Source organism: Rhodanobacter sp. DHG33 (assembly GCF_014843005.1).
Taxonomy (GTDB): Bacteria; Pseudomonadota; Gammaproteobacteria; order Xanthomonadales; family Rhodanobacteraceae; genus Rhodanobacter_A.
In genome coordinates this window covers 455,545-512,248 of sequence record NZ_JACYXM010000001.1, presented here as the reverse complement: position 1 = coordinate 512,248, position 56,704 = coordinate 455,545, and the positions used below count along the sequence as shown (strand labels likewise).

50 protein-coding genes (1 of these 50 cut by a window edge) are annotated in these 56,704 nt (G+C 66.9%); 29 read left to right on the top strand and 21 right to left on the bottom strand.

The genetic code is table 11. The annotated features are described in order from the left end of the window. Positions 1–366 precede the first annotated feature (366 nt). The 3 genes from IHE46_RS02200 to IHE46_RS02190 all read left to right on the top strand — a co-directional run bounded on the left by IHE46_RS02200 (position 367) and on the right by IHE46_RS02190 (position 5,495). A complete protein-coding gene (locus IHE46_RS02200; RefSeq protein ID WP_192162958.1) occupies positions 367–2,754 on the top strand; it encodes a protease pro-enzyme activation domain-containing protein in 2,388 nt (795 codons plus the stop codon). A gap of 211 nt (positions 2,755–2,965) precedes the next feature. Beyond that, complete coding sequence (locus IHE46_RS02195) at positions 2,966–4,003, top strand: hypothetical protein (protein WP_225562720.1); 1,038 nt, start codon at positions 2,966–2,968, stop codon at positions 4,001–4,003. Between the two features lie 193 nt (positions 4,004–4,196). Continuing rightward, positions 4,197–5,495 (top strand): TIGR03862 family flavoprotein, encoded by a 1,299-nt coding sequence (locus IHE46_RS02190; RefSeq protein WP_192162956.1) that lies wholly within the window; start codon positions 4,197–4,199, stop codon positions 5,493–5,495. Here the strand turns inward: IHE46_RS02190 and IHE46_RS02185 are convergent. Genes IHE46_RS02185 through IHE46_RS02175 form a run of 3 tightly spaced genes read right to left on the bottom strand, consistent with a single transcriptional unit; the run spans position 5,492 to position 9,176 of the window. Then, positions 5,492–7,291: a tetratricopeptide repeat-containing sulfotransferase family protein gene (locus tag IHE46_RS02185; RefSeq protein ID WP_192162955.1), complete on the bottom strand. Its 1,800-nt coding sequence runs from the start codon at positions 7,289–7,291 to the stop codon at positions 5,492–5,494. The two genes, IHE46_RS02190 and IHE46_RS02185, sit on opposite strands and share 4 nt — an antisense overlap. 28 nt (positions 7,292–7,319) lie before the next feature. After that, complete coding sequence (gene dbpA / locus IHE46_RS02180; protein ID WP_192163131.1) at positions 7,320–8,711, bottom strand: ATP-dependent RNA helicase DbpA; 1,392 nt, start codon at positions 8,709–8,711, stop codon at positions 7,320–7,322. A 54-nt stretch (positions 8,712–8,765) separates the two neighbouring features. Continuing rightward, positions 8,766–9,176, bottom strand: coding sequence for an OsmC family protein (locus IHE46_RS02175; RefSeq protein WP_192162954.1), 411 nt, complete (start codon positions 9,174–9,176; stop codon positions 8,766–8,768). A 145-nt stretch (positions 9,177–9,321) separates the two neighbouring features. Here IHE46_RS02175 and folB point away from each other — a divergent pair, with 145 nt between their 5' ends. Both folB and folK read left to right on the top strand, forming a co-directional pair. Beyond that, on the top strand, positions 9,322–9,681 hold the full coding sequence (gene folB, locus IHE46_RS02170; RefSeq protein ID WP_192162953.1) for a dihydroneopterin aldolase: 360 nt from the start codon (positions 9,322–9,324) through the stop codon (positions 9,679–9,681). Further along, entirely contained in the window at positions 9,681–10,166 is a 486-nt protein-coding gene (folK, locus tag IHE46_RS02165; RefSeq protein ID WP_192162952.1) for a 2-amino-4-hydroxy-6-hydroxymethyldihydropteridine diphosphokinase, read from the top strand. Before folB ends, folK begins: the two co-directional genes overlap by 1 nt. Before the next feature lie 6 nt (positions 10,167–10,172). Here the strand turns inward: folK and IHE46_RS02160 are convergent, their stop codons facing one another. After that, entirely contained in the window at positions 10,173–10,952 is a 780-nt protein-coding gene (locus IHE46_RS02160) for an ABC transporter permease (protein ID WP_192162951.1), read from the bottom strand. Beyond that, positions 10,949–11,893 carry an ABC transporter ATP-binding protein gene (locus IHE46_RS02155; protein ID WP_192162950.1) on the bottom strand — a complete coding sequence of 315 codons (945 nt, stop codon included), beginning with the start codon at positions 11,891–11,893 and terminating at the stop codon, positions 10,949–10,951. Before IHE46_RS02155 ends, IHE46_RS02160 begins: the two co-directional genes overlap by 4 nt. Before the next feature lie 86 nt (positions 11,894–11,979). Between IHE46_RS02155 and IHE46_RS02150 the strand changes: the two genes are divergently transcribed. Both IHE46_RS02150 and IHE46_RS02145 read left to right on the top strand, forming a co-directional pair. After that, positions 11,980–12,741: an FAD-binding oxidoreductase gene (locus IHE46_RS02150; protein ID WP_192162949.1), complete on the top strand. Its 762-nt coding sequence runs from the start codon at positions 11,980–11,982 to the stop codon at positions 12,739–12,741. Between the two features lie 226 nt (positions 12,742–12,967). Continuing rightward, positions 12,968–13,285 (top strand): hypothetical protein, encoded by a 318-nt coding sequence (locus tag IHE46_RS02145; protein WP_192162948.1) that lies wholly within the window; start codon positions 12,968–12,970, stop codon positions 13,283–13,285. Between the two features lie 39 nt (positions 13,286–13,324). Here the strand turns inward: IHE46_RS02145 and IHE46_RS02140 are convergent, their stop codons facing one another. The 5 genes from IHE46_RS02140 to IHE46_RS02120 form a co-directional block, all read right to left on the bottom strand. Next, positions 13,325–13,597, bottom strand: coding sequence for a hypothetical protein (locus IHE46_RS02140; RefSeq protein ID WP_192162947.1), 273 nt, complete (start codon positions 13,595–13,597; stop codon positions 13,325–13,327). 100 nt (positions 13,598–13,697) lie between these two features. Further along, on the bottom strand, positions 13,698–14,807 hold the full coding sequence (locus IHE46_RS02135) for a fimbrial protein (RefSeq protein WP_192162946.1): 1,110 nt from the start codon (positions 14,805–14,807) through the stop codon (positions 13,698–13,700). Positions 14,808–14,866: 59 nt separating this feature from the next. Further along, positions 14,867–17,644: a fimbria/pilus outer membrane usher protein gene (locus IHE46_RS02130; RefSeq protein WP_225562719.1), complete on the bottom strand. Its 2,778-nt coding sequence runs from the start codon at positions 17,642–17,644 to the stop codon at positions 14,867–14,869. A gap of 14 nt (positions 17,645–17,658) precedes the next feature. Beyond that, on the bottom strand, positions 17,659–18,396 hold the full coding sequence (locus IHE46_RS02125) for a fimbria/pilus periplasmic chaperone (RefSeq protein WP_192162945.1): 738 nt from the start codon (positions 18,394–18,396) through the stop codon (positions 17,659–17,661). 80 nt (positions 18,397–18,476) lie between these two features. Beyond that, positions 18,477–19,040, bottom strand: a complete 564-nt coding sequence (locus tag IHE46_RS02120) for a fimbrial protein (RefSeq protein WP_192162944.1) — start codon at positions 19,038–19,040, stop codon at positions 18,477–18,479. Between the two features lie 421 nt (positions 19,041–19,461). On the opposite strand from IHE46_RS02120, the gene IHE46_RS02115 reads away from it, so the two are divergent. The 7 genes from IHE46_RS02115 (at position 19,462) to IHE46_RS02085 (ending at position 24,989) form a co-directional block, all read left to right on the top strand. Beyond that, a complete protein-coding gene (locus tag IHE46_RS02115) occupies positions 19,462–20,409 on the top strand; it encodes an alpha/beta hydrolase (protein ID WP_225562718.1) in 948 nt (315 codons plus the stop codon). Between the two features lie 10 nt (positions 20,410–20,419). Continuing rightward, entirely contained in the window at positions 20,420–21,019 is a 600-nt protein-coding gene (locus IHE46_RS02110; protein ID WP_192162943.1) for a hypothetical protein, read from the top strand. Between the two features lie 82 nt (positions 21,020–21,101). Beyond that, positions 21,102–21,296: a helix-turn-helix transcriptional regulator gene (locus tag IHE46_RS02105; protein WP_192162942.1), complete on the top strand. Its 195-nt coding sequence runs from the start codon at positions 21,102–21,104 to the stop codon at positions 21,294–21,296. 15 nt (positions 21,297–21,311) lie between these two features. Beyond that, on the top strand, positions 21,312–22,886 hold the full coding sequence (locus IHE46_RS02100; protein ID WP_192162941.1) for an alpha/beta hydrolase: 1,575 nt from the start codon (positions 21,312–21,314) through the stop codon (positions 22,884–22,886). Between the two features lie 11 nt (positions 22,887–22,897). Then, positions 22,898–23,056 carry a hypothetical protein gene (locus IHE46_RS02095; protein WP_192162940.1) on the top strand — a complete coding sequence of 53 codons (159 nt, stop codon included), beginning with the start codon at positions 22,898–22,900 and terminating at the stop codon, positions 23,054–23,056. Then, positions 23,053–23,787, top strand: coding sequence for an ATP-binding cassette domain-containing protein (locus tag IHE46_RS02090; RefSeq protein ID WP_192162939.1), 735 nt, complete (start codon positions 23,053–23,055; stop codon positions 23,785–23,787). Before IHE46_RS02095 ends, IHE46_RS02090 begins: the two co-directional genes overlap by 4 nt. Next, the gene (locus tag IHE46_RS02085; protein ID WP_192162938.1) at positions 23,784–24,989 is read left to right on the top strand and encodes an ABC transporter permease; all 1,206 of its coding nucleotides are present in this window, start codon (positions 23,784–23,786) and stop codon (positions 24,987–24,989) included. The genes IHE46_RS02090 and IHE46_RS02085 overlap by 4 nt, the downstream gene beginning before the upstream one ends. A gap of 58 nt (positions 24,990–25,047) precedes the next feature. Here IHE46_RS02085 and IHE46_RS02080 read toward each other — a convergent pair whose 3' ends face one another. From IHE46_RS02080 to hemH, 3 genes are read right to left on the bottom strand one after another with little or no spacing between them, the layout of a single operon-like run. Further along, positions 25,048–25,905, bottom strand: coding sequence for a hypothetical protein (locus IHE46_RS02080; RefSeq protein ID WP_192162937.1), 858 nt, complete (start codon positions 25,903–25,905; stop codon positions 25,048–25,050). Positions 25,906–25,935: 30 nt separating this feature from the next. After that, positions 25,936–26,787: an alpha/beta fold hydrolase gene (locus tag IHE46_RS02075; RefSeq protein ID WP_192162936.1), complete on the bottom strand. Its 852-nt coding sequence runs from the start codon at positions 26,785–26,787 to the stop codon at positions 25,936–25,938. Then, positions 26,784–27,839 carry a ferrochelatase gene (gene hemH, locus IHE46_RS02070; RefSeq protein ID WP_192163128.1) on the bottom strand — a complete coding sequence of 352 codons (1,056 nt, stop codon included), beginning with the start codon at positions 27,837–27,839 and terminating at the stop codon, positions 26,784–26,786. Before hemH ends, IHE46_RS02075 begins: the two co-directional genes overlap by 4 nt. A gap of 72 nt (positions 27,840–27,911) precedes the next feature. On the opposite strand from hemH, the gene IHE46_RS02065 reads away from it, so the two are divergent. The 4 genes from IHE46_RS02065 to tatC all read left to right on the top strand — a co-directional run bounded on the left by IHE46_RS02065 (position 27,912) and on the right by tatC (position 30,090). After that, on the top strand, positions 27,912–28,607 hold the full coding sequence (locus tag IHE46_RS02065; RefSeq protein ID WP_192162935.1) for a lipid-binding SYLF domain-containing protein: 696 nt from the start codon (positions 27,912–27,914) through the stop codon (positions 28,605–28,607). Positions 28,608–28,676: 69 nt separating this feature from the next. Further along, complete coding sequence (gene tatA, locus IHE46_RS02060; protein ID WP_192162934.1) at positions 28,677–28,916, top strand: Sec-independent protein translocase subunit TatA; 240 nt, start codon at positions 28,677–28,679, stop codon at positions 28,914–28,916. 24 nt (positions 28,917–28,940) lie between these two features. Then, positions 28,941–29,348 carry a Sec-independent protein translocase protein TatB gene (gene tatB, locus IHE46_RS02055; RefSeq protein ID WP_192162933.1) on the top strand — a complete coding sequence of 136 codons (408 nt, stop codon included), beginning with the start codon at positions 28,941–28,943 and terminating at the stop codon, positions 29,346–29,348. Next, positions 29,335–30,090, top strand: coding sequence for a twin-arginine translocase subunit TatC (gene tatC, locus IHE46_RS02050; RefSeq protein ID WP_192162932.1), 756 nt, complete (start codon positions 29,335–29,337; stop codon positions 30,088–30,090). The genes tatB and tatC overlap by 14 nt, the downstream gene beginning before the upstream one ends. Before the next feature lie 134 nt (positions 30,091–30,224). On the opposite strand, the gene IHE46_RS02045 is transcribed toward tatC, so the two are convergent. The 3 genes from IHE46_RS02045 to IHE46_RS02035 form a co-directional block, all read right to left on the bottom strand. Next, the gene (locus IHE46_RS02045) at positions 30,225–32,408 is read right to left on the bottom strand and encodes an LTA synthase family protein (RefSeq protein WP_343229973.1); all 2,184 of its coding nucleotides are present in this window, start codon (positions 32,406–32,408) and stop codon (positions 30,225–30,227) included. Between the two features lie 72 nt (positions 32,409–32,480). Next, positions 32,481–33,710 carry a multifunctional CCA addition/repair protein gene (locus IHE46_RS02040; protein ID WP_192162931.1) on the bottom strand — a complete coding sequence of 410 codons (1,230 nt, stop codon included), beginning with the start codon at positions 33,708–33,710 and terminating at the stop codon, positions 32,481–32,483. A gap of 94 nt (positions 33,711–33,804) precedes the next feature. After that, the gene (locus IHE46_RS02035) at positions 33,805–35,871 is read right to left on the bottom strand and encodes a transglycosylase SLT domain-containing protein (protein ID WP_192162930.1); all 2,067 of its coding nucleotides are present in this window, start codon (positions 35,869–35,871) and stop codon (positions 33,805–33,807) included. Between the two features lie 131 nt (positions 35,872–36,002). Between IHE46_RS02035 and IHE46_RS02030 the strand changes: the two genes are divergently transcribed. Further along, a complete protein-coding gene (locus IHE46_RS02030) occupies positions 36,003–37,607 on the top strand; it encodes a DUF2339 domain-containing protein (protein WP_192162929.1) in 1,605 nt (534 codons plus the stop codon). A gap of 14 nt (positions 37,608–37,621) precedes the next feature. Continuing rightward, a complete protein-coding gene (locus IHE46_RS02025) occupies positions 37,622–38,305 on the top strand; it encodes an SDR family NAD(P)-dependent oxidoreductase (RefSeq protein WP_192162928.1) in 684 nt (227 codons plus the stop codon). Positions 38,306–38,482: 177 nt separating this feature from the next. Here IHE46_RS02025 and ltaE read toward each other — a convergent pair whose 3' ends face one another. Genes ltaE through lptF form a run of 3 tightly spaced genes read right to left on the bottom strand, consistent with a single transcriptional unit; the run spans position 38,483 to position 41,750 of the window. Beyond that, on the bottom strand, positions 38,483–39,502 hold the full coding sequence (gene ltaE, locus IHE46_RS02020) for a low-specificity L-threonine aldolase (protein ID WP_192162927.1): 1,020 nt from the start codon (positions 39,500–39,502) through the stop codon (positions 38,483–38,485). Positions 39,503–39,522: 20 nt separating this feature from the next. Continuing rightward, entirely contained in the window at positions 39,523–40,623 is a 1,101-nt protein-coding gene (gene lptG, locus IHE46_RS02015; RefSeq protein WP_192162926.1) for an LPS export ABC transporter permease LptG, read from the bottom strand. Continuing rightward, positions 40,620–41,750, bottom strand: coding sequence for an LPS export ABC transporter permease LptF (lptF, locus tag IHE46_RS02010; protein WP_192162925.1), 1,131 nt, complete (start codon positions 41,748–41,750; stop codon positions 40,620–40,622). Before lptF ends, lptG begins: the two co-directional genes overlap by 4 nt. Positions 41,751–41,847: 97 nt before the next feature. Between lptF and IHE46_RS02005 the strand changes: the two genes are divergently transcribed. The 3 genes from IHE46_RS02005 to IHE46_RS01995 all read left to right on the top strand — a co-directional run bounded on the left by IHE46_RS02005 (position 41,848) and on the right by IHE46_RS01995 (position 44,500). Further along, on the top strand, positions 41,848–43,332 hold the full coding sequence (locus IHE46_RS02005; RefSeq protein WP_192162924.1) for a leucyl aminopeptidase: 1,485 nt from the start codon (positions 41,848–41,850) through the stop codon (positions 43,330–43,332). A gap of 70 nt (positions 43,333–43,402) precedes the next feature. Beyond that, entirely contained in the window at positions 43,403–43,822 is a 420-nt protein-coding gene (locus IHE46_RS02000; protein WP_192162923.1) for a DNA polymerase III subunit chi, read from the top strand. 165 nt (positions 43,823–43,987) lie between these two features. Then, complete coding sequence (locus IHE46_RS01995) at positions 43,988–44,500, top strand: hypothetical protein (RefSeq protein WP_192162922.1); 513 nt, start codon at positions 43,988–43,990, stop codon at positions 44,498–44,500. An 85-nt stretch (positions 44,501–44,585) separates the two neighbouring features. On the opposite strand, the gene IHE46_RS01990 is transcribed toward IHE46_RS01995, so the two are convergent. Next, the gene (locus IHE46_RS01990; RefSeq protein WP_192162921.1) at positions 44,586–48,164 is read right to left on the bottom strand and encodes a hybrid sensor histidine kinase/response regulator; all 3,579 of its coding nucleotides are present in this window, start codon (positions 48,162–48,164) and stop codon (positions 44,586–44,588) included. Between the two features lie 177 nt (positions 48,165–48,341). Here IHE46_RS01990 and IHE46_RS01985 point away from each other — a divergent pair, with 177 nt between their 5' ends. Both IHE46_RS01985 and IHE46_RS01980 read left to right on the top strand, forming a co-directional pair. Continuing rightward, entirely contained in the window at positions 48,342–48,911 is a 570-nt protein-coding gene (locus IHE46_RS01985) for a cytochrome b (RefSeq protein ID WP_192162920.1), read from the top strand. Continuing rightward, entirely contained in the window at positions 48,911–49,468 is a 558-nt protein-coding gene (locus IHE46_RS01980; RefSeq protein ID WP_192162919.1) for a YceI family protein, read from the top strand. The genes IHE46_RS01985 and IHE46_RS01980 overlap by 1 nt, the downstream gene beginning before the upstream one ends. Positions 49,469–49,472: 4 nt before the next feature. Here the strand turns inward: IHE46_RS01980 and IHE46_RS01975 are convergent, their stop codons facing one another. Next, positions 49,473–49,709, bottom strand: a complete 237-nt coding sequence (locus IHE46_RS01975; RefSeq protein WP_192162918.1) for a glutaredoxin family protein — start codon at positions 49,707–49,709, stop codon at positions 49,473–49,475. Positions 49,710–49,785: 76 nt separating this feature from the next. On the opposite strand from IHE46_RS01975, the gene IHE46_RS01970 reads away from it, so the two are divergent. From IHE46_RS01970 to ybaL, 4 genes are all read left to right on the top strand, one after another. After that, entirely contained in the window at positions 49,786–51,168 is a 1,383-nt protein-coding gene (locus IHE46_RS01970) for an L-serine ammonia-lyase (RefSeq protein ID WP_192162917.1), read from the top strand. Between the two features lie 148 nt (positions 51,169–51,316). Next, positions 51,317–52,930: an APC family permease gene (locus IHE46_RS01965; protein ID WP_192162916.1), complete on the top strand. Its 1,614-nt coding sequence runs from the start codon at positions 51,317–51,319 to the stop codon at positions 52,928–52,930. Positions 52,931–53,155: 225 nt separating this feature from the next. Continuing rightward, positions 53,156–54,970 (top strand): DNA helicase RecQ, encoded by a 1,815-nt coding sequence (recQ, locus tag IHE46_RS01960; protein ID WP_192162915.1) that lies wholly within the window; start codon positions 53,156–53,158, stop codon positions 54,968–54,970. Positions 54,971–55,053: 83 nt separating this feature from the next. Beyond that, on the top strand, positions 55,054–56,704 hold the 5' portion of the coding sequence (gene ybaL / locus IHE46_RS01955; RefSeq protein ID WP_192162914.1) for a YbaL family putative K(+) efflux transporter. 32 nt of this gene lie beyond the right edge of the window; 1,651 of the gene's 1,683 nt are visible here — the first part of the coding sequence; its start codon is at positions 55,054–55,056; its stop codon lies beyond the right edge, outside the window.

Here is a 56,704-nt window from a genome sequence, read left to right as displayed (position 1 = left end):
GAACATGCATTTCATAGGTGAACAACGCAAGATGAAGTGAGCATGAACAATTTATGTGTCGTCGGTTTGCATTTGCAGTTCCTGATATTGACGCGTGCAAATTCGATTGCGTAGGGTCGAGCGATTCGTCATGGGGAATATGGCGAATGGTTCCGAGCGGCATCCATAGGGGTGGATGCCGTCGAGCGAAACCCAGGGTCGTCCGTGAGAGGGAGCCTCTCAGGGGGAGCGGCACGACCGCAGAAGGGTGCTCGGGAGCCGTCTGGCAAGCCGAAATCCGGAGTCGCACGTGTGCGACATATTTATTGCCACGGGGTCACGCGACCGCGTCAGGTCCGTTCGTCCCGAAAACTTGGGGAGTCATCCATGCATCACGTTCGTTTGAAAGCACTGGCCGCTGCCATCGCCATGGCCGCTGCTTCTTCTTCCGTCTGCGCCACGGGCGCCGTCGGCGCAGCGCAGTTTGCATCCATTCGTCATGCCACCACCCTTCGTGCGGGCGACAAAGTCGTCGGCGCGCTGGATGTCGCGCACCCGATGCGCGTCGCGGTGTCGCTGAATCTGCGCAACAAGGCGCAGTTGGATGCGTTCGTCGCCAATCCGCACCACCCCAACCTCACGCCCGCGCAGTTCAACGCGATGTATGCGCCGACCCAGGAGCAGGCGCAGCAGGTTGCCGATTTCCTGCGCCAGTCCGGTTTCCACAACGTCACCGTCGAATCGAACCGCCAGCTGGTGACCGCGGAAGGTCGCGCTGACACCGCCGCTTCCGCGTTCCGCACCTCGCTGGTGAGCGTGCACACGCATGACGGGCGCAATGCCTACGGCACTTCCAGCGACGTGCAGATCCCGGCTTCGCTGCAGGGCATCGTGAACGAAGTGCTGGGTCTGCAGACCGTGCACACCTTCCACGTGCTGACCCCCGTGCATCCCAACGCGACCAGCGGCACGGCCAGCGCGCATGCACCGACCGACTTCTCGACGATCTACAACGCGGGCAGCACGGCGACCGGCGCGACGATCAACGTCGGCGTGATCACCTCCGGCAGCATGACCAACGTCAAGAGCGACTTCACCAAGTTCCTCAGCCAGCACACCAGCCTCGGCAGCATCCCGCTGAACGTGGTGACGGTGGACGGCGGCGGCACAAGCACCAGCGGCGACGGCGAGTGGGATCTGGACACCCAGGACATCGCCGGCATGGCTGGCGGCGTGAAGGCCTTCTACCTCTACGACACCTCCAGCCTGGACACCCAGCCGCTGGTGGATGACTTCAACGCGGCGGTCACCGCCAATGTGGCGCGTGTCATCAACGTCTCGATCGGCGGTTGCGAAACCGGCATGGAGACCAGCGGCGCGGCTACCGGCGACAACATCTTCGAGCAGGCCGACGCCCAGGGCCAGACCTTCTCGATCTCCTCCGGCGACAGCGGCGCGGACGAGTGCGGCACCGGCGGCATCGTGCCGAGCTGGCCGGCCGATTCCGAATACGTGGTGGCCGTGGGCGGTACCGAGCTCTATACCTCGGGCACCACCTGGACCAACGAAACGGTGTGGAACAACCTCAACGAAAACGAAGGCGCGACCGGCGGCAGCCCCAGCACCTTCGAACCGCAGCCGAGCTGGCAGAGCGGCGTGGGCCAGAACGCGGGTAGCAAGTACCGCGGCCTGCCCGATGTGGCCTTCGACGCCAGCCCGGACAGCGGCGCCAATGTGATCGTGGACGGCTCCACCCAACAGATCGGTGGCACCAGCTTGGCCTCGCCGCTGTTTGTGGGCACCTGGGCCCGCGTGCTGGCGACCAAGTCCTCGCTGGGTTTCGCCGCGCCGCTGATCTACGCGGATGCCGCTTCGCACTACTCGACCGACTTCCATGACGTGACCTCCGGCAACAACAGCGGCGAAACCGCTGCGGTGGGCTGGGACTACACCACCGGCTTCGGTTCGATCAACATCGCGAACTTCGTGGCCAATGTGGCCGGCAGCGGCGGCGGTGGCACCACCGGTACGCCGGTGGCCAACTTCACCGACAGCGTGAGCGGCCTGACCGCGACCTTCACCAACACCTCTACCGATACCGGCGGCACGATCAGCGGCTATTCGTGGAGCTTTGGCGATGGCAGCACCTCGACCTCGGCCAGCCCGAGCCACACCTATACCGCGGCCGGCACCTACACGGTCAGCCTGACGGTGACGGACAGCACCGGTGCCACCAACACCAAGTCGGGCTCGGTGACGGTTACGTCGGGCGGCGGCGGCACGCCGACCCAGGTGCTCGGCAACACCGGTTTCGAAACCGGCACGGCTTCGCCGTGGTCGATGAGCTCGGGCACGCTGTGCAACACCAGCTCGTCTTCGGCCAGCTACTGCGGTAGCGGCGAGAGCTCGCATGCCGGTTCGTGGTTCGCCTGGCTGGACGGCTACGGCACCTCGCACACCGACACGGTGTCGCAGAAGGTGACCATCCCCAGCGGCCACACCACGGCTACGCTGCAGTACTACCTGCACATCGACACCACCAAGAGCTCGGCGGTCGATACCTTCACGGTGCAGGTGCTGAACAGCTCGGGCACGGTGCTGGCCACGGTGGGTTCGTTCACCAATGCCAACAAGAACACCGGCTATGCCGCGGAAACCGCCAACCTGTCCGCCTACATCGGCCAGACGGTGACCATCAAGTTCACCGGCAAGGAGACCTCGTCTTCCGGCAACACCGACTTCACGCTCGACGACGTCACGTTGAACGTGCAGTAAGCAAGTAAGCAAGTAAGGAAGCCGTGCGGCCGCCTTTCGGGCGGCCGCACGGATGATTCCGCGGGGAACGGGATCGGGGGAAGGAACTGGCAACAAGCGTTTCGTTGTTCGCAAGTGCATTTGCTGTCGGCAGTGCCTCGACTCCTGGATCGTCCAGGGGCGAGATCCATCGTTCATTGCAGCTATGGGGAGACATTCGATGCAAACAACGTTGAAACTTGCAGTTCTGGCCGGCCTTGTCAGCGCGTCATGCGTTCCCGCCGCCTTCGCGGCATCGTTCGACAATTTTTCCGCGCCGGGTTCGAGCGCACAGGTGGGGCCGATCGAGGCGGTAGCGCGCGAAGCATGGCGCGAAAGCATGGCGCAGATCGCCACGCCGTCGGAAGGCTGCTTCCACGCCCAGTATCCAAGCATCGTGTGGAAGGCGATGGTTTGCGGAGCGGTCCGCTCCGATGTGCACCCCATGCCGCATTACTACCTTTTCGGCGCGCCGGAGACTGCCGGCAACGGCAACGACTACACCCTGCAGACCTCCAGCCTGATCAAGAGCGCCGTGGGCACCTTTCCGACAGTGACTGGCGTGACTTCCGAAAAGAGCGTGGGCGTGGCGGCCTACGGCGGTGGCGGCATCCTGGGCGCCAACGAATATTCGGTGCAGCTCAACACGCAATTCACCTCGACCACGTCGGCCTGCAAGAGCCATTCGGGTTGCACCGTGTGGCAGCAGTGGGTGTACGCAACCGACTACTCGCAAAATGGCAAGGGTGCGATCTTCATGCAGAACTGGCTGATCGGCTACGGCAGCAGCCGTTGCCCGAGCGGCTTCTCCAGCGACGGCGAAGGCGACTGCTACGGCAACAGCGCGGCGTCCCTGCCGCCGGATATCCCGGCCACGGCCCTGGCCAGCCTGAAGCTGACCGCCACGGCAACCTCGGGCGGCAACGACACGGCCGTCGTCACCTACGACGGCGATGCCTATAGCACCACCCAGAGCGACAGCAAACTGTATATCTCGAAGGTGTGGAACACCGGCGAGTTCAATGTGGTGGGCAACGCCGGCGGCTCCGAAGCGGAGTTCAACAGCGGCAGCTCCATCACGGTGAACCTCGCGGTGAGCGATGGCTCCACCAGTGCACCGTCCTGCGTGGCCGACTCGGGCACGACCGGCGAGAGCAACAACCTGAACCTGGGCAGCTGCACCGCCACGGGCGGCTCGACGCCGTCCATCAAGTTCACCGAATCGAACTGATACCGCTTCGATCGGTGCGTGACGCAGACGCCGGAGGGAGCGATCCCCCCGGCGTTTTTTTTGCACACGTGAAAGCCGGCTCGGTGAGCAGCGCGTAGCCGGGTTGCTCCACTGCAGCATGCGGCGGATGGATGCCGGTCGGCGGCTGTTGCGCGCCGGTTGCTCAGGCACCCGAACATGCGACCATGCGCGCATGACGCAAGACTCCTCTCCTCGACTGGCCATCGTCGGCGGCGGCCCCGCAGGCCTGATGGCGGCCGAAGCCGCGAGCGCGGCCGGCATCGCGGTCGATCTGTACGACGCCATGGGCTCGGTGGGGCGAAAATTCCTGCTCGCCGGCAAGGGCGGCCTCAACCTCACCCATGGCGAGCCGTTCGCGCGCTTCGTCGAACGCTATGGCGAGCGACGCGACGAGATCGCGCGCTGGCTGCGCACGTTCGACGCCGATGCGTTGCGCGACTGGGCACGCGGGCTGGACGTGGAAACCTTCGTGGGCAGTTCGGGCCGGGTTTTTCCCGCCGACATGAAGGCCGCGCCGCTGCTGCGCCGCTGGCTGCATCGGCTGCGCGCATCGGGTGTGGTCTTCCACATGCATCACCGCTGGCTGGGTTGGCGCGACGACGGTGCATTGCGCTTCGCCGCGCCGGAGGGTGAGCGCATCGCCGTGGCCGATGCCGTGGTGCTGGCGCTGGGCGGCGCGAGCTGGCCCAAGCTTGGTTCCGACGGTGCGTGGGTGGCGCCTCTGGGCGATGCCGGCATCGACATTGCGCCGCTGCAAAGCGCCAACTGCGGTTTCGAGATTGCATGGAGCGAACACCTGCGCACGCGCTTCGCCGGTTCGCCGCTGAAGTCGGTAGCGGCGCATTGGACCGATCGCCACGGAGTTGCGCAATCGCGACAGGGCGAATGCGTGCTCAGCGAATACGGCATCGAAGGCAGCCTGGTCTACGCCATCGGCGCGGACCTGCGCGAACGCATCGCACGGGATGGCAAAGCCGTGTTGCACCTCGACCTCGCGCCAGGCATCACGCAGGCGGTATTGGCGGAGCGCCTTGCCGCGCCGCGCGGCAAACACAGCCTGGGCGACTTGCTGCGCCGTCGCGCGCATCTCGATGCCGCGAAATGCGGCTTGGTGTTCGAAGTGGCCGGCAAATCCGCGTTGGCCGATCCCGCCGCACTGGCCGCGCTCATCAAGGCCTTGCCACTGACCCTGCAGGCGCCACGCCCGCTGGCGGAAGCCATCAGCACGGCGGGCGGAGTCCGCCTTGAGGCGCTCGACGAATCCTTGATGCTGCGCGTCCGTCCGGGCACGTTCTGCGCGGGCGAGATGCTGGATTGGGAGGCGCCCACCGGCGGCTACCTGCTCACCGCCTGTTTTGCGAGTGGCGTGCAAGCGGGGCGCGGTGCTGCGCGGTGGCTGACGTCCGGTCGCCGCCTCGCGCCGGAAATTGCAGTGCCTGGTGATGCGGCTGATTTTGCCGCCGGCGACTAGCGGTAATCCCGCACGATATCCAGCAGTGGGGCGACATGCGCCTCGAAATGTTTCCAGCGGGCCACCGAGGACCGATAGATCGGCTTGCGCACCTGGGCGATGCTGGCGGTGCGCACGGCGCGCGTGTTCCGGTGGAAATCGAGGCAGCGCTCATCCCAGGGAAGCCCGAGGTAATCGAGCAGGCGCCGCGCCTGGCCCTCGGTATCGGCGACCATGTCTTCGTAGCGCAGATCCAGCACGGTTCCCGGCGGCAGCACGCGGTGCCAGTGCCGCATCAGTTCGATATAGCGCACGTAGTAGCGGCCCACGCTACCCAGGTCGTAGCTGAAATCGAGGTGGCCGTCTTCGAACAGGCGTGCATAGCAGGAGAAGCACGAGTCCATCGGGTCGCGCATGGCGTGGATGATCTTCGCGTGGGGCAGCATCCGGTGGATCATGCCCACGTGCAGGAAATTCGCCGGTAGCTTGTCGGTGACGTGCGTTGCCTGCGGGGCATGCCGCCACGCGCGCTCCATGTAGGCTTCGCCCAGGCGACGCAGAGCCTCGTCGGAGAGCGCGGTGACGGTTTCAGGATAGGTGGCGGCAGACGCGTCGAGGGAATGCACCACGTCGTGCAGGTCGGTCAGCTCGCCGGCTCCGTGAATGCCGGGATGGCTGGCCAGGATCTGCTCGATCAGCGATGTGCCCGAGCGCGGCATGCCGACGATGAAGATCGGGGTCCTGTTGCCGGCATGGTCAGGCAGTGGCCGGTGCGCAAAAAGGCCGGCATCGAAGACAGCGCGCAGGCGCGCGACCAGGGCCGCCTCGCGCGCTTCGTCGTGCGGGAACCGCATGCGCTGCAGCTGGTTGCCTTCCGCATAGGCCGCGAAGGCGTCGTCATGGCGGCCGGCATCCTCGCGCATCTTGCCGAGGGCGAACCAGTAGTTGACGCGTCCTGCCGGCGGCAGACCCGGCAGCTGGTGCTGCTGGTCCTCGAGCATGCGCAGGTGCGGATCATCCGCGGCATACGTCTTGAACGGCGCGAGGTTGCAGAGGGACTGCAGGAAATCCGGCTTGATCGCGACCGCGGCCTCGAAGCTGGCGCAGGCTTCTTCCACACGTCCCTGCTTCTTCAGACACAGGCCAAGATTGTTGAGCGCCATCAGGTAGTCAGGCTTGATCGCGAGTGCGCGCCGATAGCTGTCTTCCGCCTCGGGCAGCCGCTGCTGGTCGCGCAGGATGTTGCCGAGATTGAAGTGCGGTTCGGCGAAGCGGTCATGGATGGCCAGCGCCTGTCGATAGCTGGACTCGGCTTCGCTGCGGCGCCCCTGGTCGCGCAAGGCATTGCCCAAGTTGTTGTGCGCCTCGGCGTAGTCCGGCTTGAGGGCCAGTGCGCGGCGATAGCACGCTTCGGCTTCGGGCAGGCGCGCCAGTTCGCGGTAGGCGATGCCAAGGCTGTTGTGCGTGTTCGCATCGTCCGGGCGCGCAGACAGCACGTGCAGGAAATGCGCTTCGGCCTCGCGCGGTTGGCGGATGGCCATCAGGGTGTGACCGAGCCTGGCGTGGGCTTCGACGAAATCGGGTTTGATCGCCAGCGCGTGCCTGAAGCTGCCCGCTGCCTCGGTCAGTTGCCCCTGGGCTCCCAGTACATTGCCAAGAAGGTAGTGCGCTTCAAGGTGGTCCGGCTTGAGCGCGATGGCCTGTCGATAGCTGCGTGCCGCTTCGCCCAGCGAACCCAACCTCGTCTGCGACTTGCCCGAGGCAACATGGGCGTCGGCATCATGCAATGGCAGCGGCGTCTTTGTGTCGTGCGGCATGGCGGCTGTGCGAGGTCGGCTCGTGGAATCAGTGGAGTGCGCGCACGCGGAAGTTGCGCCCCTTGATGCGCCCGGCGCGCAGCCGTTCCAAAGCCTTGTTCGCCAGCGGTCGGCTGATCGCCACGTAGGCGCGGGTGGCGAACACGTCGATCTTGCCGATGTCCTTGCCGTCGAGTCCGGCGTCGCCGGTGAGCGCGCCGAGGATGTCGCCGGGGCGCAGCTTGTCCTGCCTGCCGGCGTCGATCACCAGGGTCTTCATCGTGGCGAGATTGAGCTGCTTGCCGCGCGGTGGCGACACGCGCAACGGGTGCCACGGCAGCGGGCGGCCGAGCTGTTCTTCGATGTTCGCCGCTTTAGGCCGCTCGCGCGACGTGACCAGGGTGATGGCGAGGCCGTTCTCGCCTGCGCGGCCGGTGCGGCCGACGCGGTGCGTATGCGTGTCGGGATCGTGCGCGATGTCGTAGCTCACCACCAGCGGCAACGCCGCGATGTCCAGGCCGCGCGCGGCCACGTCGGTGGCGACCAGGATGCAGCAGCTGCGGTTGGCGAACTGCACCAGCACTTCGTCGCGATCGCGCTGCTCCATGTCGCCGTGCAGGGCGAGCGCGGAGAAGCCGCGGCGGTCCAGCTCCTGCGCCACGGCATCCACGTCCTTGCGCATGTTGCAGAACACCAGCGCGTGTTGCGCCTGTTCCGCGCTGAGCGTGCCCTTGGCCAGCAGCTGCGCCAGTGCGTCGAGCTTCTGCGCCGGCTCCACTTCGTGGAAGCGTTGTTCGATGGTGGTTTCCTCGTGCGGCGTTTCCACCGTCACTTCCACCGGGTCGCGCTGCACGCGGCCGCTCACCGCGCGGATTTCGTCGGCATACGTGGCCGAGAACAGCAGCGTCTGGTGATGCTTGGCAATGCGCCCCACGATGTCGTCGATCGCTTCGCTGAAGCCCATGTCCAGCATGCGGTCGGCCTCGTCCAGCACCAGCACCTTGATGCCGCCGCCGTGCAGGCTGCCGCGCTTCAGGTGCTCCTGCACGCGGCCCGGCGTGCCGACCACGATGTGCGGGTCGTGGGTGAGCGAGGCCAGCTGCGGCCCCAGTGGCATGCCGCCGCACAGGGTCAGCAGCTTCACGTTGGGGATGTTGGCGGCGAGCTTGCGGATGGCCTTGCTGACCTGGTCGGCTAGTTCGCGCGTGGGGCACAGCACCAGCACCTGCAGGCGGATGGTTTCCACCTGCAGGGCCTGCAGCAAGGCGAGGCCGAACGCGGCGGTCTTGCCGCTGCCGGTCTTGGCCTGCGCGATCACGTCGCGGCCTTCCAGCATCGGCGGCAGGCTTTGCGCCTGCACGGGCGTCATGGCGGTATAGCCCAGCGTCTCGAGGCTGGCGAGCAGGGCGGGTTTGAGCGGCAGCGTGGTGAAGGCGGTCATACGCCATGATCGCATGCCGCCGCCGCCGCGACGGGGTACAAAGCCCCGGAATGCCTATTCCAGTGCGGAATCGATGCGGATTTCGCCGCGCAGCACCTTGTGGATCGGGCAGGCGTTGGCGATCTGCAGCAGGCGTTCGCGCTGCTGCTCGTCCAGCTTGCCGTACAGGGCGATGCGCCGCCGGATCACGTTGGTACCGGCCGGCGGCTCACCATCGGGATTGAAATCCAGCGCCACCTCGACGCCTTCCAGCGGCCAGCCTTTGCGTTCGGCGTACATCTTCAGCGTGATCGAGGTGCAGGCACCCAGGCTGGAGAGCAGCAGCCGGTGCGGGTCCGGTCCGGCGTTGGCGCCGTGCAGGTCGGCCGGCTCGTCGGCCAGCCACTGGTGGCCGTGGTCGTCGCCCAGGCGGACGGTGTAGGGCGTGCTGGCGATCGCGGCCGTCACGTTGGCAGGAGTGCTCATTGCGGTTCCCGTGCTGTGGGGTGGGGTTGCCACATCTAACACGTCGCGCGCGCCATTGCGTGCCGTTGGCGTGAAACCGTGCCGGCTTGCATCTGCGCCTGTAGTCGCCGACCCTTTAGGGCCCCGTTCCTGCCGCGGCACCGCCATGGACATCGTTTTCATCGAAGATCTGCGCATCGACGCCGTGATCGGCATCTACGACTGGGAGCGCCGCGTGCGCCAGACCCTGTCGTTCGATATCGAGATGGCGTTCGACAACAGCGTGCCCGCCGCCAGCGACGACATCGCGCACACGCTGAACTACAAGGACGTGTCCAAGCGGCTGATCGATTATGTGGGTGCATCGAGCTTCGGCCTGGTGGAGACGCTGGCCGAGCGCTGCGCCGCGATCATCCGCGAGGAGTTCGGCGTGGCCTGGGTGCGCCTGAAACTGTCCAAGCCCGGCGCGGTGCGCGGCGCGAAGGCGGTGGGCGTGCGCATCGAGCGCGGCGTGCGACCCGGCTGATGGAACGCGTCTATCTCAGCCTCGGCTCCAACCTCGAGCCGCGGCGCTACCTCAATGCGGCACTCGGCGAACTGCGCGGGCGCTTCGGAGGCATCGCCGTATCGCCGGCGTATCGCAGCAAGTCGGTGGGCTTCGACGGCGCGGATTTCGTGAACCTCGCGGTGGGTCTGGACACCGACCTCGAACCCGGCGCGCTCAACGACTGGCTGCACGCGCTGGAAGACCGCCATGGCCGCCGCCGCGACGTGCCGCGCTACTCCGATCGCACGCTGGACGTGGACATCGTGCTGTACGGCGAGCGCGTGATCGACGGGCCGGGCCACCTGCAAGTGCCGCGCAAGGAGCTGCAGCACGCCTTCGTGCTCAAGCCCTTGGCCGACATCGCGCCGCAGGTGCGCCATCCGGTGAGTGGCCGGACGATGGCTGCGCTGTGGGCGGCATTTCCGCAGGAGCGCGAACCGCTGTCGCCCGAGCCGCTCGCGTAGCGGGGGCTACGAGCGCAGCCCCACGCCGCGCTTCAGCAGGTACAGCGCGAATGCGGTGAGCATCAGCACGAAGCCGATCATCACCACGATCGCCACGCCCACCTGCACGTCGCTGATGCCGAGCACGCCGTAGCGGAACGCGTTGACCATGTACAGGATAGGATTCGCGCGCGAGATCGACTGCCACGGCTCGGGCAGCATCTTCACCGAATAGAACACGCCGCCCAGGTAGGTGAGCGGGGTCAGCACGAAGGTGGGCACCAGCGCCACGTCGTCGAACTTCCGCGCGTAGATGGCGTTGATGAAACCGGTCAGCGAGAAGATCGCCGAGCCCAGCAGCACGGACAGCAGCACCATCAACGGATGGATCAGGTGCAGGTGGGTGAAGAACAGCGCGACCAGCAGCACCAGCGCGCCGACGATGAGGCCGCGCGTCATCGCGCCGAGCACGTAGCCGAGCAGCATGATCCAGTGCGGCATCGGCGACACCAGCATCTCTTCCACCGAGCGCTGGAACTTGGCGCCGAAGAACGAGCTGGAAATGTTGGCGTAGCTGCTCGTGATGATGTTCATCATCACCAGGCCCGGCACGATGTACTCCATGTAGCTGAAGCCGCCGTCGATGCTGCCGATGCGACTGCCGACCAGTTTGCCGAAGATCACGTAGTACAGCGTCACGGTGATCACCGGGGGGATCAGTGTCTGCGTCCAGATGCGCAGGATGCGCACGATCTCGCGGCGCGTGACGGTGTTGAGGGCTACCAGGTTGGCCGATGCGTTGCTCATGCGGTCTGCTCCGTGCCGTTGCGGCCATGTTCTACCAGTCGCACGAACAGCTCCTCCAGCCGGTTGGTCTTGTTTCGCATCGAAGTCACCGTGATGCCGCGCGCGGTCAGTGCCGAGAACAGCGAGTTGAGGTCGTGGGTGCGCGCCATCTCCGCTTCGAGCGTGTGCTCGTCCACCCGGCGCAGCGTGACGCCCGGCAGCGCGGGCAGTTCGCCCGGCACGCCCGCCACGTCGAACACGAACGTCTCCACATCGAGCTTGGACAGCAGCTGCTTCATCGTGGTGTTCTCCACGATGGTGCCGTGGTCGATGATGGCGATGTTGCGGCAGAGCTGCTCGGCCTCTTCCAGGTAATGCGTGGTGAGGATCACTGTGGTGCCGGCCGCGTTGATGCCGCTGACGAACTGCCACATCGAACGGCGGATCTCGATGTCCACGCCGGCGGTGGGTTCGTCGAGGATTAGCAGCTTCGGCTCATTCATCATCGCGCGGGCGATCATCAGCCGTCGTTTCATGCCGCCGGACAGGGTGCGCGCCTGCATCTGCGCCTTGTCCCACAGGCGTAGCTCCTTCAGGTATTTCTCCGCGCGTTCGGCGGCGATCTTGCGCGGGATACCGTAGAAGCCCGCTTCGTTGACGCAGATGTCGAACGGCTTCTCGAACTGGTTGAAGTTGATCTCTTGCGGCACTAGGCCGATCAGCTTCATCGCCTCGTTGCGCTGCCGGTTCACCGACACCCCGAACACCCGCGCATCGCCCTCGCTGGCGTTCACCAGCGAGGAGAGGATGCCGATCAGGGTGGACTTGCCGGCCCCGTTGGGGCCGAGCAGGGCGAAGAAATCGCCGGGTTGCACGGTCAGCGAGATGCCCTTGAGGGCTTCCACGCCATTGCCGTAGGTCTTGCGCAGGTTGTCGACGACGAGGGCGGGGACGGAATTCATGGGATGCACCGGGACGGATCAGCCCTTTATTATAGCGGGCCGTTTTGCGCCGTCCGGCGCACGCATCGTTTCCCGGAACATCATCCATGGCCGATCACTTCCAGCTACGCCTCGTCGACAGCCGCATGCTGGCGCCCACCGTGCGCCACCTCGCCTTCGAGCGCGTGGATGGCCAGCCGCTGGCCTTCGTGCCGGGGCAATTCCTGCAGATCCACTTCCACTACGACGACGGCACGCCCACCAAGCGCAGCTACTCGGTGGCCACGGTGGGCGACGGTAGCTCGCCCGGCGTGCCCGTTGAAATCGGGCGCATCGAGATTGCGGTGAGCTACGTCGAAGGCGGCGCGGCCACCAAGCTGCTCGGCGAGCTGCCGATCGGCGGCACCGTCGATGCCAGCGGCCCCTATGGGCGCTTCTGCCTGCAGGCCGGCGACGTGCATCCGCGCTACCTGCTGCTTGCCACCGGCACCGGCGTGACGCCGTACCGCGCCATGCTGCCGCAGATCGAGAAGCTGCTGGCGCAGGGCGGCCGCGAAGTGGTGCTGCTCTATGGCGCGCGCAACGAAACCGAACTGCTCTACGGCGAGGAATTCGAGGCCTTCGCGCAAAGCCATCCCGGCTTCGTCTTCCATGGCTGCCTCAGCCGCCAGCCGCGCGCCGTGCCGCGTCCCTCGGATCGCAGCGGCCACGTGCAGGGCGTGCTGGCCGAACTCGCGCCCGACGCGACGCGCGACATCGCCTACCTTTGCGGCAACCCCAACATGGTCGATGCGGCGTTCAACGCGCTGAAGGAATTCGGCCTGCCGGTGCCGCAGATCCGGCGCGAGAAATACATCTCGTCGCGCTGACGGAACGACCTGACGGGGCGCCCGAAAGACACTCTGCCGTCGACCAGTTGGGTATTCGACTTTGGTCGAATACCGCGGCACCTGTGATGCACCTCACACCCGAAATGAGTACGGGCGAGCACTTTGCCGGACGTCGACGGCGGATGTGGCAAGCCTCCCCAGGTATGCATCTTCCCTCGGCCAGGACGGGGGGATTATGCAGGGCCGGTATTGCAAGACGGTCGTCTTGTCTATTGCGCTGATGGCATCGAGCGCATGGGCGGGCGAAGGAAGAATCGATTTCAGCGGCGCCATCAGGGCGCCGACCTGCGGGGCATTCGGTGGCTCCGGGGTCATGACGATCGGCAATCGCATGCCGGATCGCCCATTCACTTGCGCAGGCAGCATGCAGGTGACTGCTGCCGATCCATCCGCCTACCGGATTTCAGTGTTGCGCCTGGATGGAGCGACGGCGGCAGGCAATCCCCTGCTGCAGTACTTCGTCGACTACCACGCTTCCGCGGACATAGCCCGTGTGCAGATGGTGACGCGGGTTTACGAATAGGCGTTCACCGCCGACCAGGACCGTGGATGCCTGTCGGCATCAGAGCTGCGCGGTCTTGGTGGGGTGGCATGGAGTGTTGGTCGCGCTTGCCGGTGCATTTGCCGGGACGCATGTGAGTACATTCTTCCGGGGTGCGACGGCATTGCCGTTGGCGGGGATGCCGGTGGTGGTCGATGCTTTGCCCTGTGCATTCTGGGCGGGTATGGATGCCTTGTTGACAACGACCGCGCCCTTCGTCGGGTGCACCGGGGTCTGGGCGTGTGCCATGCCAGCAAATGCCATGGCCAGGGTCAGCGCGAAAATCTTGTTCATGGAATCTGCTCTCCGGATGCCGATGGCGAGTCGGGTGAGCCGTCACTCATCATGCGAGGAGCTTTGATGGTGTTCCGGCTTGGTCAGGATGACGGTGATGCTACTCGTACATGATCAGGAAGGTGGCGGACGCTGTCAGCGTGCCCGGGGTGACCGCAGCCGATTGCGTTTGATAGTACTGGGCCGTGTACGGGATGCTCATGGCTCCCGTGGTGGTCGTGCCGACCTGCGTCGGCGTGCCGAAGGTTACGGCGGTGTTCGAATAGAGCAGCTGCACGCCAACTCCGGCGCTGGTGCCGGCAGTGGGCGTCAGGACTCCCTGGATGCCGGAGGCGGTGCCGTTGTAGTCCATCTCGACATATACGGGTGCGCCGGACGCCGTGCTCGGGCAATTGAGATTGATGGAAAAAGGCGTGGCACCGGCCGTTGCACCAAGGCTGCCCAGCGCCGACGCACCTATGTCCGGCAGCGTGACGCTGATCGAACTGGTGGTGACGGTGCAGGTCGGGAAGGTGATGGTGGTCGAGTTGTTCAATGCAAAGGCAATGATCTGGACCGGGGTAATGGCTCCATTGGAACCCAATCCCTGGAATTGCCAGTAACCGAGCGTGCCAGCGTTGAGCACGCTGCCGCTGGCGATCGGCCCGGTCACCACGAGCTTCAATTGCGTGGTGACACTGAAAGTGACCGTGGTGTATCCGTTGGCGCAATTCCACGCGCCGCGTCGGTACGTGCAGCCATTTCCTCCGCCCGCATATGTATCCATGGACCATGGATCCAAATTGGCTCCGTTGCGGACGAGCTGGTAGGAAAGTCCGGCGACTCCGGTGGGAAAGGTGGTGCCGCTGGCAGGCGTGGCGCCAACATTGTTGAGTACTCCATAAGGCACATTGCCAGAGCAGTCGTATACCGGGGCCGGATTGGCCGCTATCAGGCCCGATGACCACAGCACGGTGCCGGCAGCCGGCATGGTGGTCAACGCGATCGTTGCCGGCGGACTGAAGGTGATGGCGCTCTGGGAGGCCGGAGAACTGCCGTCTTCCATGCAGCCCGCGGTTTGCGCGTGGACCCGGCCGATCGGAGCCAGCAGGGACACCAACAGCAACAGCAGCAATCCGCACCAACCGAGTTGCCGGTGTTGGCCGATGTGCGGATGCGACTGGGCGGCTTGGCTCATGACGGTTTCCGGGAGGTGTTGGTTTTTTTCCATGGAGACTCGTCCGCCGGTGGAGGCAGGTCGTGCGAATGGGCGGTGCAATGCTTCGTTCTTCACGGCGCATCTTTCGCGGCGGCGGTGGCCGACGGCATCGCACAGGTTACGCTGATTCCCTCGAGGCCGGCCTGCTTGCCCTTGCCCTGGTTCGGCGCCTTGTAGGGGAACGTGCAGGAGAGGTCGGCTCCGTTGTCGTCCTGCCAGCGCACGACCAGCGAGCCGGCCTCGCCGATGCCTCGCAGCAGGATCTGTCCGGCCTGGCCGACGAAGCCCACCGATGCGCCCTTGCTGTCGAATACTTCCGCGCCGAAGGGTGCCGGCTTGCCGTTGGCCATGCGGATGCGCGCGATCAGGGCGCGGCCGACCTTGCTCTTGAAGTTCAGCACCACCACCGCGCCGGCGTAAGGCGCCACCTCTGCACTGGTGGCATCCAGCTGCACGCCCAGCGGCATGCCCTGCGGGTCGAGCTGGACGGTGTCGAGCTGATAGGGCAGCACATACGGCACGAGCGCGTAGCCGGCGCTGTCCACGGCGAGACCCGGCGAGCTGAGAACGTGCGCACCGGCCGCACCGGGGGCATGCACGAGAGCGACCGTGTCGCCGGTCGACTGGCCAAAGGTGACGCCGCCCGCATGGATGACCACCGCCCCGCTGGCGCCGATGGAGGCCTGCGAATAGCCGTTGCCGTTGCCGGCGCTGGCATTGAACGCAGCGTAGGGGCTGTTGTAGCCGCCGTTCACGCTATAGGCACTGCCGGTATCGCTGCTGTTGTGCGAGACGGTGGCGCCATAGGAGAACTGGTTCCATTGCCCCAGCGTGCCGTTGAGGGAGGCTTGCTGTTCGCTGCCGTTTTGGGTGTCGTGATCGACGTTGAACGAAAGGGTGGGCGCGTGCGGGGTGTCGCCCAGCGGCAGGCTGGCGTTGAAGGCGACCTGGTTGTCGTAGCCGCCCAGCTGGGTGCGCCCGCGGCTCACGGAGATGCCGTAGGCAAGGCGCCCGAAGTGATTGTTGTAGCCCACCTGGAACTGCGAATTGTTGCCGTTGTGGTTCCAGTAGTCGTTGATCGACGCGTTGGCGTACAGCGAACCGCCGCGGCTCCCCAACTGCTGGTTGAGCGCCAGGGTGAAGCTGTTGCGCTGCTGCAGCAGGCCGGTGGCGGTGTAGACGTTGCTGCCGTTGTAGACGGTTCCGTTCAGTGCCGCGAGCTGGGCTGGCGAGAGCAGGCTCGACGTCGTCACGCCGTCGATGGTCAGCGGGTTGGTCAGCTGGTACTGCAGCGCATCCATGCCGTGGTTGGCATAGTCGCGTGCTGCCTCGGCATCGCTCAGGCTGAGGAAGCCGCCGGTGGAATAGCGGTCGGCGGCCACGGTGAACGTGGTGTTGCTTCCCGGAAAAACCTTGCTGTAGCTGATGCGGACGCTCTGGCCGTTGTAGGTGCCGTAGTGCGGAATGCTGGTGTGGGCCTGGGTCACGTCCAGCGCCAGCGCGCCGTAGCGCGTGTTCAGCGCGCCGCCGACCAGCGCCGAGGCGTAGCCGGCCGAACCCTGCACGCCGGCGTAGCCGGTGAGCAGGTTGCTGAAACCGTGCTGCACCACGCCCTGGATCACGCCGGGCTTGTCGTCCTGCAGGTCGGTGTTGCGCAGCTGGCCGGCGACGATGTCGAAGCGGGTGATGCCGGGGCGCAGCAGCTGAGGCACCGAAGCGTAGGGCACGGTGAAGCTGTGCTGGCGCCCGTCGGCTTCCGTGACGTTCACGATCAGGTCGCCGCCGTAGCCGGTGGGGTAGAGGTCGTTGATCACGAACGGACCGGGCGCCACGGTGGCCTGGTAGATCTGCATGCCGTTCTGGGTCACGGTGACCTTGGCATTGGTATAGGCCACGCCGTGCACCACCGGCGCGTATTCGCGCAGCGATTGCGGCAGCATGCGGTCGTCGGTGGCCAGCTGCACGCCGCGCACGCCGTAGCTGTTGAACACGGAGCCGTCGGTGTAGCTGTCGCCCACGGTCAGTTCCGCGCCCAGCTTGGGCAGCGCGCGCTGCACGTAGGTATCGATGTTCTGCCAGTGGCGCTGGCTTGGCTGGTTGCTGCCGGACTGCACGGTGATGGTGCTGTCCTGCCGGAACTGCCACAGGCCGATGTTGAGGCCCGAGCGCAGGTTGAGGTACGTGCTGGTCTGATCCTGCCCGTTGCTGGTGGCGTGGTAGGTGTTGAAGTTGTAGTTGAGCAGGAATGCCGGCACGCCCGCATCCCACGATGCCGGGTTGACCCAGCCGCGTGGCCGCTGGTTCATGTAAGCCTGCGGCACGCTGGCATCCAGGCGCAAGTCGGACATGTCGAAGGACATCGTGGCGCCGGGAATCAGGTCGCCCAGGCTCACGCACTCGGAGGGCGACGACAGTTTCTCCGCCGCTGCCGCTGCGGCATCGCTCTTGACGGGTACGAGGCCCATGCGATCGAACATCATGGCGCTGACGCAGGGCACACCGTTGGCATTCTTCGACGGTGCGGCGAAGCGCACGTCCATGCGGCCTACCCAGTTCTTGTTGAGGTAGACGTCGAGGTTGTAGATGCCGGGCAGCACGGGGTTGCCGTGCTCGAAGCGCGAGAGGTCGGAGATGTCGTGCCCGGCGCCGGCCAGCATGCTGCGATCGAAATTGGCAAGACCGCCGTCGGCGGCGCTGGGGTCGATGGCAGTGTTCGTAGCAGGCGTCGCAGCCGCCGCTGCAGCGGCGGCTGCCGCCGTAGCGGGCTGCGGCCAGGCTGCAACAACGGTCAGCGCCATGGCGCACGCCACCGCGAGCGCCGAAGGGCGCACGGTCGGGTGGCGAAGCATGGCGCGCTGCGAGATCACGGAGCCACGACGCCCTTGTGGGTGTCGACGGCGCCGAAGTCATTGATGGTGGCGTAGGTGATGGCCGTGCCGGCGCTCGGTGCCTGCTTCAGGCCCTTCAGCGTCAGTTGGAGGTCACCGAGCGGTGCCACCATGCCGCTGACGCCTTCGAGCGGCTTGCCGTCGGTACCGAACGCAACCGAGCCGATCGTGACGTAGTACGGCGTGGGGTTGCGTACGTCCAGCGTCGTGCCCTGCGCCGTGAAGCGCAGCTGGTCGGGAGCCTTCATCACATCGCCCGGCAGGCCGGCCGGGCGGTAGAACAGCTTCAGCCGCGACTGCATCGCGAACTGCAGATAGTTGCGCCCGGCGGTTTGCGCGCCAGTGGGCTTGGGCGGGACTTCCAGCACGTTCAGGTAGAACACCGACTCACGGTCGGTCGGCAGCGGCTGGGTGCCCTGGGTATAGATGATGCGCAGGTTCTGGTCCTTGTGCGATTCCATGCGGAACAGCGGCGGGGTGATCAGGAACGGCGCATTGGTATTGTCCGGCGTCGACTTGGTGTCGCCGGTGTCGATCCATGCCTCGACCAGCGCAGGATGGTCGGCTTGATTGGACAGGCGCACGGTGACCTCGCTCTGCTGAGCGGGGTACACCACGCGGGTACCAGTGATGACGACACTGGCATGGGCAGCGGCTGCGTACAGGGACAAAGTAGCCGTCACTGCACAGGCAGTGCCTATCAGACGTTTCATGGGATGCTCCGCTGCGCCAGGGGGTGGTCGCGTGCCCGCCACGCGCGTTTCAACGCGGGCGGGCCGGACCGTCATCGGACTTACTGGTAGTTGATGACGAAGTTCACGTTCGTCGAAACGGTGCCGCTCGACACCGACGCGGCGGTGGCGTAGTACTGCGCGGTGTAGTTCAGGTTGGCGGTAGCGCCGGTCAGCGTGGTCGGGTCGGTGACGCCCGTGTTGTTGCCCGGGACCTGGGCGGCAGTAGCGACCGGCACAGCAGCGCTGGCCGAGTCGAGCAGCTGCACGTCCACGCCGGTGACGCCGGTGTTCTTCAGCGTGCCGGTGGCGGTGTCAGCGTTCGAGGTGGAGTAGAACTGCGCGCCGACCTGGACACCCGACGGGGTGGTCGGGCAGCCGGTCAGGGCGATCGTGAACGGGGTGGCACCCGCCACGCTGCCGACGGCCGTGAAAGCGGTCGCGGGCTCGTCCGGCAGGGTGACGGTGCCGCCGTTGGTGCCGCCGTTGACGCTGGCAGCGCACGTGGCGTTCAGGATCTTGCCGTTGATGGTGACCGTGTTGGTGGCCGCATGCGAAGCCTGCGGGGCGAGAGCTGCGACGCCGAAACCGGCAATCAGCGCAGCGGAGAGCAGAGTCTTGTTCATGGGTGTTTCCTATTTAGGTTTCAGTTTGCAAACTGGTTCGACGCGCTGGTGGACAACGGTGGTCTTGTGGCGACACCACCCGACTGCAGCCTTGCGCGTGGCTGGTCGCCGGGTACTAAGCAAGCTGGATGCCAAACTGTGACCGAGATCACGATACTTGCACTGCCCTCTAGCCGTTGACCGGGGCAATACCTGCCCGACACGACGGATGTCGTATCTCTCCGTGGTTGGCCCCTGACAGATTATGGCAGTGAAAAGTGTGGTTTGCGTCACATGTCGACGCCGAATTTGGGTCCCAAAGTGCCCGGGCGGCCTGGATGCGGTCTTGGGCGCCTCCGTGTAAAGTACGCTTGACAGCCTGCGGGGGCAGGGCTACGCTGCGCATGTAAAGGTCGCTTTACATTCCAAAGGGGATATCCAAATGCGCACGCGTTTTGTCACGGTCAAGACCATGTTCCGCCTGCTGCTGGCGTCTTCGCTGCTTGCCGCCGGGGCCGCCAGCGCGGCTTCGGCGCCGGTGGCATCGGCCGGTCAGGTCGGCACGCTGAAGTTCGAACGCCATGGCGACCACGGTCGCCCGGTCATCCTGATTCCCGGCCTGGAAGGCGGCCCATGGGTCTGGCAGGACACCATCACCCGGCTGGAAAAGAATCACGTGGTCTATGCGGTGACCCTGGCGGGATTCGACGGCATGCCCGCGCCCGCCCAGAAGACCGGACTGATGGACCAGGCCGATGCTTCCCTGCTGGCGCTGATCGGCCAGCAGCATATCGACCACCCGGTGCTGGTGGGTCACAGCCTGGGCGGCACGCTGGCGCTGCGCTTCGCGGGCGAGCACGCAGCTCTGATTTCCGGCGCCGTGGCGGTGGACGGGCTGCCCATCTTTCCCGGCATGGAGAAGCTGGACGCCACGCAGCGCCAGACCATCGCCGGGCGCTTGCGCGAGCAGATGGCGGCGGCGACGCCGGCCCAGTTCCAGGCGGCGGCGTTGGGTTACATGCAGCACATCGGCGTGGTCGATCCCAAGCTGGCGGCACAATACGCGCCGATGAACGCGCGCAGCGACATCGCGGCCAGTGCGGAATACATGGCCGAGGACATGTCGTCCGACTATCGCCCGTTGCTCGCGCAGGCTCATGTGCCGGTCCTGGAGATCTCGCCGTACTACGCGCCGGATTTCGCCGCGGCTGCCGCGGCCAACAAGCAGCCGGTGATAAGCGAGGCGCAGAAGACCGCCTACTACCAGAGCCTGCTCGCGAATGCGCCACGGGCGAAGGTGGTGTCCATCTCGCCCGCGCGGCACTTCGTGATGCTCGACCAGCCGGCCAAGTTCCAGCAGGTGCTGGGCGATTTCCTTCAGGGGCTCTGAAGCCATGGCGATGAATCCCGTCCAGCGCCGCTACATGCGCGAATTCTGGCCGCCGATGCTGGCCTACATCCTGATCATGCTGCTGGTATGGCCGCTGGTCGACCATATGCAGAGCGTGTGGGGGCGTACCGCGCTGGCGCTGTTGCCCATACTGCCAGTGCTGATGGTGACGCGCGCGATGGTGCGCCTGGTGACGGGCAGCGACGAGCTGGAGCAGCGCATGAACCTGATCGGCCTGGCCATCGCCGGCACGGTGGTGGGCACGCTGTGCCTGGCCGGCGGCTTCCTGGTCGCCGCCAAGGTGGTTCGGCTGGACGGTACGGCGCTGATCTGGGTGTGGCCGGCGATGGTGGTGCTGCACACGCTGGGCCGCGGCTGGGCCGCACGCCGTTACGGCGGCGACTGGGCCATGGCATGCAGCAACGATGGCCTCGCCCGGCACTGGCAGTTGGCGATATGCGCGGCCGCATTCGGCCTGATCCTGCTGCTGGGCTGGGGCGTATTGAGTGACTGGCAGCGCGGGCTGCTCAGCGGCCTAACGGCGTCACTGACGATGGCCGCGCTGCTGTCGGCGATTTTCCGTCGCCGCAGGCTGGAGGATGAGGCATGAGCCGGCGCGACGGCGCGGCATGGACGCCGCTGCGCTGGCAGCTCCAAGGTTCTTTTGCGGGCCCGACGAGCCGGTATTCCGTATGAACAACCGCGTACGCGAATTGCGCGGCGAGCAGAGCTGGTCGCAAGCCGACCTCGCCGAGCGGCTGGACGTGTCGCGGCAGACGGTCAACGCCATCGAAACCGGCAAGTACGACCCCAGCCTGCCGCTGGCTTTCAAGATCGCAAAACTGTTTGGACGTCCGATCGAAGGGATCTTCGAGCCGGGCGATTGACTGAAGGGAGGGGACATGAAACTGAGTGGACGCACGATTTTCCGCATCGTCGTCGCGGTGGCGGCGGTGGGCTACCTGGCCTGGAACCAATGGCATGCGCAGCATGCGGGGACGGACGCGCCGGTGTCGCCGGCAACGACGTCGAATACCGTAGCCGATGCAAAACCTGCGCCGCCGCGCACGTGGCGGTTCGGCAAGCTCACGCTGACTGCTTGCCATCTCGGCCAGCCCAACAGCGGCCTGAGCACCGAGGCGTGGTGCGGCGCGCTGGAGGTGCCGGAAAACCGTGCCGATCCGCAAGGCCGGAAAATCACGCTGAAGCTGGCGGTGCTGCGTTCGAGCGCACAGGTGGCCAGACCCGACATGCTGGCCTTTCTCGCCGGCGGCCCGGGGCAGGCTGCCACCGACTACGCCGGCCCGATCGATGGAATGCTGCAGCCGCTGCGCGCGCATCGCGACATCCTGCTGCTGGATCAGCGCGGTGTCGGCGGTTCGAACGCGCTGGACTGCAAGACCGACGGCAAGACGGATGCCGACGATGCCGCGGGCTTCGATCCCGACAAGCTGCGCGCGGATGCGGAGGCCTGCCTGAAGCAGGTCGAGACGCATGCCGACCCGCGCTACTACACCACCACCGATGCGGTGCAGGATCTGGATGACGTGCGTCGCGCGCTGGGGGTATCGCAGTTCGACCTGGTCGGCGTTTCCTACGGTACGCGCGTGGCGCAGCAGTACGTGCGGCATCACCCCGATGCGGTGCGCAGCGTGGTGCTGGACAGCACGGTGCCGAACAGCGTGGTACTGGGCGAGGATTTCGCGCAGAACCTCGACGATGCGCTCAAGGCGCAGTTCGCGCGCTGCGACACCGATGCGGCCTGCAAGCGGCGCTTCGGCGCGCCGTACCAGACGCTGATCCAGCTGCGCGATGCGCTGCGTGCGAATCCGCATCCGGTCAGCTTCCGCGACCCGCAGAGCTACCAGACCGTGCAGCGCATGCTGGACGAGGATTCGCTGGTCAGCGTGGTGCGCATGTTCGCCTACACGCCGGCCACCGCCGCGTTGCTGCCGCTCTCCATCGACGCGGCGGCGCACGGCGACGTGGGGCCGCTGCTGGGGCAGGCCAAGCTGCTCACCGTGGACATGGCCGACCTCGCCGGCAGCGGCATGTCGTACTCGGTCATCTGCAGCGAGGACGCCGATCTGCTCACGAACCGTCCGCAGGACGCCGACACCCTGCTCGGCACGCACATGGTCGATGCCTACAAGGCGATCTGTTCGGCGTGGCCGAAGGGCACGCGGCCGGCGGATTTCCACCAGCCGCTCGAAACCGACAAACCCGTGCTGCTGCTCGCCGGCCAGTACGACCCGGTGACGCCGCCGCGCTACGCCGAGGAGGTGGCGAAGGCGCTGCCGAATGCACGCGTGCTGCTGTTCAAGGGGCAGGGCCACAGCGTGCTGGCGACGGGTTGCGGGCCGAAGCTGGTACAGCATTTCGTCGAGAAGCTCGATCCGAAGACGATGGATACGAGTTGCCTCGACCGCCTGCAGCAAGAGCCCTTCTTCATCGACTTCAACGGAGCTACGCCATGAGAAAGCCAAACGTGCTTGCAAACGCCGGGCTTCTGGCCGCGGCTTTCGTCACCGCCGCCGTGCTTGATGCGCCGCATGTCACCAGCCAGATCCTGCTGCCGCTGCTGGTTGCGTTTTCCGTGTTCTCCACCAGGCGGAACGCCTGTTTCAAGCGGGGTGCGCAGCCGTGATCGAAGTCAGGAATCTGTACAAGGCGTTCGGCGCCGTGAAAGCCGTGGACGGCGTCGGCTTCACCGCGCGCGACGGCGAGATCACCGGACTGCTCGGCCCCAACGGCGCGGGCAAGACCACCACGCTGCGCATGCTCTACACATTGATGCAGCCCGACAGCGGCCAGGTGCTGGTGGACGGCGTCGATGCCGCAGCCGAACCGCTGGCGGTGCGCCGCTCGCTGGGCGTGCTGCCGGACGCGCGCGGCCTGTACAAGCGGCTCACCGCGCGCGAGAACATCGAATACTTCGCGCGCCTGCATGGCCTCGACGAAGCCACGCTGCGCTCGCGGCACGACGCGTTGGTCGATGCGCTGGAAATGCGCGACATCCTCGACCGCCGCACCGAAGGTTTCTCGCAAGGCCAGCGCGTGAAGACGGCGATCGCCCGTGCGCTGATCCACGATCCGCGCAACGTCATCCTCGACGAACCCACCAACGGGCTCGACGTGATGGCCACGCGCGGCCTGCGCCGCTTCATGCAGCAATTGAAGGCGGAAGGCCGCTGCGTGCTGTTTTCCAGCCACATCATGCAAGAGGTGGCGGCGCTGTGCGACCGCATCGTGGTGATCGCGCACGGCCGCGTGGTGGCTGACGAAACGCCCGATGCGCTGCGCGCCCAAACCGGCGAAACCAACCTGGAGGATGCCTTCGTGAAGATCATCGGGACCGACGAGGGCCTCGCCGCATGAATACCGTCGCCACGAAAGCGCGCCGCGCCAGCGCGACGCTCACCGTATTCCTCAAGGAAGTGCGCGAGAACCTGCGCGACCGGCGCACCATATTGAGCGCGTTCATCACCGGACCGTTGCTGGGCCCGCTGCTGTTCGTGATGCTCATCAACGTGCAGGTCAACCAGCAACTGGACAAGGCCGACAAGCCGCTGCACGTGCCGGTGATCGGTGCGCAGTACGCGCCGCACCTGATCGATGCGTTGAAGGAAGGCGGCGTCGTGCCCGATGCGGCGGTGGCCGACCCGGGCCAGGCCGTGGTCAAGCAGGATGCCGATGTCGCGCTGCGCATCGGCGCCCATTACGGCGAGGCCTGGCGCAAGGGCGAGCCGGTGCAGGTGGAAGTGTTCTACGACTCCTCGCGGCGGGACACCGACAGCGCGGTGGAGCGCGTGCAGAAGCTGGTGGAAACCTATGCGCGCCAGCAGGGCGCGATGCGGCTAGTGGCACGCGGCCTGTCGCCGGGCACGGCGTGGCCGGTGCAGGTGGCCACGCGCGACCAGGCCACGCCGCAATCGCGTGCGGTGCTGATGTTCGCCATGCTGCCGTACTTCTTCGTGATCACCCTGTTCATGGGCGGCATGCCGCTGGCCATCGACCTTACCGCCGGCGAGCGCGAGCGGCAGTCGCTGGAGCCGCTGTTCGCCAATCCGGTGGTGCGTCGGAAGATCCTGACCGGCAAGCTCGCGGCGATCTGCGCGTTCTCGTTCGCCAGCCTGGCCATCACCCTGCTCGCATTCGCGGTGGTGGGACAGTTCATCCCCGCCGAGAAGCTGGGTATGGAGCTGGATCTTGGCTGGCACTTCGCCGGCATCGTGCTGTTGCTGATGCTGCCGCTGGTGCTGCTGCTGGCTTCGCTGCAAACGCTGGTGGCCGCGTTCGCCAAGAGCTACCGCGAAGCGCAGACCTACATCTCGCTGTTGATGATGGTGCCGCTAATCCCGAGTGCGCTGTTGGCCTTCCTGCCGGTCAAGCCGTTGCCATGGATGTACATGGTGCCCCTGCTGGGCCAGAACCTCGGCATCATGCAGCAGCTGCGCGGCGAAGGCATTTCGATGGAGCAGCTCGGGCTGTGCCTCGCCGGCACGCTGGCGGCGGCGCTGGTGGTGATCGGCATCACCGCGCAGCAGTACCGTTCCGAGCGGCTGGCGATTTCGGGCTGAGAGCGCCTGATTCGCGGCGTGTGGTGCTGGCCGGCCGGCGGATGGATCCGCGGCCGGCTCAGTGCGCGGTATCCGGCTGGTCGGTCGGCGCCGGTTGCGTGGCGTTGTCCAGCGGCTTGAGAACGCCCACGGTGACCGTGCCATGCAAGTCGTCGAAATCGTTGTCGGCGCGGTCCTGCAGGGTCTTGACCACGCTGAAGGCCGATTGCGGATAGGGCGTGAAACCGGAGATATAGGTGATGCCGCCGCTTTCCGACGCAGCGTAGAGCGGGCCGATGGCCCGGTTGTAGCGGCGGATGGCACGCGGAGCGGCAATCTTGTCGCCGTATTTGGGAAGCAAGGTCTTCCACAGATCGCTGGCGGCCGCGCGCTCCTGGGGCGAGCTTTGCAGATAGGCCGTGGTGTAGGCCTGCTGGAAATCCGGTTTCTTTCTTTCGGCGGCCAGTGCCAGCCACGCGAGGCCGAGGGAACGGTTTTCCGGTATGCCGGGAATATCTCCCTGGAAATAGACCAGGCCCAGTTCGTACTGGGCATTCTTGTTGGCCCAGTAGGCGGCCTCGCGCAGCATTTCCAGGAACGAGCCGTAATGCTGTCTCTGCAAGTGGTAGGCCGCGCGGCACGCGTAATAGTCGCCCGGGAAAAAGCTCTCCAGCCCTTGCAGGCAGTACTCGATTTTTTCCGTTCCGTCCTGGGCGGGTGTGTCCGGCGAGGTTGGGGTCGCTGCCGCTGCGGGTCGGATAGCGAAGGCCATCGCGGCCAGCAGTGTGGCCGTCAACACATGGCGGATCCGTTTTTTCATGGCGACTCTGGCGGGCGGGTGTCGAAGGAGACAAACGGCGGAAATGGCGTGCGGTTGACGATGCTGCCTGCTATGCCGCGCCGATTGAGCTATCGCCTGGGTCCGGGCGACGCGCATGCGCCGTCCGGGTATCGCCTCCGCAGCCGGTCATGGAGCGGCGTGGCGCAGCACCCACTGCGCCGCTGCCTGCGGATGTTCGAGCTGCAGGTGATGGCCACCGTCCATATGTTCGACGGCGATGCGTGGCACGCAGGCGGCACGCGCCTGCATCTGCGTGGCGGGTAGGTAGGGCGTGGCAGGTTGCGAAAGCAGCAGCGCGGCAGGCGCTTCGATGCCGGCGAGCAGGGCATGGATCTGCGCTTCGGCCAGCCGGATCGCGGTGGGACGGGTGAGTCGCGGATCGCTGCGCCATTGCCATCCGCCGTCGGCTTGGCGCAGGGCGCGTTCGATGATGGGGCGCGCGAGCCCCGCGTCGAGTCCGCTGGCGATGGCTCGGGCACTCGCGGCCTGTTCGATGTCGCGGAACATGCGCAGCGCCTTGCCGTTGGCCGGCGGTGCGGCCAGCGCATCGCGGTAGCGCTGCAGCGTGTGTGTTCCGTCATCGCCCAGCGGGCCCAGCCCTTCGATCAGGTGCAGCCGTTGGATGCGCGCGGGTGCCGCGGCGGCCACCAGCGAAGCGATGCCGGCGCCCAGCGAGTGGCCGAGCAGGCTGCAGCGCGGTAGCTCCAGCGCATCGAGCGCGCCCAGCGCGGCACGTACATGGTCGAGGTAGTGGTAGCTGGCACCGGCAGGCAGGTGATCGGAGTGGCCGTGCCCGGGCAGGTCCAGCGCGATCACGCGGTACCGTGCTGCGAGCAGTGGCGCCAGCGTGGCGAAGCTGCCGGCGTTGTCCAGCCAGCCGTGCAGCGCGAGCAGCGGCGGCGCCGACGCGTCGCCCCATTCCAGCGCGGCGAGCGTGAGCCAGGGAAGCGCAATGCGCCGTTCGCTTGGCGCGTTCATGGGTCTTCGGTGCCGTCCACGCGCGGCCAGCCCTGCAGGTGGCGGCGCGCGAGCGCGGCGAGGCTGCGCACCTGTCCCGCGCCGTCGTTGAGCGCGGGAATGTAGCGCAGGCTCTCGCCGCCGGCGGCGGCGAAGAAATCGCGGTTCTGCATGGCGATCTCTTCCAGCGTTTCCAGGCAATCCACCGCGAAGCCGGGGCAGGCCACATCGAGCTTGCGCACGCCTTCGCCAGCGAGGCGGCGCACAGTGGCGTCGGTGTAGGGTTCCAGCCAGCGTTCGCGTCCCACGCGCGACTGGAAGCTCAGCAGCAGTTGCGATTCGTCCAACTGCAGCCGTTCGCGCAGCAGGCGCGCGGTGATGCGGCATTGCTCGGCATACGGATCGCCGAGGTCCGCATAGCGTTCGGGTATGCCGTGGAAGGAGAGCAGCAGCCGGTCGCCGCGGCCGTGTTCGGCCCACCAGTCTTCGATGCTTGCGGCCAGCGCCTCGATGTGGCCGGGATCGTCGTGGTAGTCGTTGACGAAGCGCAGCTCGGGCGGCCAGCGCAGCGACTGCATCGCGTCGGCCACGGCGTCGATCACCGAGCCGGTGGAGGTGGCGGAGTACTGCGGATACAGCGGCAGCACCAGCAGGCGACGCACGCCTTCGCGCTGCAGTCGCGCGATGGTCTGCGACACCGACGGTTCGCCGTAGCGCATCGCCAGCACCACGCGCACGTGCGCTCCCAGTTCGGCCTGCAATGCCTTCGCCAGCGCCTCGCTGTGCCAGCGCAGCGGCGACCCCTGCGTATCCCAGATGCGTGCGTAGGCATGTGCGGAGCGTCGCGGGCGCACGCGCAGGATCACGCCATGCAGGATCGGCCACCACTTCCAGCGCGGGTAGTCGATCACGCGCGGATCGGACAGGAATTCGGCGAGCCAGGGCCGCAGCGCTTTTGCCGTGGGCGCGGCCGGCGTGCCGAGATTCACCAGCAGAACGGCAGTCTGAACGGATGCCGCAGCGCCAAGGGCGGAATGGCTTGCGGGGCCGGTATAGTGGTCGTGGCTGGGCATTGTGATGCTGGCGACAAAACTGCCGCGAGTCTGCCACAAGCGCCCCTTCTCCACCCCACGACGGAGCTGCCCATGTTCAAGAAGACATCTCTGTACCGCTTCATGCTGCTCGGCGCGGCGCTGCTGCTGCCGGCAATGGCCGTCCATGCCGACGACGATTCCCCGCAGGCGCGCGCGCAGAGTGCGGTGCGCGTGCTGAGCGAGATCGAGCAGGCGCCGGACAAGTCCATTCCCAGCGACCTGCTCAAGGACGCCAGGGCGATCGCGGTCATCCCTGACGTGCTGAAGGTCGGCTTCGTGTTCGGCGGCCGCCGCGGCGAGGGCCTGGTCTCGGTGAAGAACCCGGACGGCACCTGGTCCAATCCCAGCTTCATTTCCTTCGGCGGCGGCAGCGTGGGCTTCCAGATCGGCGTGTCGTCCACCGACGTGATCCTGGTGTTCCGTACGCAGCGCGGCGTGGATTCGATCGTCAACGGCAAATTCACCGTCGGCGCCGACGCCAGTGCGGCGGCCGGCCCGGTGGGTCGCACCGCCTCGGCGGCCACCGACCAGCAGCTGAAGGCGGAGATCTATTCTTACTCGCGCGCCCGCGGGCTGTTCGCCGGCGTGGCGCTGGACGGCTCGGTGCTGAAGATCGACCAGGACGCCAATGCGGCGGCGTACGGCGCCGGCATCACGCCGCGTCGCATCTTCGAGGGCGGCGTGAACAATGTGCCGCCGTACGTGACGAAGTTCCGCGACACGCTGGAGGAGTACACTTCCCGCTGACCGCCTTGTGCGAAGATCGGCGGTTCGCGGGCGGAGCCGTTTCCGCCCCGGGTCGCCTCGAGGAACATCATGGGTTTTGACAGCATCTGGCATTGGCTCCTGCTCCTGGTCATCGTGCTGCTGATCTTCGGTACCAAGAAGCTCGGCAACGTGGGCTCGGATCTCGGCAACGCCGTGCGCGGCTTCAAGAAGGCCATGCACGGCGACGAGAGCGAGAAGGAAAAGACCAAGGAACAGTTGCGCGCCGACCCGCCGGCTTCGGCGGGTACCAGCACGCAGGACCAGCGCGACTCGCACGAGTCGAAGTAAGAACCCGTCCGGAGTCTCGGTGCGATGATCGAGATCAGCTTCGGCAAGCTGGTGCTGCTCGCGCTCGTCGCGCTGATCGTGCTTGGCCCCGAGAAACTGCCCGGCGCGGCGCGTACCGCGGGTGCCCTGCTGCGCCGCGTACGCAACGGCTGGGACAGTGTGCGTGCCGAAGTGGAGCGCGAGCTGGAAGTGGAAGAGATCAAGCGCACCGCCCGCGAAGCCGCCGCGCGCGCCGAGGCTGCGCAGAACGAGTTCAAGGAAAGCATGCAGCAGGTGCGGCAGCCGGTGGAGGAAGCGGCGGAAACGCTGAAGTCCGCGGCCGCGCCGGCGCCGGCCATCGAGGAAAGCCGCTCCGAGGCGCAGCAGTCCTTGCCGCTGGGCGAGCCCCCGGCAACCACGGAAGCGAAGGAGCCGGCGCATGGCGGCCACTGAGCCCGACGATCTTGGCGACGACCTGCAGCAGGGCCTGTTCTCGCACCTGATCGAGCTGCGCTCCCGCCTGCTCAAGGCGGTCGTCGCCGTGCTGGTGGTGCTGGTGGCGCTGGTGCCGTTCGCCAACCGGCTGTATTCGGAGCTGGCCGCGCCGCTGGTGGCGCGCCTGCCGCAGGGTGCGCACCTGATCGCCACCGAAGTGGCCAGCCCCTTCGTCACACCGCTGAAGCTGGCGTTCTACGCCGCGCTGTTCATCAGCATGCCGGTGATCCTCTACCAGCTCTGGGCTTTCGTCAGCCCCGGCCTGTACAAGCACGAGAAGCGTCTGGCGCGGCCGCTGCTGGTCGCCACCCTGGTGCTGTTCTATTGCGGCTGCGCGTTCGCGTATTTCCTGGTGCTGCCGGCGGCGTTCCGCTTCCTCACCGCGGTGACGCCCGCGGGCGTGGAGATGATGACCGACATCACGCACTACCTCGATTTCGTGATGCTGATGTTCTTTGCCTTCGGCCTGTGTTTCGAAGTACCGGTGGCGGTGGTGATCCTCGCTGCGGTGGGCCTTGTCGACATCGCCAAGCTGCGCAATGCGCGGCGCTACGCCATCGTGGGCGCGTTCGCGGTGGCCGCGCTGATCACGCCGCCGGACATCACCTCGATGGTCATGCTGGCGATACCGATGTGCCTGCTCTACGAGCTGGGCATCCTGGCGGTGCGCTGGCTGCTGCCGAAGAAAGCGTCGGACTGAGTCCTTCGCTTGGCAAGCTCTGCTTCTGCTCGTCATCCCAGCGGAGGCTGGGATCCAGCGGCGTTGACGCTCGCCCAGGCCATGCCGTCACTGGATTCCTGCCTTCGCAGGAATGACGAGCAAGGAGCCGGTCGTTACGGCTGTATGGTTGAAGTTGCGGTAGCCGGCGCAGCGGCCGTAGTCGCCGGTGCAGGCAAGGGTTCCACCTTCGCCCCGTCGTCCGGTCGCCGCTTCAGGCCACCTTGCTTGTAGAGGTCGCTCGCCACTTGGTAATAGGCGATCGCGGTGTTCACCAGGTCCTGCTTCACCGGCACCACGGGCGTGGCGTCGCCGGTGGCGAAGTCCGGTTTCAGCTGTTCGAGGCGCTTGCGCGGTTCGAGGATGGTGAGCGTGTCGCCGTGCACGTAGCCCAGCTTCTCGTAGGTGCCGGGCAGCGCGTGGCCCTGGTCCGGCGTGACTTGGAAGACGTCCTGGCCGAAGAAGCGCGAGCGGTAGCTGAAGTCGAGCAGGCCGAGCAGGGTGGGTGGGATGTCGAGCTGGCCCAGCAGGGTTTCGACGCGCTGCGGCTTGAACTGCTTCGGCGCATAGATCCACAGCGGGATGTGGTAGTGGTTGATCGGGATGCTGGTCTTGCCCGCGCTGGACGCGCAGTGGTCGGCGGTGATCACGAACACCGTGTCGTCGAAGTACGGCTTCGCGCTGGCGCGCTTGATGAAATCCTCGATCGACCAGTCGGTGTAGGCCACCGCGCCCAGTCGCGACGGCGCCTTCCACTTCACCCGGTCGGCCGGATAGGTGTACGGGCGGTGGTTGGAGGTGGTCATGATGTGCAGGAAGAACGGCTTGCCGGCGGCCTGCGCCTCGTCCATCTGCTTCAGCGCCAGCGTGTACAGGTCCTCGTCGGCCACGCCCCACACGTTCTGGCTGTGGATAGTCGTGCCCGGCGCGATGGCGCTGCGGTCCACCGTCTTGTAGCCGTTGTGGCTGAAGAAGTAGTTCATGTTGTCGAAGTAGCCGTAGCCGCCGTACACGAACTCCGACTCGTAGCCGCGACTGTTGAAGATGTCGGCCAGCGAGAACAGGTCTTCGTTGCCGTGCTCGCGTATCAGCGAGTCGCCCGGCGTGGGCGGCACCGACAGCGACAGCGCTTCCAGCCCGCGCACCGTGCGCGTGCCGTTGGCGTAGAGGTTGTCGAAGAAGATGCTCTTGTCCACCAGCGAGTCGAGGAAGGGCGTGAGGCCCTGCTTGTTGCCGAAGGTGCCGAGGTAGTCGCCGGACAGGCTCTCCACGCTGATCAGCACCACGTTGAGGTGCTTCTCCGGTCCCGTTGCGCGGATCGCGCGGGTGAGGTCGCGCGGGTCGTTGCTGGTGAAGGTGGCGTTCGGCGCCTTGAGCTGGTCGCGCAGCAGCTTGAACGCCTCGTCGTCGGGCAGCGACTGGTAGAACTTCTTGTATTCGAGATGGCTGCTGCGGAACGCGGCGAAGAACTGGTAGACGCCGTTGCCGGCCAGTTCGTTGACGTAATTGTTGGCGGTGCGGTCCTTCATCTCGCCGTTCACGCCGGCCACCGAGACCACGGTGAGCAGCAGCCACACCAGCGGCACGCGGGCGCGTTGCCACAGCGTGCTGCCGTCGTCGCGCGCGCGCAGGCCGCGCCGGCTCAGCACGAAGGCTACCAGCGCGAACACCACCAGCAGGGCCAGCCAGGTGCCGATCGGATAGGACTCGCGGATGTTGCCGATCACCTCGGTGGTGTAGACGAGGTAGTCCACCGCGATGAAATTGAAGCGCGAGCTGAATTCGTTCCAGAACACCAGCTCCGATGCCGCCACGAACAACAGGGCATACAGCAGCACCAGCCCGAGGACGTACAGCCCCCACTGGCCGCTAGGGCGGTTGTATGCCAGCGCCGGCATCGGCAGGAAGAACAGGAACACCGCGAGGATCGGCCACGACTCGTGCACGTGCACGTGCCACAGCAGGAAGAACAACCCCAGCGTGGCCGCGTACAGCGCGGCCATGCCCACCAGGTATGCCAGCCAGCGACCCGTGCCGGCCACCGGCGCCCGCCGCGTCGGCACCAGCCACAGGAACAGCACCATCGGCCACGCCAGGTACACGAAGGTGATCAGGTCGTAGCCCAGGCCCACGCCGAACGCGTACAGCCAGTTCAGCGGATTCGGCGACACGTTGTGGCCCGACATCACCAGCAGGGCGATGCGCGTGACGAAGCTGATGGCGAGATAGGCGATGCCCAGCCACCACAGGGGACGGAAGCGCTGGCGCAACGGGGACGGGGAAAACAGGGCGCGCGACACGGGCAGCTCCAGGCAACAGAGGAAACGGGACGGCACGGGCTGGCGTCCCAAGGGCGTTATACCCGCATCGGCTTAGATGTTACATAGTTTCATTTCGGCGATCGCGCGGACGCGGGCCTGTTCCATGGCCGCGCCTATCGCCGGCCCGGCAAGCCCCTGCGCCACGAACGGTGCCGCGGTCACCGCTGCGGCGACTTCGCGGGCTTGCCGGAGATAGGCCGCCTGCGGGTAATCGTCATGTTCGTGGCCCAGGCGGCCGCGCTTGTCGGCGAGGCAGGCGGCAAGGAAAGTTTCCAGCCGCTCGGGCCGGCGCAGCGCGTCCAGCGCGGTGAGCAGCTTCAGCACCGTGGCCGGCTTCAATTCCAGCGCGCGGTGCGCGTTGAGGTGTTCGCGGCACACCAGCTCGGCCAGCGCGGCATGTTCGGTGGGCACCTTCAGCCGTACCGCCAGAGCGCGCAGGGGCGCCACGCCGCGTTGCTCGTGCATGACGTGTCGCGGCAGTTCCCCGGCCGGGGTCAGCGCCTTGCCGAGGTCGTGGGCGAGCGCGCAGAAACCCACCAGGTCGTCGCCCGGCGCGATCGTTGCCGCCGCGTCCAGCACCATCTCCACATGCACGCCGGTGTCGATCTCCGGGTGGAACTCCGCGCGCTGCGGCACGCCGTACAGCGCATCGACTTCCGGGAACAGCACGCGCAGCGCGCCCGCTTCGCGCAGCACGCGCAGGAAGGCGGAAGGCTGCGGTTCGGCCAGCGCCTTGCGCGTCTCCGCCCACACGCGTTCGGGCACCAGATGGTCCACTTCGCCCTCGGCCACCATGCGGCGGAGCAGTGCCATCGTCTCGTCCGCCACGCGGAAACCCAGCGGTGCAAAGCGCGCGGCGAAGCGCGCCACGCGCAGCAGGCGCACGGGGTCTTCCACGAAGGCCGGCGAGACATGGCGCAGCACGCGCGCCTCAATGTCGCGAGCGCCGCCGTAAGGGTCGATCAGCGCGCCATGCTCGTTCTGTGCGATGGCGTTGATGGTTAGGTCGCGCCGTGCCAGGTCCTGCTCCAGCGTCACCGACGGATCGGCCTGGAACAGGAAGCCGTGGTAGCCGCGCCCGCTCTTGCGCTCGGTGCGCGCCAGCGCGTATTCCTCGCCGGTCTGCGGATGCAGGAACACGGGGAAGTCCTTGCCCACCGGCCGGTAGCCCAGCGCCAGCAAATCCTCCGGGCGCGCGCCGGTCACCACGTGGTCGCGGTCACCCTCTGGCCTTCCCAGCAACTTGTCGCGGACCGCGCCGCCGACGAGATAAATGCGCATGGCGCGATTGTGGCATGGCGAGGCGGCCCGGCCTCTTTCCGGGACGTCTCGCTCGTGCTCGTGACGAAGGACGCGTGGCCGGATCAGGCCATGCTCATCGACTGGCCTTGATGGCCACGGATGCCGCCGTGGCAGGCGCGTTCACCGAACTCGCGGGAGCCGTCGGCGCCGCCACCACTGGGCAGCCCACGGCCTTGCGCGGCGTCATGCTGTTCGGCAACGCATAGAGCTGGCCGATCGGGGTGAGCCGGGTGGCGATCGACAAGGCATTGCCGTGCAGGCGCCAGTCGTACATCAGGCTGTAGTCCATCACGCGCGCCACGTATTCGCGGGTTTCCTTGAACGGGATAGTGGCGATGAACAGGTCCGGCGCCAGCGAGCTGCGCGCCGCCAGCCATTGATTCACCCGGCCGGGGCCGGCGTTGTAGGCGGCGCTGGCGAGCCAGGGCGCGCCGTTGTAGCGCTCGGCGAGTTGCGCGAGGTAGCGGGTGCCCAGCGCGACGTTGGTGGCCGGGTCGTACAGGCTGTCGCCGCCGGTCCATGCCATGCCGTTGCTGCGGGCCACCGCCGCCGCCGAGCTGGGGACAAGCTGCATCAGGCCGCGCGCGTCGGCACCCGAACGGGCATCGCTCATCCACGCGCTTTCGGAGCGCAGGATGCCGTAGGCCCAGGCGGGGTCGATGCCGGATTGCTTGGCTTGTTCCACCACGCCGATCTGGCTGTCCAGCGGCAGGCGCAGCGTGTAGTAGTGCATCGCCTCGTCGTGGTTGAGCGTGAACGCGGCGCGGTCGTACCAGCCGCGTGCGTCGGCGAGTTCCACGGCCAGCACCTGCGTGCGTTCGTCGCTGCCGTCGAGCGCACGCGTCCACTCGCGACGCGCCTGTTTCTGCAGGCCCACCGCGAACAGTTCGAAGGCGCGCTGCAGGCCGGGTTGCGCCAGCAGCGCCTGTTGCTGCTGCGGGTCGTCGATCGGCGCACGCGGGCAGATCGCATAGGGCTGGTTAGCCTGGTCGGCCGCGAGGTAGCCGAAGAACGTGGTCTGCTTCGCGAGGTCGGCGTAGACGGCCTGCGCCTGCTCGGCGTGGCCGGTGGCCGCCAGTGCACGGGCGCGGAACCAGCGCCATTCGTCGCCCTGCTGCTGGTCCGCCGGCATGGCCGCGATACCCGCCAGCACGCCGGGCCAGTCCTGCGCGGCCAGCGCCACGCGCACGCGCCATTCGCGGGTGGTGGCGGTTTGCGCGGAAGAGGGCAGGGCGATCAGCTGCTGCAGCGCATCGGGGTCATAGTCGCTGGCGTGGAAGATCGCCAGTGCGCGCCGGATCGCGTCGCGCTGGCTGGGGCTGAAGCTGAAGTGCGTCCGCAGTTGCTGCCACGCCGCGTCGGCATTGTCGGTGTCGCGCCGCGCCACGCTTTGCAGCGCCAGCGATGCCGCCATTCGCGCATGTGCGGTGTCGGGCCAGCTGGCTGCGGCGGCCATGGCGGACTGCGGATCGCGCAGCGCCTGCGCCAGCCATTGCGCCTCCTGGTTCTGCGGCGCAGGCAGCCAATTGGCCAGTACGGAAATGGTGCCGCCCTTGCCGGCATCGGCGGCGCCCTCGATGCGCGACCACAGGCGCGGCGTGGTCAGCAGGCCTTGATCGTGCGCGGCCTGCAGCACGGGAGTGCAGGCCCCGGGCAGGTCGGGCTTGGCCCACAGCGCCGCGAGGTCGCGGTCGAAATCCAGCGTAGCGCCGTTGGCCATGCGTGCCTGCAGGGCATCGCAGGTGAGCGCGTCGTTGCTGCCGGGTTGATACAGCGCGAGGAAGCTGTTCCAGTCCTGGCGGCGCGCAAGCTCCAGCAGGAAGTCGCGGCGCAGGTCCTGCGCGGGGATCAGGTCGGGATATTGCGCGAGATAGGCCTGCACCGTGGGCAGGTCGATCTGCTGGATGTCGTGTTCCAGCGCGGCGGCGGGCAGGTAGGGATAGAGCGGATAGCTGCGCAGCTGAGCGTCCCAGGCGTGCCAGCCGTCGCCACCCTGCTGGGCCGCCGCCCACGCCTGCTTGAACGCAGCGCGCTGGACATCGATGGATGCGGTTGCGCGTACGCCGAAGGCGGCGAGCAGGCTGCAGCACGCAAGCAACGCAGTGAGGGAGAGGCGCCGGGGCGCGGCCTTCGCAAACATGGAAACTCCTCGGTGATCCCTGCGCCGGATTGTAGTGGATGCGGCTGAATGCGCCGCCCCATGCATGGTGCCGGGGTTGCGCGCATGCCTGATAAGCTGGCGCACTTCGTTCCCGTTCGTTGCAGGCTCGCATGTCGTTTTCGCCCTCGTCCCGCGGACGTCGCCTCGTCGCCTGGTTGATGCTGGCGCTGCTCGCGCTGGCTGGCGCGGCATGGTGGTGGGCGGGTGGCCGGCCGGTGCAGTTGCCCGATGCGCCTTCGGCGCGGATCGCCTGCGTTTCCTACGCGCCGTTCCGCAAGCCGGGCGAAACGCCGCTCGACCCCAAGGCCTTCGTCAGCCCCGAGCGCATCGATACGGATCTCGCCGCGCTGTCCACGCGTTTCGACTGCGTGCGCACCTATTCGCAGGGGCAAGGCCTTTCCGCCGTGCCGGAAATCGCCGCGCGCCATCACATGCAGGTGCTGATGGGCATCTGGCTGGGCGGCAACGCGAAGGTGAATGCCGAGCAGGTCGCGCTGGGCATCGCCACCGCACGCAAGTATCCGCAGGTGCTGCGCGGCGTGATCGTGGGCAACGAGGTGCTGTTGCGCGGCGAGTTGTCGGAAACCCAGCTGGCCGGCTACATCCGCGAAGTGCGTGCGGCGTTGCCGCCGTCGATCCCGGTGAGTTATGCCGACGTGTGGGAGTTCTGGTTGCGCCATCCGAAACTCGCCGGTGCGGTGGACTACGTCACCATCCACATCCTGCCCTATTGGGAAGACCAGCCGGTGCCGCCGGAGCGTGCGATCGAGCATGTGGCAAACGTGTACTCCAGGGTGACGCAGGCCTTCCCCGGCAAGCGCGTGATGATCGGCGAAACCGGTTGGCCGAGCGAAGGCCCGACGCGCCGTGGCGCCGCCGCGAGCCTGGTGAACGAGGCTCGCTACCTGCGCGAATTCCTGCGCTACGCGGCCAGCGTGAACATGCCGTACAACGTGATCGAAACCTTCGACCAGCCGTGGAAGCGCGCCCAGGAGGGCACGGTGGGCGGCTACTGGGGCATCTTCGACGTGCATGCGCGACCCAAGTTCGCGATGCAGGGGCCGGTGGTCGAGATTCCGGACTGGTGGCTGGGTTGGCTGGCGGGTGCTGCAGGCGCGCTGCTGTTTGCGCTGGCAGGCTTCCATCGCCGGCGCTGGCAGCGCGAACGCGGCTGGCTGGTGCTGGCGATGGCCGGCTTCGCCAGCGGCACGGCGGTGGCATGGCAGGTGCGGCAGATGATCTACGCGTGCCGCGACGCGTGGGAGTGGTCGATCTCCATCGTGGCGTGCCTCGCCGCGCTGTTCACCGCATTGCGGCTGGCGAGCTGGCTGGCGGGACGTCTTGCCAGTGCGCCATTCAAACCCGCACCCGCAGGCCGGTTGCGCAGCATGTGGCTGTTCGTGCTGGCGCTGTATGGCTTGCTGTTGGTGTTCGACGGCCGCTATCGCGATTTCCCCATGGGCCTGTTCGCGCTGCCTTGCGCAGGCTACGCCTTGACCGCGTGGCTGGACGAGCGACGGCGCATGCCTTCGCGCGAGGCGCTGTTCCTCGCCGCGTGGCTGCCCGTGCTGGGTGGCGCGACGGTGGCGATGGAGCTGGGCGAGAACCCGGTGACGTGGCTGTGGCTGGCACTGAACGTGTCGATCGCCGCAGCAGTGTTCGCTGCGTGGCGGCGTGCGCGCGCCGTGCCGGTTATGCTCGACGAATCTCGTTGAAAAGGGTGGAAAGCATGCGTCTCGACAAGCAACGTATCGTGGTGACCGGTGCCTTCGGCACGCTGGGTGCGGCGGTGGTGCGCGCGGCGCTGGATGCAGGCGCGCAGGTGGCGGCGATCGACCGCGCGCCGGTGCCGGCGAACCTGGGCGCGGCGCATGGCATCGGCGGTGTGGATCTCGCCGACACCGCCGAGGCGAAACGCGCCATCGATGCCGCCGCCGAAGCGATGGGCGGCCTCGATGCGCTGGTGAACATCGCGGGCACGTTCCGCTGGGAGACGCTGGCCGACGGCGACCCGGACACCTGGGACCTGCTTTACCGCATCAACCTGCGCACCGCGGTGGCGGCGAGCAAGGCTGCGCTGGCGCACCTGCCCGACGGGCGCGGGCGCGTCGTCAACATCGGCGCGAATTCGGCGTTGAAGGCCGGCGCGGGCGTGGGTGCCTACACCGCGTCCAAGGCGGGCGTGATGCGTCTCACCGAATCGCTGGCCGAGGAGCTCAAGCCGCGCGGCATCACCGTCAACGCGCTGTTGCCGAGCATCATCGATACGCCGCCGAATCGCGCCGACATGCCGGATGCGGATTTCGATCGCTGGGTGAAGCCCGAGCAGCTGGCGGAGGTGATCGTGTTTCTGCTTTCCGATGCGGCCAGTGCGATTACCGGGGCGTTGATTCCGGTGGTCGGGCGGGTCTGATCGACACGGTCGTCGGCGCTTGAATCGGGTGCAGGCGATGCTTGCCGGTATGTGTTTGCAAGCGACAGGCGGTTTCGTGCCGGTGCACGATAGGTCGCTGCAGGCGGGCCATGCTGCGGAGACAGAAGGTACGCGCAGGCATTCGCCGGCTCCTCGACCCGGACTCTAAGAAATGCGTCAGCCGCGCGCAAAGAACGCGCGGAATGCTTCCGCCACGCGCTCGATTCCCGAGTCGTCGATGTCGAGATGCGTCACCAGCCGCAGCGTGGGCAGGTAGCCGATGCTGATGCGGATGCCGGCGTCGCGCAGGTGAGCATCGAGGGCCTGCAGGCGTTCGACCGGCACATCGACGAACACCATGTTGGTGTGCTGGCCGAGCAGGTTCACGCCGGGGATATCGTGCAGGCGGTCGGCGAGCCAGGCTGCGCGGCGATGGTCGTCGGCCAGCCGCGCCACGTGGTGGTCGAGCGCGTGCAGGCACGCGGCAGCGAGCATGCCGGCCTGGCGCCAGCCGCCGCCGGTCACCTTGCGCCAGCGTCGCGCTCTTTCGATCAGCGGCGCGGAACCGACCAGCACCGAACCGACCGGTGCGCCCAAGCCCTTCGACAGGCACACCGACACGCTGTCGAAGTGCTGTGCGATGGCGCGCGCCGACACGCCGTCCGCCACCGCCGCGTTGTAGATACGCGCGCCGTCGAGATGCAGTGCGAGGCCGCGCTGGCGGGCGAAGTCGTGCGCGTTGCGCAGGTAGTCCTGCGGCAGCACGCGGCCGTGCCAGGTGTTTTCCAGCGCAAGCAGCCGGCTGCGCGCGAAATGCGGATCGACGGGCTTGATCGCCGCGGCGAGGCGATCAAGCGGCAGTGTGCCGTCCGCATCCTGCACGATGGGCTGCGGCTGGATCGAGCCCAGCACCGCGGCGCCGCCGCCTTCGAACTTGTAGGTGTGCGCGTCCATGCCGACGAGGTATTCGTCGCCACGTTCGCAATGGCTCATCAGCGCGAGCAGGTTGCTCTGCGTGCCGCTGGGCACGAACAGCGCGTCCTCGAAGCCGAGCTCGTCGGCGAGGCGGCGCTGCAGCGCATTGACGGTGGGGTCTTCGCCGTAGACGTCGTCGCCCACTTCGGCGTCCAGCATCGCGGCGCGCATCGCCGGCGTGGGGCGGGTGACGGTGTCGCTGCGCAGGTCGACCACGTTCATCGCCGGTATTCCCCGATGCGTCAGGCGTGCTTGCGGAAGTACAGCCACGCCGCCAGCGCCAGCAGAGCCGCGGGCAGCAGGTTGGCGAGCAGCGGCGGTATGCCGTAGACGGTGCCGAAGTTCACGATGGCCTTCTGTAGGAAGTACCAGGTGATCGCCAGCAGCATGCCGATGAAGATGCGCTTGCCCAAGCCGCCCGAGCGCATGGTGCCGAACGCGAACGGCATCGCGCACAGCACCAGCACCAGCACGTTGAGCGCATACAGTGCACGCGTCCAGAACTCTACCGCGTAGACGCCCGGGCGTTCCCCGTTGGCCTCCAGGTAGCGCATGTTGCGGCGCAGGTCGCGCATCGACAGGTACTGCGGCTGGATCGCCGATTGCGCCAGCACCTGCGGATTGAGGCTGGTGTTCCACTGCTCGCTGGGAGCGGTGCGGCTGTGCACGCCGGTGTCGTCCAGCGTGGTGCTGCGCACGTCGTGCAGGATCCAGTTGCGGCCGTTGTGGTCGGCGGTCTTGGCCTGGTCGAAACGGGTGAGCTGCTGGCCGTCCTGGGTGAGGGTGAACACGCGCACGTCGATGAGCTGCACGGCATCGTGGTCACCGGCACGTACCGCCACGGCACCACCGCGCGCATTGATGATGCGATTGCCGTCGCGTGCCCACATGCCGCTGCCGGTGCTGCCGATGTTGTTGGCCTTCAGGCGCAACTGCATGCCATTGCCAAGCTGGTCGCCCCATGGCGCGACGGTTTCGCCCATGAGCACCACACCCACGATCAACACGGCGATCACGCCGGTGGCCGACACGGCGATGCGCAGCCGCGACATGCCGGAGGCACGCAACGCGGTGAGTTCGCTGGTTGCGGCCAGGCCGCCCAGGCCCAGCAGGCTGCCGATCAGGGCGCCGTTGCCGAACATTTCGTAGGCGCGGCGCGGTGTGGTCACCAGCACGTACACCGTGGCGTCGGTCAGCGTGTAGCCGTTCTTGCCGATGTTGGCGAGTTGGCGCATGAACTGGGTCACCGCGTCGAAGCCGGTGAGCACCAGCCACACGCCGATCACCGAACCGAGCACGCTGAGCGCCACCAGCTTGTCCGTGCGCTTGAGGGCGAGGCTCATGCGGACAGCGCCTTGTTGTTGCCAGACTTGTCGTCGCGCGGCTTGCGCGGCGCGTATTGCTTCCACCACAGCCAGCCGGCGAAGGCCAGCATCACGAGGTGCAATATCCACATCGCGGTCTGGTGGTGCCAGTGGCCCTTGTCGAGCTGTGCGCGGCATAGCGCCAGCAGCACGTAGTAGAGATAGAAGGTGGCCACCGCCAGCATCAGCCGGCCGTAGCGCGGTTCGCGCGGGCTCTGGCGCGACATTGGCAGTGCCAGCAGCAGCATCACCAAGGTCAGCGCGGGAGCGTTGGTGCGCCAGGCCAGTTCGGCACGCGCATCCGGCGTTTCGGTGCGCAGCAGCTGCAGCGTGGTCATGCTTTCGGCCGGATCGTTGCTGTCGTCGTTGTCGGTCACGGTGGAAAGCGCGCTGTCATTGCGCTCGTACTGCATCCGCCGCCAGTTGTCCGCGCCCAGCGGGATGTCGTACTGCCAGCCGGTGTGGAACGAGATGAAGCGGTTGGAGCCGTTGCTCTCCTGGTACAGGTTGCCGTTGTCGCCGGTGACCACCTTGATGTGGTCCGGGCCGCCCCTGGCCGGGCGCTGGGTGGCGACGAAGCTGCGCCCGAGCTTGGTACCGTCCTGGCTGAGCGTGTCGGTGAAGACGATGCCGCCCTTGCCCGGCAGCTCGGTGAAGCGGCCGGCGTCGAGGCCGGCGGCGATCACCGAGCGGTTGGCCACGGCGACCAGGTTGTCGCTGGTGGCTGCGGCCCACGGTCCCAGCCACAACGCCACCACGCAGGTGAGCAAGACCAGGACCGTGGCGAGGATGGCCGCGGGCCGCAACAATCCCTTCGGGCCCATGCCGGAAGACATCAGCACGTGCATCTCGCTCTCGCGGTACATGCGGCCCAGCGCCATCAATACGCCGATCATGCTGGCCAGCGGCAGCATGTTGGTGAGCTTTCCGAGCGTCTGCAGGCCCAGCACCTGGAACATCACGCTGGCCGGGAAGCTGCCCTTGGCCACTTGCTGCAAGACACCGGCGAACGCGGTGCCGGCGACGATCACCGTGAGCACCACCAGGGCGGCAACTACGGTTTGCGCCAGTTCACGCAGTAGATAGCGGTCGAGAATGCTCAGCATGCGATAGACTTGTGGGCTTTCGTCAACGCCGACGGTGTATCGGCGAACCGCCAGTCTAGCCGGTTCCCCGCCTGTCGCGCCCACGCAGGAACATGCCATGGCCCTCCAGTTCAGTCTTGCCACCGCCGCCCCCGAAGCCGCCGATACCGCCTGCGTAGTGGTAGGCGTGTACGAACAGGGTGTGCTGACCAGTGCGGCGGCTCGGGTGGACAGCGCCAGCGGCGGCGCGATCAAGCGCCAGGTGGAAAGCGGCGACATCAGCGGCAAGGGCGGCAGCACCACCGTGCTGTACGCGCCCGCCGGCATCGCGGCGAAGCGCGTGCTGGTGGTGGGCCTGGGTACGCAGAAGGGCTTCGATGCCGCGCGCTATCAGAAGGTGGCCATCGAGGCCGCGCGTGCACTGGGCAGGCTGCCGCTGACCGAAGCGGTTTCGTACCTCGCCGAAGTGGAAGTGCCCGGCCACGATGCCGCCTGGCGCGTGCGCACGGCCGCGCTGGCCGCCGACCATGCCGCCTATCGCTACACGGCCACCTTCAAGCCGCGCGAGAAAGCCGCGCAGCCGGAGCTGGCCAGTGTGGCTTTCGCCGCCGGTGCCGAAGTGCAGGGCGGCCTCGACCAGGCCATCGCGATCGCCGAAGGCGTGCGTTTCGCCCGCGAGCTGGCCAACCTGCCGCCGAACATCTGCAACCCGGCCTACATCGCCGCCCAGGCACAGGCCTTCGCCGATGCGCACGACAAGGTTTCCTGCCGCGTGCTCGACCACGTGGAAATGGAGCAGCTGGGCTTCGGTTCGCTGCTCGCGGTAGGCCGCGGTTCGGTCAACAAGCCCAAGCTGGTCGCGCTGGAATACAAGGGCGGCGCCGACGGCGTGGCGCCCTATGCCTTCGTCGGCAAGGGCATCACCTTCGACACCGGCGGCATCAGCCTCAAGCCCGGCCCGGGCATGGAAGAGATGAAGTTCGACATGGGCGGCGCGGCCGGCGTGCTGGGCGCCTTCGTCGCCGCGGTGAAGATGGGCCTCGAGCACAACCTGGTCTGCGTGGTGCCCGCGGCGGAGAACATGCCCGACGGCGACAGCTACCGTCCCGGCGACGTGCTTACCAGCCTGTCCGGCCTCACCATCGAGGTGCTCAACACCGATGCGGAAGGCCGCCTGATCCTCTGCGACGCGCTCACCTGGACCGCGCAGACCTTCAAGCCGCAGGCCATCGTCGATGCCGCCACGCTCACCGGCGCCTGCGTGATCGCGCTGGGCAAGCATGCCAGCGGCCTGTTCAGCAAATACGACGATCTCGCCGGCGAGCTGCTCGCCGCAGGCGAGCGCACGCTGGACCGCGCATGGCGCATGCCGCTGTGGGACGACTACCAGGTGCAGCTCGACTCCGGCTTTGCCGACGTCGCCAACATCGGCGGCAAGAGCGCCGGCGCGATCACTGCCGCCTGCTTCCTCGCGCGCTTCGCCGAAGGCCAGCGCTGGGCGCACCTCGACATCGCCGGCACGGCATGGGACGAAGGGCGCAAGGGCCTGGCCACCGGCCGCCCGGTGGCGCTGCTGGCGCAGTGGCTGATCGACAGGCACTGACGGGGCGGGGAATCGGGCGGGTCGATTGCCTCTACCATTCCCCATCACCGAGACCTTGGTCCTCTCTCCCATGCGCGCCGACTTCTACCTGATCGACAAGCAGCGCTTCCGCGAGCAGCCGTTGCTGCTGGTGTGCGAGCTGGCGAAGCGCGCGTTCGCGGCACAGCAGCCCACGCTGATCCTGACCCGCGACCACGCGCAGGCCGAGGCCATCGACGAGTTGCTGTGGGCGTTCGACGAAGATGCCTTCATTCCACACCAGCTGGCCGGCGACGAAGACGACGCGGACACCGCGGTGCTGATCGTCCCGCCCGGCGTGGACACGCCCGACCGTCCCCTGCTCATCAACCTGCGCGAAGACTGCGCCAGCGGCAACTTCCAGCGCGTGCTCGAAGTGATACCTGCCGACGAGGCCGAGCGCACGGGGTCGCGCGAGCGGTGGAGCGAGTACAAGCGGCGCGGCTTCGAGTTGTCCAAGCACGACATGTGATCGCCGGAGTCGCCCAGCGGAGCAGGGTGTCCTTGGTGGGCGTGAAGTCGCGGAGAGCCTCGCTCCGACGCTTGTCCGCCGTCTTGTTTTTCCGGGGAACTCCCGCCGGAAAGCCGGAGTCAAGGCTCAGGCGCACCGAATGGGTGCGCGCCTCCGGAGGGAATCATGAAGAAGCTGGCATGCAAGGCATTCGCCCTTGCCGCGGGAGCGCTGATCGCGCCTTGCGCCATGGCCGCGTCGTCGGGTCCGAAGCCTGAAGACCGCGACACGGCGGCGCTGCGCACGTTGTGGAACAGCTATCAACAAGCCGTGGCGAGGAAGGATGCCGCGGCATTGCTGGGGATGTATGCGAGCGGAGACGTTCCCGTGATCGGCGCCTTTGCCCCGAAGTCCTATGCGGTCGTCACCGCGGCCAACAAGCAGCCCGTGCCTCGCACTCTCCCCACCACCGCGAAGGAGAGCGTAGTTGGCGAAGTCCGCATGCCTCCGGACCAGACCGAAAACCTACGCATCGAGTCGGATGGCGAGGTGGGATCGATCTCCTGGGACTACAAGGCTGCCGTAGGACATGGCCGCCTCATCTGGACGACAGTTCATACGAATGACGGGTGGAAGATTTCTTCGGTCCTCTACTCGATCAATGTCCCGGCTGCGGACAAGGCCAATACGCCCGGGTAGCGGGCGGCGAGGGCGCCCATGCATCGAAGCGAAGCATGCTTGGCGAATCGGGCATGAGGCGCGGGCCAGCTGCTCGCGCTCTGTTCTATTCGACGGTTTCGCCTTCGCCTTCGACCACGCTCGCCAGCGCCGCCATCAGCTGCTCGCCGGTGAGCGGTTTGCGCAGGAAGCCATCCATGCCGGCTTCGCGCGCCTGCGTCTCGTCGGTGGCGCTGGTGCGTGCGGTCACCGCCACGATGGGCAGGCGACGATCCGTTTCGCGCCGGCGGATCAGTCGCGACAACTGGAAACCGTCCACGCCGGGCAGGTCGAGGTCGAGCAGCATGGCGTCGTAATGGCCGCGGTCCAGTTCGGCCAGTGCCAGCAGGCCGTTCACCGCATGGTGAATGGTATGTCCCTGTTGCTGCAGCAGGCCGACGATGACGGTGGCCACGGTGGGATCGTCTTCCACCAGCAGCAGGTTCAGGTTGCGCCTGTGGCCCGGCAGCGGCGGCGTCCGTCCGTCGTTCGCATGTTCCGCCTCGATCAACGGCAGGCGCACCAGGAAGGTGCTGCCATGGCCAAGCTGCGACTGCAGTTCGATGCTGCCGCCCATCATCTCCACCAGCTCGCGGCAGATCGACAGGCCCAGGCCGGTGCCGGAGCTGCGCTGCGGACTGTCTTCCTGTTCGAAACGCTGGAACAGCCGCGCCCGGCTGCCCTCGGGAATGCCCGGGCCGGTATCGGTCACACTGAACACGAGTTGCCCCGCGTCGCATGATGCGCGCAGCGTGATGCTGCCCAGCAGGGTGAATTTCAGAGCATTGCCCACGAGGTTCAGCAGGATCTGCTTGATGCGCACCGCGTCGCCGACGGCCAGCGCGGGCAGGTCGTCGGCCATCTCCACCACGAAGCGCAGGCCCTTGCTCCAGGCCAGCCCCTGTTCGAGCTGCGCCACCTCGTGCACCAGCTGGCGCGGATCGTAGGGTGCCTGTTCCAGCTCCATGCGCCCGGCTTCGATGCGCACCAGGTCCAGCGTGTCGTTGAGCAGCTTCAGCAGCACGCCGCCGGAATGCTGCATGGCCCGCGCGTAATCGCGCTGCCGTTCGTCGAGCGGCGTGTTGAGCAGCAGTTCGGCCATGCCCATGACGCCGGTCATCGGCGTGCGGATCTCGTGGCTGAGCGTGGCGAGGAAGCGGGTCTTCGCTTCGCTGGCCTGTTCGGCCATGGCGTGCCGCTGTTCGATCAGCTCGATGCGGTGGCGTTCCGCCAACCGGCGTCGCCAAGCCCGCAAAATCCAGCCTGCCACCGCTGCCAGCACCGCCACATACAGCAGCCACGCCCACCAGCGCTGCCATGGCGGCGCCTGCACTTCGATGTGCAACGGCGAGGGCAGTTGCGTCCACGTGCCGCTCGCGCCGGCGGCCATCACGTCTAGCGTGTAGCTGCCCGCGCGCAGGCCGGCGAATTCGCGCTCGCCGCGGTTGTCGACATCGACCCAGGAGGAATCGAAGCCGTGCAGGCGGTAGCGATAGCGATTGGCCGAGGGATCGACATAGGAAACCAGCCGCGTCTGCACATGCAGGTCGCGGTCGCGCCAGCCGAGCCGCAGCGTTTTCCCTGGCGTGGTATCGAGGAAGCGGATGCTGCCGCCGCGGTTCACGGTGAGCTGGCTGAGGATCAGCTGCGGGGTCTTGCCCTGCACTTGCTGCGGCAATCCGCCGGGACGGAAACCCACCACGCCGCCGTTGCTCGCGGCGAGCAGGCTGCCGTCCGGAAGCCAGGCCGTGGAGCCGCCGGGGAACTCGGCATTGGACAAACCCTGCGCCGCCGCGAAGCTGGTGAACCGATGCGTGCGCGCATCCATGCGCCACAGGCCGGGGTTGGCGAAGATCCAGACGTTGCCTTGCGGATCCGCGCGTATCGCCATCAGGTTGGCCAGGAACGGCTGGTGGCTGATGTCGATCGACTGGTCCGATGTCGCCACGCCCGAGGCATAGCGATAATGCGTGAGGTGCTCCTGCGTCGCTGTCCAGAACCCGCTGGCGTCGAAATCCACGGCGAGCACTTCCTGCTGTGGCATGCCGGGCACCGAAACCATGCGACCGCTGCCTTCGTCCAGCCTCAGCAGGCCGCCGCCGCTGGCATACCAGAGCGTGCCGTCGTGGCTCACGAGCTGGTCGGCGATCGCGGTGTCCGGCACGCCCGCAGGCGTCGGCACGGGGCTGATGACGAGGCTGTCCGGATCGATCGCGTAGAGGCCTTCGCTCCACGAGGCCACATAGATCTTGCCGTCGCCCGGGGCTTGCATGAACACGGGACGCGACACGTGCGCCTTGGCGATGTCGAGCTGCGTCACCTTACCGTTGTCCAGCCGGAACACGGCCCCGCTCTCGGTGACCCAGATGCGCCCCTTGGCGTCCTGCGCCATCGCGAGGATGTCGCCGCGCAGATCATGGCTGAGATGTTCCACTGTGCCGTGAGCCACATCCAGCGCGTCGATCCAGCCGTCGAAACCGCCCACCAGCAGACGTCCGTCGCGGGCCGTCTGCACGCTCATCGCGGAAACGCCGCTCAGGCTGTCCGGGTCGTCCGGGACATGCGTGAACCGCGCGAAGCTGCCCCAGGCCGGCGGCAGATAGGCCAGGCCGGATTTGTCGAGGGCAAACCACAGGCCGCCCTCGCGGTCGCGCAACACCTGCCAGATGCGATCGTCGGGCAGGCCGCCGGGCAGCAAGGGATGGCTGGTGATGTGCTGCAGGCCGCCATGGCCGTCGTCGAACAGGATGCCCTTGGTGCCGACCATCCACAGCCGGCCCTGCGCATCGCGTACGCTCGAGGTGATGGAGGCGTCCAGTGCCGCGAGGCGGCTGTCCGCGAGTGGTCGGGCCACGCCGTCCTTGCCGATCACCAGCAGGCCCGTCGAGGTCGAGACGCGGATGTCGCCGGGGATGCCCTGGATATGCCAGACCTTGTGCAGGTCCTCATGGAATCCGGGCGCCATCGGCACGGCGTGGATGTTGCCGTCCGCCTCGCGCACGAACAGCCCGTTGTTGCCGCCTATCCAGAGCCTGCCGTCGGCATCGGCCAGCAGGACGCGAACCGCCATCCCGTCGGTGCTCCCGCTGACGGGCAATGCGATGTGATCGAAGCTGTCGAAATCCGGGCGCAACCGATCCAGGCCGGACTGCGTGGCTACCCACAGCGCGCCATCCGGCGTCTGCGCGATGCTCCACACCTCGTCGTTGGCAAGGCTGTCCGCTTTTTTCGCGTCATGCGTCCATTCGTGGAAACGATGGGTGCGCTGGTCGTAACTGATCAGGCCGCTGGTGACGCCGCCCATCCACAACCGGTTGCCGCGGTCGACGTACAGCGCATAGGTCTGGTCCGCCGGAAGCGAATCCGGATCGTCGGGCGAGTGGCGGAATACCTTGAAGTTGACGCCGTCGTAGCGCACCAGCCCTTCGGCCGAGCCGAACCACAGGATGCCGTCGTGGTCCTGGGCGATGGCATAGACCGCACCCGACGGGATGCCGTCGGCCTGTCCGTAATGACGGAACTGCGGAGTGGCAAGCAGCCCTGGGGTGCTGGCGGTTGCGGCAACGTCCGCATGCTGCGTGTCGGCCGCGGCCGCCGTGGGTGCGGCGGCCGACAAGAAGGCCCCGAGTACGAGCGATGCAAACATGGATGACGTATTCCCCTGCCTCTGGCGGATCATGCCAAAACCGGGAAACCGGCGCGAGCCGGGGCGGTCTGGTCATCGATCTTCCAGGCGAACGCTGCGTTCCCGCGCCATCGCTGGCGTCCGCATCGGTGTTCGTCCAGACTTCGCCGTGCATCGACCGCCACCGAGGATTCCCGCATGACGCTGCGCAGCGACGCCAACCACTGGGGCGCGATAGCCAAGACTTTCCACTGGGTCGTGGCGCTGGCCATCCTGGGCAACGGCGTGTTCGGCCTGTGCATGGACCTGGCCAGCAACCCGATGCAGAAGATCAACTGGCTGGCGCTGCACAAATCCATCGGCCTCACCGTGCTGGCGCTGGTGCTGCTGCGCCTGGCCTGGCGCATGGGCGACGCCCGCCCGCGCGAAGTGCCCGCGCCGCGCTGGCAGCAGCTCGCCGCGCGCGTCACGCACGCACTGCTCTATGTGCTGGCGCTGGCGCTGCCGCTGTCCGGCTGGTGGTTCAACTCCGTCACCGGCAAGCCGCTGCAATGGTTCAAGCTGTTCAACCTGCCCGGCCTTGCGGCGAAAGACGACAATCTGCGCCACTTCGCGCACGCCGTGCACGAATACCTGTTCTGGTTCCTGGTGCTGGTGCTGGTGGGCCATGTGGGCGCCGCGCTCAAGCACCACGTGTTCGACGGCGACGATGTGCTGCGGCGCATGCTGCCGTTCGGCAAGCCGCGCAACGACAAGGGAGACCACTGATGAAAACCATCCATCGCTTCGCCGCCGGCGCTTTGCTCGCATTCGCCCTGCCTTGCGCCGCGTTCGCCACCGACTATGCCGTGCAGCCGGCCAGCACGCTGGGCTTCACCGGCAGCTTCCAGGGCACCAGCTTCGACGGCGGCTTCAAGCAGTGGAAAGCCGCGATCAGCTACGACCCGGCGCAGCTCGCGCAATCGAAGTTCGACGTCAACGTGACCATGGCCAGCGTCGCGGTGAGCGACAAGGACCAGCAGGGCGCGCTGCCCGGCAAGGATTTCTTCAACGTGGCGCAGTACCCCGATGCGCACTTCGTCACCACCGGCTTCCGCAGTGTCGGCGGCAAGGTGGTGGCCGACGGCCAGCTCACCCTGCGCGGCGTGACCAAGCCGGTGAGCCTCGTCGTGGATTTCAAGCCGCAGGGCAAGAACGCCACCCTGGACGTGAGCGGCTCGCTCAAGCGGCTGGACTTCAGCGTGGGCGGCGGCGAATACGCCGATACTTCGGTGATCGGCGCCGACGTGAAGGTGCACGCGCACCTGGTGCTGGTGGCGAAATAAGGCTTCAGTGCGCGGCGGCGAGGAATGCCCGCACTGCCGCCGCATCGAACGGCCAGTCCAGCTCCCGGCCGTCGCGCGCGTCGCGCAGCACCGGCACGCGCGTGCCGTAGCGCGCCGCGAGTGCCGGGACGTCGTCCACCCACGCGCTGTCGAATTCCGGCACCTGCGCCTCGGCCAGGACGGCGAGCGCCATGTCGCACAGATGGCAATAATCGCGTTGGTAAAGGGTAAGGTAGGGCATGCGCTCGCGAATGGACTGCCAAACAGGAAGTGCCCGCGTAGAATAGCGGCTTCCCTTTCCCGCACGCAGCGCAACCATGGCCGTCAGCGTATTCGACCTGTTCAAGATCGGCATCGGGCCGTCCTCCTCGCACACCGTGGGGCCGATGCGCGCCGCAGCGCGTTTCGCCGAACGCTGGCTGGAAGAGAAGGGCGTGCTGGACCGCGTGGTGCGCGTGCGCGCCGAGCTGTACGGTTCGCTGGCGATGACCGGCCGCGGCCACGGCACCGACAAGGCGGTGCTGCTGGGCTTCGAGGGCCAGCATCCGGACACGGTCGATCCCGACGCGATCCCCGGCATCCTCGAGCGCATCCGCAAGACGCGCCGCATGCGCCTGCTCGGCAAGCACGAGATCGAATTCGAGGAAAAGCGCGACCTGGTGTTCAACAAGCGCCAGAAGCTGCCGTTCCACACCAACGGCATGCGCTTTTCCGCCTATGACGCCGATGGCAACGAGCTGGCCACGCGCGATTACTACTCCGTCGGCGGCGGCTTCGTGGTGAACACCGACGAGGCGGCGGAAGACCGCATCGTCGCCGACACCACCGAACAGCCTTACCCGTTCACCACCGGCGAACAGTTGATGGCACAGTGCGAAAAGCACGGCCTGACCATTGCCCAGCTGATGCTGGCGAACGAGAGCGTGTGGCGCCCCGAGGCGGAAACGCGCACCGGCCTGCTGACGATCTGGAAGGCGATGCAGGACTGCGTCACCCGCGGCCTGCGCTCGCCCGGCACGCTGCCGGGCGGCCTGCACGTGGCGCGCCGTGCGCCGGCGATGGCCGAAGAACTGCGCAATCAGCCGGAAGCGGCGTTGAAGGATCCGTTGACCATCCTGGACTGGGTGAACCTCTATGCGCTGGCGGTGAACGAAGAGAACGCCGCCGGCGGCCGCGTGGTCACCGCGCCCACCAACGGCGCCGCCGGCATCGTGCCTGCGGTGGGCCACTACTACCTGCGCTTCTGCCCCAAGGCCGACGAGAACGGCATCCTCGACTACCTGCTCACTGCCGCCGCCATCGGCATCCTCTACAAGGAAAATGCCTCGATCTCCGGCGCCGAAGTGGGCTGCCAGGGCGAGGTCGGCGTGGCCTGCTCGATGGCCGCCGGCGGCCTCACCGCGGCGCTGGGCGGCAGCATCCACCAGGTGGAGAACGCGGCCGAGATCGGCATGGAGCACAACCTCGGCCTCACCTGCGATCCGATCGGCGGCCTGGTGCAGATTCCCTGCATCGAGCGCAACGCGATGGCCTCGGTGAAGGCGATCAACGCCAGCCGCATGGCGCTGAAGAGCGACGGCAAGCACCGCGTTTCGCTGGACAAGGTGATCGCCACCATGCGCGACACCGGGCGCGACATGAAGGACAAGTACAAGGAAACCTCGCGCGGCGGCCTCGCGGTCAACGTCATCGAGTGCTGATCTGCATGCCGCTCATGCGGCTTCGCAGCGCGCTGTGAGGCCGTTCCGGCCGCCGTCGTGACCTGTGGCGGGTGGCGTCCGAGGGCCGGGTCTGCAACCATTCCCCTCTTGTTCCGGGGAATGCGCGGCACGCGCTTCAGGAGTTTCCATGTCTTCCAGCTCGATCCGCCGCGACGTCGGTCCGTTCGCCCTGATGCTCACCGGCCTGGGCTCGATCATCGGTTCCGGCTGGCTGTTCGGTGCCTGGCGCGCGGCGCAGATTGCCGGTCCCGGCGCGATCTGGGCTTGGGTGATCGGTGCGGTGATCATCCTCTTCATCGCGCTGACCTATGCCGAGCTCGGCGCGATGTTCCCCGAATCCGGCGGCATGGTGCGCTATGGTCACTACTCGCACGGCTCGCTGGTGGGTTTCATCGCGGCGTGGGCCAACTGGATCGCGATCGTCTCGGTGATCTCGGTGGAAGCAGAAGCCTCGGCGCAATACATGTCCTCGTGGAAATGGGCGTGGGCCAAGGATCTCTACCACCAGGCGCCTGGTGGGCATGGCGAATTGAGCGCGATTGGCCTCGCCATCGCCGCCGCGCTGGTGATCGCCTATTTCCTGCTGAACTTCTGGAGCGTGAAGCTGTTCGCGCGCTCGAATACCGCGATCACGCTGTTCAAACTGGTGATCCCGGCACTCACCGCGGTGCTGCTGATCGCGAGCGGCTTCCATCCGGAAAACTTCAACGTGGGAGTCCATGGCGAAACGCACGCCATCGATTTCGCGTCCGTGCTCACGGCGGTGGCGATCGCCGGCATCGTATTCAGTTTCAACGGCTTCCAGAGTCCAGTGAACCTCGCCGGTGAAGCGCACAATCCAGGCAAGAGCATCCCGTTCGCGATCGTCTGTTCGATCGTGCTGGCCACGGCGATCTATGTACTGCTGCAGGTGGCTTTCATTGGCGCGGTGCCGCAGCAGATGCTGGCCAACATAGGCTGGAACGGCATCAACTTCAGCTCACCGTTCGCAGACCTCGCCATCATCCTCGGCCTGCAGTGGTTGGCCACGCTGCTGTTCATCGATGCGGTGATCAGCCCCAGCGGTACCGGCATGACATACACCGCCACCACCGCGCGCATGCTCTACGGTATGGAGCGCAACGGCACGCTGCCGAAGATCCTCGGTCACATCGATCCGAAATCGGGCGTGCCGCGCCCGGCGATGTGGGTGAACCTCGTGGTGTCCTTCATGTTCCTGTTCTTCTTTCGCGGCTGGGGCACGCTGGCCGCGGTGATCTCGGTGGCCACGATCATCTCCTACCTCACCGGCCCGGTGAGTGTGATGACGTTGCGCCGCACTGCCCCCGGCCTGCATCGTCCGCTGCGTCTGGCCGGGCTGCCGGTGCTTGCCGGTATCGCTTTTGTGATGTCCACCGAGCTGCTGTATTGGGCCAAGTGGCCGTTGACCGGGGAGATCATCCTGCTGATGGTCGTCGCCCTGCCGATCTATCTCTACTACCAGGCCAAGTCGGGCTGGCACGATTTCGGCCGCCAGATGAAGGGTGCCTGGTGGCTGATCGCCTACCTACCCACGATTGCCTTCGTCTCTTGGGCGGGCAGTACCACGTTTGGCGGCAAGGGCTATCTGCCCTATGGCCTGGACCTGGCCGTGGTCGCGGTGATCGGTTTCGTGTTCTATGTCTGGGGCGTGAAGTCGGGCTGGCGTACGCCTTCGGTGGAAGCGGCCGAGCGCGAGGCGGGTGCGCATTCGCACGGCTAGTCGGTTGGCTGACCCGCGCGCTGGTTCCTGATCGCGCGAAGCCGAGCGGTTTCGCCAGCTGTCCGTGGACGAAACCGCTCCGTTGCCCGCGAAAGAAAGTGCAGGAGAACCACCCTTCTCCCCGAGCTGCAGGCCCACTCTCCAAAATCCCCGAGGTCGAGGATTACAAGTTTTGTCTCCGCGTAGGCAGCGGGCGCGACATTTCCATTTGCTAGCATGCCCCAGATGCACCACACCCCCCTCGACATCCTCCGCAACGTCTTCGGCTATCCCGATTTCCGCGGCCAGCAACAGGCCATCGTCGAACACGTGGCAGAGGGCGGCGACGCGCTGGTGCTGATGCCCACCGGCGGCGGCAAGTCGCTGTGCTACCAGATCCCCGCGTTGCTGCGGCAAGGCACCGGCATCGTGGTGTCGCCGCTGATCGCCTTGATGCAGGACCAGGTGGAAGCGCTGCGCGCCGCAGGCGTGGCGGCGGAGTACCTGAACTCCAGCCTCGACGCGCAAGCGCAGCGCGAGGTGGAGCGCCAGTTCATGGCGGGCGAGCTGGACCTGCTCTACGTGGCGCCGGAACGGCTGCTTACCTCGCGTTTCCTCGGCTTGATCGCGCAGGTGGAAATCGCGCTGTTCGCCATCGACGAGGCGCACTGCGTGTCGCAGTGGGGGCACGACTTCCGCCCCGAGTACCGCGAGCTGACCGTACTCCACGAGCGCTTCCCGCTGGTGCCGCGCATCGCGCTCACCGCTACCGCCGACCCGCGCACGCGCGAGGAAATCGTGGAGCGGCTGGCGCTGCATGACGCCCGCCAGTTCGTCTCCAGTTTCGACCGCCCCAACATCGGCTACCGCGTGATGCTGAAGCACAACCCGCGCACTCAGCTGATGCAGTTTCTCGACGGGCATCGCGGCGAAGCCGGCATCGTGTATGCGCTCAGCCGCAAGAAGGTGGACGAAACCGCCGCATGGCTGGCCGAGGCCGGCATCGAGGCGCTGCCGTACCACGCGGGCCTCGATGCGGCCACGCGCGCGAAGAACCAGCAGCGCTTTCTGCGCGAGGAGGCCGTGGTGATGGTGGCCACGGTGGCGTTCGGCATGGGCATCGACAAACCCGACGTGCGCTTCGTGGCGCATCTAGATCTGCCGCGCAGCATGGAGGGCTATTACCAGGAGACGGGGCGCGCGGGCCGCGACGGCCTGGCCGCCGAGGCGTGGATGATCTACGGCCTCGCCGACGTGGTGACGATGAGCCAGATGATCGCGCAGTCGGAATCGGCGGACGAACGCAAGCGCATCGAGCGGCAGAAGCTGGAATCGCTGCTCTCCTATGCCGAGGCTACGCGCTGCCGGCGCGAGCTGTTGCTGGGCGCCTTCGGCGAGGACTACCACGGCCCCTGCGGCCATTGCGACAACTGCGTGGAGCCGCCGAAAACCTGGGACGCCACCGTGCCTGCGCAGAAAGCGCTGTCGGCGGTGTACCGCAGCGGCCAGCGCTTCGGCGCCGGCCACGTCATCGACATCCTGCGCGGCGTGGACAACGAGCGCATGACGTCGCTCGGCCACGACAGGCTCAGCACCTTCGGCATCGGCGCCGATATCGACGAGAAGGGCTGGCGTTCGGTATTCCGCCAGTTGCTCGCCGTAGGCCTGCTGGCCACCGACGCGGAAGGCTACGGCACGCTGCGGCTCACGGCGACCAGCCGCGACGTACTGCTGGGCAAGCAGGCCGTGCGGTTGCGCGAAGACGCGAAGCCCGTGCGTTCCGCGCGCCGCCGCCGCGACAGCCAGCTGGTCACCGGCGCCAACCTCGGCATCGAGGCCTACGAGCAGCCGTTGTGGGATGCGCTGCGCGCCCTGCGCACGCAGCTCGCGCGCCAGCAGGGCGTGCCGCCCTATGTGGTGTTCCACGACGCCACCTTGCTCGCGATGCTGCGCGCGATGCCCGCGAACGAAGGCGAGCTGGCCCAGGTCAGCGGCGTGGGCGAAGCCAAGCTGCAGCGCTACGGGCGCGATTTCCTCGCCGTCATCAACGCGGCGGAGTGATCGCATCCCGGCGGCGCTTGTGCCTGCCACAGGATGTGTTTACAACAGGTACCGTACCTCGCACACGGAATCGAGGAATCGCCATGCACGAAGCGCCACTCATCGCCACCCTCGTCAGCGGCATCGTGCTGGCCTTCGTGTTCGCCGCGCTGGCGCACAGGTTGAAGCTGCCCGCCCTGGCCGGTTACCTGCTGGCCGGCGTGGTGGTGGGCCCGTTCACCCCGGGCTACGTGGCGGACGGCCACATCGCGCACGAGCTGGCGGAAGTCGGCGTGGTGCTGCTGATGTTCGGCGTGGGCCTGCATTTCTCGCTGAAGGATCTGCTGTCGGTGAAGGCCATCGCCATCCCCGGCGCACTGATCCAGATGGCGGTGGCCACCGTGCTGGGCGTGCTGCTGGGCTGGGCGCTGGACTGGCCGTTCGCGCAGGGCTTCGTGTTCGGCCTGGCGCTGTCGGTGGCCAGCACCGTGGTGCTGCTGCGTGCGATGGAAGAACGGCGGCTGCTGGACACCGAGCGCGGCCGCATCGCGGTGGGCTGGCTGATCGTCGAGGATCTGGCGATGGTGCTGGCGCTGGTGCTGCTGCCCGCGATAGGCGGCGCCCTGGCGTCGGGGCAGGGTGTCTCGTTCGGTGCGCTGGCGAGCACGGTGGGCATCGCCATCGGCAAGGTGATCCTGTTCGTGGCCTTGATGCTGGTGGTGGGCGCGCGGTTGATTCCGTGGCTGCTCGCGCGCGTGGCGGGCAGCGGTTCGCGCGAACTCTTCCGGCTGGCGGTGCTGGCGATCGCGCTGGGCGTGGCCTTCGGCGTGGCGGGGGCATTCGGCGTGTCGTTCGAGCTGGGCGCGTTCTTCGCCGGCATGATGATGGGCGAGTCGAAACTGGCGCACGACGCAGCCGAGGAAACGCTGCCGTTGCGCGATGCCTTCGCGGTCCTGTTCTTCGTGTCCGTCGGCATGCTGTTCAACTATCATGTGCTGCTTGCCGAGCCGCTGGTGGTCTTGGCGGCGCTCGCGATCATCGTGCTGGGCAAATCGCTGGCGGCATTGTTCATCGTGCTCGCCTCGCGGCGGCCGATGCGCACCGCGCTCACCATCGCGGTGAGCCTGGCACAAATAGGCGAGTTCTCCTTCATCCTGATCGGCGTGGGCGTGGCCCAGCACATGGTGTCGAAGGAGGCGCAGGATGTGCTGCTCGCCGCGGCCATCTTGTCCATCCTGCTCAACCCTGTGCTGTTCAAGTTGCTCGATCGCGCGAAGCCCTGGCTGGATGCGCGCGAAGCGACGACGGAAGATGCGATGGCGCCTCCCAGCGAGGCGGTCCCCGTGCAGGCCGGCGATCTGTCCGGCCATGTCGTGGTGGTGGGTTACGGACGGGTGGGGCGCTTGTTGTGCGAAGAACTTCGTACGCACGGCGCCCCTTTGCTGGTGATGGAAATGGAACGCGAGCGGGTCGAGGCGCTGCGCGAGCTGGGCATCCGTGCCGTTTCCGGTCCGGCCTCGTCCGACGAAGCGCTGACTGCCGCCAACCTCGGCGCCGCGAGGGCGCTGCTGGTGACTGTCCCCGATGCATTCGAAGCCGGCGAGATCGTGCGTGCTGCGCGCCAGCTCAATCCGCAGCTGACGATCTGCGCGCGTGCAGGTTCCGGCGCCGCTGCCGCACATCTGCACGAGCAGGGAGCGAATCTCGTGGTGTCGGGCGAGCGCGAAATGGCGCGCGGCATGCTCGATCGTCTTT

Bases quoted from the DNA above. Each gene is read 5' to 3' on its own strand.
- IHE46_RS02200 (WP_192162958.1), top strand. From the start codon at position 367: ATGCATCACGTTCGTTTGAAAGCACTGGCCGCTGCCATCGCCATGGCC.
- IHE46_RS02190 (WP_192162956.1), top strand. From the start codon at position 4,197: ATGACGCAAGACTCCTCTCCTCGACTGGCCATCGTCGGCGGCGGCCCC.
- IHE46_RS02185 (WP_192162955.1), bottom strand. From the start codon at position 7,291: ATGCCGCACGACACAAAGACGCCGCTGCCATTGCATGATGCCGACGCC.
- dbpA (WP_192163131.1), bottom strand. From the start codon at position 8,711: ATGACCGCCTTCACCACGCTGCCGCTCAAACCCGCCCTGCTCGCCAGC.
- IHE46_RS02175 (WP_192162954.1), bottom strand. From the start codon at position 9,176: ATGAGCACTCCTGCCAACGTGACGGCCGCGATCGCCAGCACGCCCTAC.
- folB (WP_192162953.1), top strand. From the start codon at position 9,322: ATGGACATCGTTTTCATCGAAGATCTGCGCATCGACGCCGTGATCGGC.
- folK (WP_192162952.1), top strand. From the start codon at position 9,681: ATGGAACGCGTCTATCTCAGCCTCGGCTCCAACCTCGAGCCGCGGCGC.
- IHE46_RS02160 (WP_192162951.1), bottom strand. From the start codon at position 10,952: ATGAGCAACGCATCGGCCAACCTGGTAGCCCTCAACACCGTCACGCGC.
- IHE46_RS02155 (WP_192162950.1), bottom strand. From the start codon at position 11,893: ATGAATTCCGTCCCCGCCCTCGTCGTCGACAACCTGCGCAAGACCTAC.
- IHE46_RS02150 (WP_192162949.1), top strand. From the start codon at position 11,980: ATGGCCGATCACTTCCAGCTACGCCTCGTCGACAGCCGCATGCTGGCG.
- IHE46_RS02140 (WP_192162947.1), bottom strand. From the start codon at position 13,597: ATGAACAAGATTTTCGCGCTGACCCTGGCCATGGCATTTGCTGGCATG.
- IHE46_RS02135 (WP_192162946.1), bottom strand. From the start codon at position 14,807: ATGGAAAAAAACCAACACCTCCCGGAAACCGTCATGAGCCAAGCCGCC.
- IHE46_RS02130 (WP_225562719.1), bottom strand. From the start codon at position 17,644: ATGCTTCGCCACCCGACCGTGCGCCCTTCGGCGCTCGCGGTGGCGTGC.
- IHE46_RS02125 (WP_192162945.1), bottom strand. From the start codon at position 18,396: ATGAAACGTCTGATAGGCACTGCCTGTGCAGTGACGGCTACTTTGTCC.
- IHE46_RS02120 (WP_192162944.1), bottom strand. From the start codon at position 19,040: ATGAACAAGACTCTGCTCTCCGCTGCGCTGATTGCCGGTTTCGGCGTC.
- IHE46_RS02115 (WP_225562718.1), top strand. From the start codon at position 19,462: ATGCGCACGCGTTTTGTCACGGTCAAGACCATGTTCCGCCTGCTGCTG.
- IHE46_RS02110 (WP_192162943.1), top strand. From the start codon at position 20,420: ATGAATCCCGTCCAGCGCCGCTACATGCGCGAATTCTGGCCGCCGATG.
- IHE46_RS02105 (WP_192162942.1), top strand. From the start codon at position 21,102: ATGAACAACCGCGTACGCGAATTGCGCGGCGAGCAGAGCTGGTCGCAA.
- IHE46_RS02100 (WP_192162941.1), top strand. From the start codon at position 21,312: ATGAAACTGAGTGGACGCACGATTTTCCGCATCGTCGTCGCGGTGGCG.
- IHE46_RS02085 (WP_192162938.1), top strand. From the start codon at position 23,784: ATGAATACCGTCGCCACGAAAGCGCGCCGCGCCAGCGCGACGCTCACC.
- IHE46_RS02080 (WP_192162937.1), bottom strand. From the start codon at position 25,905: ATGCGCGTCGCCCGGACCCAGGCGATAGCTCAATCGGCGCGGCATAGC.
- IHE46_RS02075 (WP_192162936.1), bottom strand. From the start codon at position 26,787: ATGAACGCGCCAAGCGAACGGCGCATTGCGCTTCCCTGGCTCACGCTC.
- hemH (WP_192163128.1), bottom strand. From the start codon at position 27,839: ATGCCCAGCCACGACCACTATACCGGCCCCGCAAGCCATTCCGCCCTT.
- IHE46_RS02065 (WP_192162935.1), top strand. From the start codon at position 27,912: ATGTTCAAGAAGACATCTCTGTACCGCTTCATGCTGCTCGGCGCGGCG.
- tatA (WP_192162934.1), top strand. From the start codon at position 28,677: ATGGGTTTTGACAGCATCTGGCATTGGCTCCTGCTCCTGGTCATCGTG.
- tatB (WP_192162933.1), top strand. From the start codon at position 28,941: ATGATCGAGATCAGCTTCGGCAAGCTGGTGCTGCTCGCGCTCGTCGCG.
- tatC (WP_192162932.1), top strand. From the start codon at position 29,335: ATGGCGGCCACTGAGCCCGACGATCTTGGCGACGACCTGCAGCAGGGC.
- IHE46_RS02040 (WP_192162931.1), bottom strand. From the start codon at position 33,710: ATGCGCATTTATCTCGTCGGCGGCGCGGTCCGCGACAAGTTGCTGGGA.
- IHE46_RS02035 (WP_192162930.1), bottom strand. From the start codon at position 35,871: ATGTTTGCGAAGGCCGCGCCCCGGCGCCTCTCCCTCACTGCGTTGCTT.
- IHE46_RS02030 (WP_192162929.1), top strand. From the start codon at position 36,003: ATGTCGTTTTCGCCCTCGTCCCGCGGACGTCGCCTCGTCGCCTGGTTG.
- IHE46_RS02025 (WP_192162928.1), top strand. From the start codon at position 37,622: ATGCGTCTCGACAAGCAACGTATCGTGGTGACCGGTGCCTTCGGCACG.
- ltaE (WP_192162927.1), bottom strand. From the start codon at position 39,502: ATGAACGTGGTCGACCTGCGCAGCGACACCGTCACCCGCCCCACGCCG.
- lptG (WP_192162926.1), bottom strand. From the start codon at position 40,623: ATGAGCCTCGCCCTCAAGCGCACGGACAAGCTGGTGGCGCTCAGCGTG.
- lptF (WP_192162925.1), bottom strand. From the start codon at position 41,750: ATGCTGAGCATTCTCGACCGCTATCTACTGCGTGAACTGGCGCAAACC.
- IHE46_RS02005 (WP_192162924.1), top strand. From the start codon at position 41,848: ATGGCCCTCCAGTTCAGTCTTGCCACCGCCGCCCCCGAAGCCGCCGAT.
- IHE46_RS02000 (WP_192162923.1), top strand. From the start codon at position 43,403: ATGCGCGCCGACTTCTACCTGATCGACAAGCAGCGCTTCCGCGAGCAG.
- IHE46_RS01995 (WP_192162922.1), top strand. From the start codon at position 43,988: ATGAAGAAGCTGGCATGCAAGGCATTCGCCCTTGCCGCGGGAGCGCTG.
- IHE46_RS01990 (WP_192162921.1), bottom strand. From the start codon at position 48,164: ATGTTTGCATCGCTCGTACTCGGGGCCTTCTTGTCGGCCGCCGCACCC.
- IHE46_RS01985 (WP_192162920.1), top strand. From the start codon at position 48,342: ATGACGCTGCGCAGCGACGCCAACCACTGGGGCGCGATAGCCAAGACT.
- IHE46_RS01980 (WP_192162919.1), top strand. From the start codon at position 48,911: ATGAAAACCATCCATCGCTTCGCCGCCGGCGCTTTGCTCGCATTCGCC.
- IHE46_RS01975 (WP_192162918.1), bottom strand. From the start codon at position 49,709: ATGCCCTACCTTACCCTTTACCAACGCGATTATTGCCATCTGTGCGAC.
- IHE46_RS01970 (WP_192162917.1), top strand. From the start codon at position 49,786: ATGGCCGTCAGCGTATTCGACCTGTTCAAGATCGGCATCGGGCCGTCC.
- IHE46_RS01965 (WP_192162916.1), top strand. From the start codon at position 51,317: ATGTCTTCCAGCTCGATCCGCCGCGACGTCGGTCCGTTCGCCCTGATG.
- recQ (WP_192162915.1), top strand. From the start codon at position 53,156: ATGCACCACACCCCCCTCGACATCCTCCGCAACGTCTTCGGCTATCCC.